General features: G+C 61.0%; 47 protein-coding genes (2 of these 47 running past the window's edge). 34 read left to right on the forward strand and 13 right to left on the reverse strand.

Translation table 11 applies throughout. The features are described from left to right. A protein-coding gene (locus HMPREF2919_RS02725) for a bifunctional ADP-dependent NAD(P)H-hydrate dehydratase/NAD(P)H-hydrate epimerase (RefSeq protein WP_070666066.1) crosses the window boundary here: on the forward strand, nt 1-571 show its 3' portion. It extends 1,016 nt beyond the left edge of the window; only the last 571 of its 1,587 coding nucleotides appear in the window; the start codon falls outside the window, past its left edge; it ends in the stop codon at nt 569-571. Between the two features lie 214 nt (nt 572-785). On the opposite strand, the gene HMPREF2919_RS02730 is transcribed toward HMPREF2919_RS02725, so the two are convergent. The 3 genes from HMPREF2919_RS02730 to HMPREF2919_RS02740 form a co-directional block, all read right to left on the reverse strand. Beyond that, the gene (locus tag HMPREF2919_RS02730) at nt 786-2,267 is read right to left on the reverse strand and encodes a sugar transferase (RefSeq protein ID WP_070666069.1); all 1,482 of its coding nucleotides are present in this window, start codon (nt 2,265-2,267) and stop codon (nt 786-788) included. A 498-nt stretch (nt 2,268-2,765) separates the two neighbouring features. Beyond that, on the reverse strand, nt 2,766-3,548 hold the full coding sequence (locus HMPREF2919_RS02735) for a phosphatase (protein ID WP_070666071.1): 783 nt from the start codon (nt 3,546-3,548) through the stop codon (nt 2,766-2,768). Between the two features lie 28 nt (nt 3,549-3,576). Continuing rightward, nucleotides 3,577-4,839 carry a glycosyltransferase gene (locus HMPREF2919_RS02740; protein ID WP_070666074.1) on the reverse strand — a complete coding sequence of 421 codons (1,263 nt, stop codon included), beginning with the start codon at nt 4,837-4,839 and terminating at the stop codon, nt 3,577-3,579. A gap of 138 nt (nt 4,840-4,977) precedes the next feature. Between HMPREF2919_RS02740 and alr the strand changes: the two genes are divergently transcribed. The 5 genes from alr (at nt 4,978) to tsaD (ending at nt 9,569) form a co-directional block, all read left to right on the forward strand. Then, nucleotides 4,978-6,291 carry an alanine racemase gene (gene alr / locus HMPREF2919_RS02745; protein WP_070604084.1) on the forward strand — a complete coding sequence of 438 codons (1,314 nt, stop codon included), beginning with the start codon at nt 4,978-4,980 and terminating at the stop codon, nt 6,289-6,291. Continuing rightward, on the forward strand, nt 6,291-6,896 hold the full coding sequence (gene tsaE / locus HMPREF2919_RS02750; protein ID WP_070615083.1) for a tRNA (adenosine(37)-N6)-threonylcarbamoyltransferase complex ATPase subunit type 1 TsaE: 606 nt from the start codon (nt 6,291-6,293) through the stop codon (nt 6,894-6,896). The genes alr and tsaE overlap by 1 nt, the downstream gene beginning before the upstream one ends. Nucleotides 6,897-6,919: 23 nt before the next feature. Next, complete coding sequence (gene tsaB, locus HMPREF2919_RS02755; RefSeq protein ID WP_070666077.1) at nt 6,920-7,756, forward strand: tRNA (adenosine(37)-N6)-threonylcarbamoyltransferase complex dimerization subunit type 1 TsaB; 837 nt, start codon at nt 6,920-6,922, stop codon at nt 7,754-7,756. Beyond that, entirely contained in the window at nt 7,757-8,311 is a 555-nt protein-coding gene (gene rimI / locus HMPREF2919_RS02760; RefSeq protein ID WP_070666080.1) for a ribosomal protein S18-alanine N-acetyltransferase, read from the forward strand. 157 nt (nt 8,312-8,468) lie between these two features. Continuing rightward, complete coding sequence (gene tsaD, locus HMPREF2919_RS02765; protein ID WP_005508428.1) at nt 8,469-9,569, forward strand: tRNA (adenosine(37)-N6)-threonylcarbamoyltransferase complex transferase subunit TsaD; 1,101 nt, start codon at nt 8,469-8,471, stop codon at nt 9,567-9,569. Between the two features lie 161 nt (nt 9,570-9,730). On the opposite strand, the gene HMPREF2919_RS02770 is transcribed toward tsaD, so the two are convergent. Together HMPREF2919_RS02770 and HMPREF2919_RS02775 are read right to left on the reverse strand one after the other, a co-directional pair. Then, the gene (locus tag HMPREF2919_RS02770) at nt 9,731-10,879 is read right to left on the reverse strand and encodes a glutamate--cysteine ligase (protein WP_049356378.1); all 1,149 of its coding nucleotides are present in this window, start codon (nt 10,877-10,879) and stop codon (nt 9,731-9,733) included. Between the two features lie 298 nt (nt 10,880-11,177). Then, complete coding sequence (locus HMPREF2919_RS02775) at nt 11,178-12,635, reverse strand: class I SAM-dependent methyltransferase (RefSeq protein ID WP_371326254.1); 1,458 nt, start codon at nt 12,633-12,635, stop codon at nt 11,178-11,180. A gap of 226 nt (nt 12,636-12,861) precedes the next feature. Here HMPREF2919_RS02775 and groES point away from each other — a divergent pair, with 226 nt between their 5' ends. The 6 genes from groES (at nt 12,862) to HMPREF2919_RS09170 (ending at nt 20,121) form a co-directional block, all read left to right on the forward strand. Beyond that, nucleotides 12,862-13,149 (forward strand): co-chaperone GroES, encoded by a 288-nt coding sequence (gene groES / locus HMPREF2919_RS02780; protein WP_005505066.1) that lies wholly within the window; start codon nt 12,862-12,864, stop codon nt 13,147-13,149. A 108-nt stretch (nt 13,150-13,257) separates the two neighbouring features. After that, entirely contained in the window at nt 13,258-14,844 is a 1,587-nt protein-coding gene (gene groL / locus HMPREF2919_RS02785) for a chaperonin GroEL (RefSeq protein WP_049341811.1), read from the forward strand. Nucleotides 14,845-15,152: 308 nt separating this feature from the next. After that, nucleotides 15,153-16,670: an IMP dehydrogenase gene (gene guaB, locus HMPREF2919_RS02790; protein ID WP_049341812.1), complete on the forward strand. Its 1,518-nt coding sequence runs from the start codon at nt 15,153-15,155 to the stop codon at nt 16,668-16,670. A 145-nt stretch (nt 16,671-16,815) separates the two neighbouring features. Beyond that, a complete protein-coding gene (locus tag HMPREF2919_RS02795) occupies nt 16,816-17,946 on the forward strand; it encodes a GuaB3 family IMP dehydrogenase-related protein (protein ID WP_005505070.1) in 1,131 nt (376 codons plus the stop codon). A 219-nt stretch (nt 17,947-18,165) separates the two neighbouring features. Then, complete coding sequence (guaA, locus tag HMPREF2919_RS02800) at nt 18,166-19,758, forward strand: glutamine-hydrolyzing GMP synthase (protein ID WP_070666086.1); 1,593 nt, start codon at nt 18,166-18,168, stop codon at nt 19,756-19,758. 201 nt (nt 19,759-19,959) lie between these two features. Further along, nucleotides 19,960-20,121: a hypothetical protein gene (locus HMPREF2919_RS09170; protein WP_161800082.1), complete on the forward strand. Its 162-nt coding sequence runs from the start codon at nt 19,960-19,962 to the stop codon at nt 20,119-20,121. A 194-nt stretch (nt 20,122-20,315) separates the two neighbouring features. On the opposite strand, the gene HMPREF2919_RS09105 is transcribed toward HMPREF2919_RS09170, so the two are convergent. Further along, complete coding sequence (locus HMPREF2919_RS09105; RefSeq protein ID WP_141754834.1) at nt 20,316-20,789, reverse strand: hypothetical protein; 474 nt, start codon at nt 20,787-20,789, stop codon at nt 20,316-20,318. A 300-nt stretch (nt 20,790-21,089) separates the two neighbouring features. Here HMPREF2919_RS09105 and HMPREF2919_RS02805 point away from each other — a divergent pair, with 300 nt between their 5' ends. After that, entirely contained in the window at nt 21,090-22,058 is a 969-nt protein-coding gene (locus HMPREF2919_RS02805; protein ID WP_246824040.1) for an AEC family transporter, read from the forward strand. A 146-nt stretch (nt 22,059-22,204) separates the two neighbouring features. Here HMPREF2919_RS02805 and HMPREF2919_RS02810 read toward each other — a convergent pair whose 3' ends face one another. From HMPREF2919_RS02810 to HMPREF2919_RS02820, 3 genes are all read right to left on the reverse strand, one after another. Beyond that, nucleotides 22,205-24,010 (reverse strand): glycoside hydrolase family 13 protein, encoded by a 1,806-nt coding sequence (locus HMPREF2919_RS02810; protein ID WP_070666093.1) that lies wholly within the window; start codon nt 24,008-24,010, stop codon nt 22,205-22,207. A gap of 126 nt (nt 24,011-24,136) precedes the next feature. Beyond that, nucleotides 24,137-25,951 (reverse strand): glycoside hydrolase family 13 protein, encoded by a 1,815-nt coding sequence (locus HMPREF2919_RS02815; RefSeq protein ID WP_070666096.1) that lies wholly within the window; start codon nt 25,949-25,951, stop codon nt 24,137-24,139. 73 nt (nt 25,952-26,024) lie between these two features. Beyond that, complete coding sequence (locus tag HMPREF2919_RS02820) at nt 26,025-26,903, reverse strand: endonuclease/exonuclease/phosphatase family protein (protein WP_049346414.1); 879 nt, start codon at nt 26,901-26,903, stop codon at nt 26,025-26,027. Nucleotides 26,904-27,322: 419 nt separating this feature from the next. Between HMPREF2919_RS02820 and HMPREF2919_RS02825 the strand changes: the two genes are divergently transcribed. The 5 genes from HMPREF2919_RS02825 (at nt 27,323) to HMPREF2919_RS02845 (ending at nt 34,969) form a co-directional block, all read left to right on the forward strand. Next, complete coding sequence (locus tag HMPREF2919_RS02825) at nt 27,323-28,960, forward strand: alpha-glucoside-specific PTS transporter subunit IIBC (RefSeq protein ID WP_049346412.1); 1,638 nt, start codon at nt 27,323-27,325, stop codon at nt 28,958-28,960. A gap of 253 nt (nt 28,961-29,213) precedes the next feature. Continuing rightward, complete coding sequence (locus HMPREF2919_RS02830; RefSeq protein WP_256370627.1) at nt 29,214-30,014, forward strand: MurR/RpiR family transcriptional regulator; 801 nt, start codon at nt 29,214-29,216, stop codon at nt 30,012-30,014. A gap of 87 nt (nt 30,015-30,101) precedes the next feature. Beyond that, a complete protein-coding gene (locus HMPREF2919_RS02835) occupies nt 30,102-30,560 on the forward strand; it encodes a hypothetical protein (protein ID WP_049346409.1) in 459 nt (152 codons plus the stop codon). A gap of 94 nt (nt 30,561-30,654) precedes the next feature. Continuing rightward, nucleotides 30,655-34,656, forward strand: a complete 4,002-nt coding sequence (locus HMPREF2919_RS02840; RefSeq protein ID WP_070666099.1) for a DEAD/DEAH box helicase — start codon at nt 30,655-30,657, stop codon at nt 34,654-34,656. Then, nucleotides 34,649-34,969 (forward strand): hypothetical protein, encoded by a 321-nt coding sequence (locus HMPREF2919_RS02845; protein WP_141754835.1) that lies wholly within the window; start codon nt 34,649-34,651, stop codon nt 34,967-34,969. Before HMPREF2919_RS02840 ends, HMPREF2919_RS02845 begins: the two co-directional genes overlap by 8 nt. Nucleotides 34,970-35,060: 91 nt before the next feature. Here HMPREF2919_RS02845 and HMPREF2919_RS02850 read toward each other — a convergent pair whose 3' ends face one another. Together HMPREF2919_RS02850 and HMPREF2919_RS02855 are read right to left on the reverse strand one after the other, a co-directional pair. Then, complete coding sequence (locus HMPREF2919_RS02850; RefSeq protein WP_005505091.1) at nt 35,061-35,246, reverse strand: FmdB family zinc ribbon protein; 186 nt, start codon at nt 35,244-35,246, stop codon at nt 35,061-35,063. 229 nt (nt 35,247-35,475) lie between these two features. Continuing rightward, complete coding sequence (locus HMPREF2919_RS02855; protein ID WP_246824041.1) at nt 35,476-36,144, reverse strand: 5-formyltetrahydrofolate cyclo-ligase; 669 nt, start codon at nt 36,142-36,144, stop codon at nt 35,476-35,478. Between the two features lie 333 nt (nt 36,145-36,477). Here HMPREF2919_RS02855 and galU point away from each other — a divergent pair, with 333 nt between their 5' ends. From galU to HMPREF2919_RS02890, 7 genes are all read left to right on the forward strand, one after another. Continuing rightward, nucleotides 36,478-37,386, forward strand: coding sequence for a UTP--glucose-1-phosphate uridylyltransferase GalU (gene galU, locus HMPREF2919_RS02860; RefSeq protein WP_070642885.1), 909 nt, complete (start codon nt 36,478-36,480; stop codon nt 37,384-37,386). Nucleotides 37,387-37,707: 321 nt separating this feature from the next. Then, nucleotides 37,708-39,342 carry a hypothetical protein gene (locus HMPREF2919_RS02865; RefSeq protein WP_070666108.1) on the forward strand — a complete coding sequence of 545 codons (1,635 nt, stop codon included), beginning with the start codon at nt 37,708-37,710 and terminating at the stop codon, nt 39,340-39,342. Between the two features lie 420 nt (nt 39,343-39,762). Further along, nucleotides 39,763-40,263 carry a DedA family protein gene (locus HMPREF2919_RS02870; RefSeq protein WP_070666111.1) on the forward strand — a complete coding sequence of 167 codons (501 nt, stop codon included), beginning with the start codon at nt 39,763-39,765 and terminating at the stop codon, nt 40,261-40,263. Nucleotides 40,264-40,359: 96 nt separating this feature from the next. Beyond that, complete coding sequence (locus tag HMPREF2919_RS02875; protein ID WP_070666115.1) at nt 40,360-41,544, forward strand: LysR substrate-binding domain-containing protein; 1,185 nt, start codon at nt 40,360-40,362, stop codon at nt 41,542-41,544. A gap of 26 nt (nt 41,545-41,570) precedes the next feature. Further along, nucleotides 41,571-42,080, forward strand: coding sequence for an NUDIX domain-containing protein (locus tag HMPREF2919_RS02880; RefSeq protein WP_005508451.1), 510 nt, complete (start codon nt 41,571-41,573; stop codon nt 42,078-42,080). Then, nucleotides 42,080-43,264 (forward strand): glycine betaine ABC transporter substrate-binding protein, encoded by a 1,185-nt coding sequence (locus HMPREF2919_RS02885; RefSeq protein ID WP_070666118.1) that lies wholly within the window; start codon nt 42,080-42,082, stop codon nt 43,262-43,264. The genes HMPREF2919_RS02880 and HMPREF2919_RS02885 overlap by 1 nt, the downstream gene beginning before the upstream one ends. Nucleotides 43,265-43,270: 6 nt before the next feature. After that, entirely contained in the window at nt 43,271-44,494 is a 1,224-nt protein-coding gene (locus tag HMPREF2919_RS02890; RefSeq protein ID WP_005508453.1) for a pyridoxal phosphate-dependent aminotransferase, read from the forward strand. A 121-nt stretch (nt 44,495-44,615) separates the two neighbouring features. Here the strand turns inward: HMPREF2919_RS02890 and HMPREF2919_RS02895 are convergent, their stop codons facing one another. Both HMPREF2919_RS02895 and xseA read right to left on the reverse strand, forming a co-directional pair. Next, complete coding sequence (locus tag HMPREF2919_RS02895) at nt 44,616-44,873, reverse strand: exodeoxyribonuclease VII small subunit (protein WP_049327598.1); 258 nt, start codon at nt 44,871-44,873, stop codon at nt 44,616-44,618. Nucleotides 44,874-44,926: 53 nt separating this feature from the next. Continuing rightward, nucleotides 44,927-46,228 carry an exodeoxyribonuclease VII large subunit gene (gene xseA, locus HMPREF2919_RS02900; RefSeq protein WP_049360474.1) on the reverse strand — a complete coding sequence of 434 codons (1,302 nt, stop codon included), beginning with the start codon at nt 46,226-46,228 and terminating at the stop codon, nt 44,927-44,929. 155 nt (nt 46,229-46,383) lie between these two features. On the opposite strand from xseA, the gene HMPREF2919_RS02905 reads away from it, so the two are divergent. From HMPREF2919_RS02905 to HMPREF2919_RS02945, 9 genes are all read left to right on the forward strand, one after another. Next, nucleotides 46,384-47,601: a dehydrogenase gene (locus tag HMPREF2919_RS02905; RefSeq protein WP_070666121.1), complete on the forward strand. Its 1,218-nt coding sequence runs from the start codon at nt 46,384-46,386 to the stop codon at nt 47,599-47,601. Nucleotides 47,602-47,628: 27 nt separating this feature from the next. Next, entirely contained in the window at nt 47,629-48,714 is a 1,086-nt protein-coding gene (locus HMPREF2919_RS02910; RefSeq protein ID WP_049341830.1) for a 4-hydroxy-3-methylbut-2-enyl diphosphate reductase, read from the forward strand. A 382-nt stretch (nt 48,715-49,096) separates the two neighbouring features. Next, nucleotides 49,097-50,050: an ABC transporter ATP-binding protein gene (locus HMPREF2919_RS02915; protein ID WP_070593688.1), complete on the forward strand. Its 954-nt coding sequence runs from the start codon at nt 49,097-49,099 to the stop codon at nt 50,048-50,050. A 69-nt stretch (nt 50,051-50,119) separates the two neighbouring features. Continuing rightward, entirely contained in the window at nt 50,120-50,878 is a 759-nt protein-coding gene (locus HMPREF2919_RS02920) for an ABC transporter permease (RefSeq protein WP_049356415.1), read from the forward strand. Nucleotides 50,879-51,023: 145 nt separating this feature from the next. After that, the gene (locus tag HMPREF2919_RS02925) at nt 51,024-52,307 is read left to right on the forward strand and encodes a sensor histidine kinase (RefSeq protein WP_070593686.1); all 1,284 of its coding nucleotides are present in this window, start codon (nt 51,024-51,026) and stop codon (nt 52,305-52,307) included. Nucleotides 52,308-52,444: 137 nt separating this feature from the next. Next, complete coding sequence (locus HMPREF2919_RS02930; protein WP_005508461.1) at nt 52,445-53,077, forward strand: response regulator transcription factor; 633 nt, start codon at nt 52,445-52,447, stop codon at nt 53,075-53,077. A gap of 216 nt (nt 53,078-53,293) precedes the next feature. Further along, nucleotides 53,294-54,379, forward strand: a complete 1,086-nt coding sequence (gene ychF / locus HMPREF2919_RS02935) for a redox-regulated ATPase YchF (RefSeq protein ID WP_005505132.1) — start codon at nt 53,294-53,296, stop codon at nt 54,377-54,379. A gap of 81 nt (nt 54,380-54,460) precedes the next feature. Then, entirely contained in the window at nt 54,461-56,395 is a 1,935-nt protein-coding gene (locus HMPREF2919_RS02940; protein WP_210398959.1) for a type I restriction-modification system subunit M, read from the forward strand. Next, nucleotides 56,392-57,671, forward strand: partial view of a restriction endonuclease subunit S domain-containing protein gene (locus tag HMPREF2919_RS02945; protein WP_070634836.1) — the 5' portion only. The gene runs 94 nt beyond the window's last position; 1,280 of the gene's 1,374 nt are visible here — the first part of the coding sequence; its start codon is at nt 56,392-56,394; its stop codon lies beyond the right edge, outside the window. Before HMPREF2919_RS02940 ends, HMPREF2919_RS02945 begins: the two co-directional genes overlap by 4 nt.

Below are 57,671 nucleotides of genomic sequence, written 5' to 3' on the forward strand. Positions count from 1 at the left end.
CGCCTGCGACCTGGCGGCAGAATACATGGCAACCGGTAAGCAGCTCGGCTCCCACAAGATTCTCACCCCGCACGCGGCAGAGCTCGAACGTTTCCTGCGCATCGTGCACGAGCTCGCCCCCGAAGTCTGGACAAAGCACCTGGGCGACGCCATCGTACCCAGCCGCAAGGACATCGACGCAGAGCCCTTCCGTTGGGTGCGTGCCGCCTCCGAACTCTCCGGCGCCACCGTCATGCTCAAGGGCGGCTACACGCTCATTGCAGCACCCAACGGCGCCACCTACAGCGTTGCTGGCGGAAGCCCCTGGCTCGCCACCGCAGGCAGCGGAGACACCCTCACCGGCATCTACGGAGCACTGCTCGCCCAGACCGTAGCAGCCTTCGATGCTCGCGGAGAAGCGCTGGAAGGCTGCACCTTCGCCTCCATCGGTGCGCTCGCCGTCTACCTGCACGGCGAAGCCGCACGCGCCAGCGCCACCGGAAGCGTCAAGGACGCTCTGCCCGGCCCGGCACCCGCAACCCGCGTCGCGCAGATGCTCCCCGAAGTCATTGCGCGCCTCATCGCCGAATAGGGGAGCGGAAAGCGCCCTGATGTTCTGACACTTGTCTAGAAGCGAAGAGCTGACCAGATACCCTGGGCACACAGAAGGGGCGTGAATCCACCGGAAACGGATTCACGCCCCTTCAACGCGCTTATATCAATGTACGATACCGAGCTGCCTGTGCCGGGACAGCATCACTAAAAGCCGGAATACACACCAGCGGGAGAAACTCCCACCACCCTTCTTAGTACGCGCCTTCCTTAGCGAAAACCGCACGGACAGTACGCAGAAGAATAATGAAGTCACCGGTAAGCGACCAGTTCTCAACATAGTAGAGATCCAGACGAACCGACTCTTCCCAGGAGAGATCACTACGACCCGAAACCTGCCACAGACCGGTAATACCCGGCTTCACCAGCAGGCGGCGGTACGCAATGTCCTCGTACTGCTCAACTTCCTCAACCAGCGGAGGACGCGGACCCACCAGCGACATATCGCCAATGAACACGTTCCACAGCTGAGGCAGCTCATCAATCGAGTACTTACGGATGAACTTACCAATGGGGGTAATACGCGGGTCGTCCTTCATCTTGAAGAGCACGCCGTTACCCTCGTTCTGCTCCATGAGGCGCTTCTTGACCTCTTCAGCATCAGTACGCATCGAACGGAACTTCACCATCTTGAAAAGCTCACCGTTCAGACCCACACGATTCTGCAGGAAGAAGACCGGGCCGCCATCACGCTTCACCAGTAGCGCCACCACCAGGAACAGCGGAGACAACAGAATCAAACCCAGACCCGAAGACACAACATCCATAGCGCGCTTGAAGAACGCCGACAGACCGGTAATACGCGGAGTCGACACGTGCACCAGCGGCAGACCGTTCAACGGCTGCATGTGCATACGCGGACCAGCAATATCGGTCGTCGCAGGAGCCATAATCAGCGAAATATGCGCATCAGCAAGCTTCCAACCCAGCAGGCGAACCTGATCCGGGCTCAAGTGGTGACCATTCGTGACAGCAACCATGTGAATATCGTTCTCGCGGATGGCTTCCATAATGTCAGCCGGAGAAGTGCTGTAACCAAGCACCGGAATCGGTGCACCAGCAACAGTGGTACCCGGGGTAAAACCGGGCAGATAGAACGCAGCGGGGGACAGACCGGAAGCAACCACACCCTCCAGGTTCTTGTACAGGTGCTGACCGGTCGTCACATCAGAAATAATCATCACGCGAGTGAGTGCACGACCGCGGGTACGCGAACGCACCAGACCCTGACGAATCAGCCAACGCTCAACGAGCAGAAGGAACAGACCCAACGGGTAAGCAATCAACAAGTACATGCGGGTGACGTCAACCTTGAGGAAGAACGCCAGAATAATCAGCAGGCAGAAGAAGTAAGTAGTACCGCGAGTAATCAGGCGATACTCCTCGTTGCCGAAACCCATGATGCGCAGGCTACGGGAGCCGTTCACCTGGAGGATAAACCACCAGCCGACGACCATACCGACGCCCAGGAAAATGTAATCAATAGCGGGAATACGGCCATCCAGGGCGTTAATAGGCCAAACGTTTACATAGGGCAGGTCAGCATTCTCCCACCCGAAACGAATCAGATGCGCAGCGATAACCGCAATAGCAATGGCGAGAAAATCGCCAAAGTAAAGGGCACGCTGAACCTTGGGATGCCAGCTTCGCTTGACGACGAAGTCTGAACCCCACATTTTTTTAAGACGATCTTGTACTTTCAACGGTGTAATCTTCCCCGGAAATTTGTCCTGTGTCGTGGACTGAGAGCGGCGAATAGGCACATTTACCCCTAATTATCGGTGAATAGGGAATCGTGTCCTAGTCAGTGTTCTGAATGAATGAGTGAACCAGTAATCTTGCTGAGTGAATAGTGGCAGAGACTACGGTAAAGGCGCTGGTAAGGCGCCTAGTGGAACGCTATATGAAGCTAAAGAGCGCATAAACGTGTTCCGTAAACTATTCTACGGGGTCGGGGGTCTTGTGGCGCGAAGAATGAAGGCACAAAGCCTCTTGGGTGTGATGAAATCAATCACAGACAAAGAAGGAAAAAAGGGCCTTCGGGAAGAATGCCTAGTGGAGCTAAGAAACCCCAAAACCATCGGCATGTTTCACGCACCTGCAGGAAAATAACCGACAAATAAAAGACAAACCCCGAAGACCCCACACCCTAAACGCAGGGTGCACAAGAGACATTAAGGACGCTCAAGCCCCGCACGATCCAAAATAAAATCAATCATCGGCTCATAACGACGCGGCGGAACGTTATCGTCCATCGGCACGCACACCGGCAGGTCCCCCTGCTCAGCCGCCACAAACAGACCCGGATCATTACAATCCGCAATACCAATCGTCAGCAACTTACAGGTCGAGGAAGCATAACCAGCCATACCGTGATCCGAAACCACCAGATCCGGAGTCACACCGCGCGCCTTCAACTGATCCAGTGCGATGCGCATCGGGCCGGGGAAATGCGTATGCTGCAGATTACCGTACTGCTCAAACATCACGACATCCATAATCTGACGGACATCGCCGTCCAGGAAGCGCTCGCCCTCCTCAATCTGGAGAACCTCAGCACCGGCAGCCTTCGCAGCCGCAGCCATCACCGCATAGATGGGGAACAGACCCGCCGGGTGACCGGTCGCAAACAAAATACGAGAACTCGCACGCACCGCCTCACCGAAGATGCGGGCGTATTCCTCCAGAGCGCTGATGCACTGCTTGGCACCAATAGTGTCCTGACCGTGAGTATGCGAACGATCCGGGTTCAGACCCGCGCGGCGAACCATCACCTCAAACACCGAATCGTAATCCCACTCGCGGGTCCACTGCACACCAAACTCAAGGTGCTCATTACCATCCAGGAAACCCTGAATATGGTCCAGGTTATTCTCTCGGGCGGTTGCCACCTCGCCGGTAATACGCACAGAATCCAGGTACGCAGCGAACTCATCGCGGCTCATCGAGAAAGACATTAAAACTCCTCACAACGTGAAAAATACATTACTGCGAGATACCCTCACGTACCTCGGCATAAGCTTCCAGGGTCTTGCGCGCCGTCTGCTCCCAACCCATCGTGCGAGCACGCGCTGCGGCGTTCGCACCCAACGAATGACGCAGATACGGGGCACGCACCAGACGCTCAATAGCTGCAGCCCAACGCTGCGGAGTACGAGGCGCCACCAGCAGGCCCGTACGGTGGTTCTCCACCGCAAAGCGCAGACCGTCAGCATCCGTAGCGAGCACCGCTGCGCCGCACGCCTGCGCCTCCAGAGCCACCAACCCGAACGTCTCAGACGACGACGGGGACGCCACAATGTCGGCGGCACGGAAAATATCAGCCAGCTCAGATGCAGGAACCGGGTCCTTCAAATGCACCCGATCTGCCACACCCAGCTCAGCTGCACGCTGCAACAGGCGGCGCTCATAATCCGAATCGGAACGACCAATAATATCCACGTCCACCTGCAGGTCGGAGGGGAGCAGCGCGAGCGCCTCCACCAGCAGATGCGGGCCCTTCAACGGCTGAGGCCTACCGGCAAAAACAATGCGGCAACGAGTCTCAGAGGTGTCATTGAGCGGATGCACGCCAGGAATCGTATGGAAAATCGAGGTGTCAACACCCGGCGGGATAGTGGCAAGCTTCTGCGCGTCCGTACCGTAATACTCGCCCATCTGCTGCGCCTCCAGGGGAGTATTCACAATCACCCGGCTCGCGGAGCTACTCATCAGGCGCTCGGCGGCATAGCGCTCCTCGGGTTCGGGCGCCTCACCTTCGCCGCGGCGCGCATCCTTGGCAGCAGCCGTCGTATGCGGAGTAAAAAGAACAGGAACCGGGAAGCCAACGCCCTGAGCCGACCACAGGTCGGATGCACGAGCCGCAGCCTGACCCGACAGCCAATAGTGGGCGTGAATAATATCCGGGGTGTACAGTGCCTGCTCGACGCACGCCTGCGCAAAATCATCGGTGACCGCAGCCAGCTCGTTCTTCGAAAGACCACGGGCGGAGGGCAGATCAAGACTGTGGCGCACAAGGCGCTCGCCGGGCTGAGGAGGCTGACGGAACGGCGAATCGGTCGGAAGCGCCTCACCGCGATCCAGGGTGAAAACCTCAACCCGCAGCTCCGGATCCAGTTCCAGCATGGCATGCACCGACCGGGCAATATAGACGTTCATGCCGCCTGCATCTCCGCTACCGGGCTGCGCAAAAGGGTCGGTGTGCATGGAATACACGTGAACCGTCCGAACCGGCGGCAGAGTGCTCATCGATGCTTTCCTCTCTAAAGGGGTACCTGACCTAGTGTAGCGCGACAGGACTTTCGCACAGCGGGAGGTCTAGAATTTAGTAGAAGAGAGGCTGCTCAAGTACAGCCTGTAGTACCCGCCCGTCAGAAACGAAGGACCATGACTCACCCTCAGCAGCCTGCCGAACCGCTTTACTGCCCGCCCTGCGCTCCCGGCCAGGTGGAACGTAGCGCCACGATTGATCTTGACGCGCTGGAACATAATGTGCGCCGACTCAAGGAACTCATTGGCGACCGCGTGCTCATTGCAGTGATTAAGGCGGATGCGTACGGTCACGGCGCGTACCCGGTGGCACGTTCGGCTATTGCAGCCGGCGCTGACCTGCTGGGTGTGGTGCACGTGAACGAGGCGCTGGAACTGCGTGCTGACGGTATTGATGCGCCGCTCATGGCGTGGCTGCACACTCCCTCCACCGATTTTGAGGCGGCTCTGCAGGAGAAGATCCGTCTGGGTGTTTCCGGTTGGGACCTGGAGGCGGTAGCCGCCGCCGCTGAACGCACCGGCGAGCGCGCTATCGTGCATCTGAAGGCTGATACCGGTCTGGGTCGTAACGGTGCTACCGCGGCGGATTGGCCTGCACTGGTGGCTCGCGCCGCCTCCCTGGAGGAAGCCGGTCTGATTACGGTTGAAGGTATTTTTAGCCACCTGGCGGTTGCGGATGAGCCGACCCGCGCCGAGACTGCACAGCAGCTCGATACCCTGGATACGTTTGTGGCCCAGGCACGCGAGGCTGGCCTGGACCCGAAGATTGTGCACCTGGCGAACTCGCCGGCGACCCTGACCGCCTCCCTGGAGGGCTGGGATACGGAGGAGCGTCTGCTCGGTGACGGTGTGCGTTGCGGCCTTGCTCTGTACGGTCTTTCCCCGCTGCCGGGTGTTACGTCTGAAGACTTGGGTTTGAAGCCCGTCATGACGGTGAGTAGCTACATTGCCGCCGTGAAGGAAGTTCCTGCAGGTCAGGGCGTTTCCTACGGTCTGCGCTACCACACTCCCAAGGCAACCACCCTGGCGCTGGTGCCGCTCGGCTACGCTGACGGCGTGCCGCGCATTGCGGAGAACGCGCCGGTGCGCATCTACCCGGGCGCGCAGAACGCGGAGAACGGCTCCGTGCCTAACAATACGGAAGGTAAGACCTACCGCGTGGTCGGCCGCATCGCCATGGACCAGATGGTCGTTGACCTGGGCGAACCCGGCCTGAGCGACCCCGCCCTGGGCTACCTGGGTGCGCCCGCCATCCTTTTTGGTGCCGGTGAGAACCCGCCCGTGGAAGAGTGGGCGGATGCCGCGCAGACCATTAACTACGAAATCGTGACCCGCATTTCGTCCCGCGTGGAGCGCCTCTACGTTGGCGGCTCCTGGGTTGAAGCTGAGCTGAACGAGCTGTGGGGTACCGGGCAGGAGCAGGAGGGCTAATGAGCGCTGAGTACATTTCTGCCGCACTCGATCTGGATGTGACCGGCCCCGACCATACCCGCCGCCTGGCGCTCACCCTGGCGCAGCACCTGAACGCCGGGGACGTACTGTTGCTCTCGGGCGAGCTTGGTGCGGGTAAGACCACGTTCACCCGCTCCCTGGGTGAAGGCCTGGGCGTGCGCGAAGGCGTTATCTCACCGACCTTCGTGCTCTCGCGCGTGCACCCGAACCTGCCGGACGGCCCCCGACCCGGCGGCCCCGACCTGGTGCACGTAGACGCCTATCGCCTCTCCAGCGCCGAAGAGCTCGACGACCTGGATTTGGAGTTCTCCCTGCCGCGCTCTGTGACCGTCATTGAGTGGGGCCGCGATAAGGCTGAGCACCTGAGCGATTCCCGCCTGGAGCTGGACTTCACCCGCCTGACCGGCGCGGATGCACGCTTCGCCTACTCGGGGGCCGAAGAGTTCAGCTGGGACGACGAAGACGAGGACGAAAGCGACGAGGAAGCGGACACCCCTGAGCCTCGCCTGCTGCGGGTGCGCGCCTTCGGCCCCCGCTGGGAGCACGCTTTTGACGCACTGAAAGAGGCCCTGCAGAGCGCCTAGAGCCCGCGCGTTAGAATGATAGGGTGCTAGTACTTGCCCTTGATTCATCCGCCACCGCATCTGTGGCGCTCGCCCGTGTGCACGGCTCCGAAGCCGGTGCGTCCTTCGAAATCCTCGCCCGCTACGAGAGTGAAGATACCCGCTCCCACGCCGAGGTGATGGGTCCCTACGCGCAGGCGGCCCTGCAGGACGCTGGCGTGCGCGGCGAAGATTTGGATGCAATTCTGACCGGTACCGGTCCGGGACCTTTTACGGGCCTTCGCGCCGGTATCGTTACTGCGCGCGCTCTGGGTTTTGCCTGGTCGGTGCCGGTGTACGGCATGATGAGCCTGACCGCGCTGGCTGAGCGTGCTGTGTCTGGCGTGGTTGCCGGGGACGCAGCTGGAGACACAGCCGGGGAAGAGAATGTAGAACGAGCGTTCGCCTCTGCTGAAGGTGCTGAGCCTGTAGAAGGTACTGAGCTGCTCGTACTCTCCGACGCGCGTCGCCGCGAAGTCTACTCCGCCCGCTACCGCGTGAACGCCGAAGGCTACACCCTGGTGGACGGCCCGAACGTATGCCCCGCCTCCGAAATTCTGCCCGGTGAGGGTCCTTCCTACGCCTACGGCTACGGTGCCGGCCTGTACACCGAGGCCCTCGAAGAGCACGGCTGGACCATCGTCGATTCTGCCCGCGAGGTTCACCCCCACGCCGAGTACCTGGTTGCTGCCGCGGCGCGCCTGGGTCTGGAGAATCTGAGCGAGGACACCTCTGCCCAATACCTGCGCGACTCAGACGCAAAGGTCCCCGCCGCAATGCTCGCCCGCCAGCAGAAGCAGGCCGCCCAGGCCGCACAGGCTGCCGCACAGAAGGAGAGCTAAATGAGCGCTACCGACAATATCGTGCAAGACGACCTGGCGCTGAATAACCTTGCGCTGAATAATCTGGCACTGAGTAACCTGGCTCTGGGCGCCCGCCTGCGCGTTGCCGAACTTGCCGACGTGCAGGCCATGCACCGCATGGAAACCGCCCTGTTCCCCGCCGACGCCTGGCACATCGACATGTTCCTCGAAGAGCTGATCCACCCGACCCGCACCTACTACATGCTCGAGCTGCCGGTGGAGAACCCGGAAGGCGACGAGGGCAGCTGGCGCACTATCGGCTACTGCGGAACCATGGTCGTAGCCGACACCGCCGACGTTCAAACCATCGGCGTGCTCCCCGAATATGAGGGCAACGGCTTCGGCCGCGCCATGCTTGAGCAGATGCACGAGCGTGCCCGCGAGCAGGGTGCCGAGCGCATCCTGCTGGAGGTGCGTGCCGACAACCCGCGCGCTCAGCGCCTCTACGAACGCAACGGCTACCGTGCGATTCACGTACGCCGCGGCTACTACGATGACGGAACCGACGCCATCATTATGGAATGTACGTTCTAAATAGTCCGTTGGGCTAAACGGCAATCCCCTCAATAGGGGCGAGCATTCGCCGCTCTCTACACTTGCCCTCTACGCCACAGCATCCCTACGCCACGGCATCCTTACCTCACTGCAACTAGAAGCACTACGCGCAGACAGCGCAACAGAAAGATAGACTATGAGCACTCGCGAACCCCTCGTTCTGGGCATCGAATCCTCCTGCGATGAGACCGGTATCGGCATCGTGCGCGGTGCACAGCTGCTCAGCAACACCATCTCCTCCTCCATGGAAGAGCACGTACGCTTTGGCGGCGTGATCCCCGAAATCGCCTCCCGCGCTCACCTGGACGCCATGATCCCCGCCCTCAAGGCGGCACTCGCCGAAGCGGACATCACCCTCGATCAGGTGGACGCTATCGCCGTCACTGCTGGCCCCGGTCTGGCGGGCGCACTCATGGTGGGTGTCTCCGCGGCGAAGGCGCTCGCTATTGCCACCGGCAAGCCCCTCTACGGCATTAACCACCTGGTCGCACACGTTGGCGTTGGCCTGCTGGAGGACAACGGCACCGAAGACGGCTCCGACCTGCTGGCGAATGCCGGATCCGGTGGCCTGGGTGCGCTACTAGTCTCTGGCGGTCACACCGAAATCCTGCAGGTGCGAGACATTACCTCCGATGTGCGCCTGCTCGGCGCGACCCTCGACGATGCCGCAGGCGAGGCCTACGACAAGGTCGCCCGACTGCTGGGTCTGGATTACCCGGGCGGCCCCGCGATTGACCGCGCCGCCGCCGAGGGTAACCGCAACGCCTTCGTGTTCCCGCGCGGCCTGTCGAACCGCAAGTTCATGGGCACCGCCGAGGAGCCTGGCGCGCACCGCTACGATTTCTCCTTCTCCGGCCTGAAGACCGCCGTGGCGCGCGTGATTGAAAGCTTTGAAGCGGCCGGTGAAGAGGTCCCGGTTGCCGATATCGCCGCGTCTTTCCAGGAGGCGGTCGTGGACGTCATCACCAAGAAGGCGATGCTTGCCTGCCGCGAGCAGGGCATGAAGACCCTGCTGCTCGGCGGTGGCGTGGCGGCTAACTCGCGCCTGCGTGAGCTGCTTGCCGCCCGATGCGCCTCCGAAGGGGTGCGCCTGATTATCCCGAAGTTCACCCTGTGCACCGATAACGGCGCGATGGTTGCGGCGCTGGGTGCCCGCCTGGTCGCTGCCGGTCGTGAGCCCTCGGGCGTGGACTTCACGACGGACTCCTCGCTGCCGGTGACCACGGTCTGTTTCTAAACGGGCTACCTCTGAAATAGCTACTTCCGCAGGGATTATTAGCGCGAGCCCGTTTACGCGGCTCGCCTCGAAAATGCTCATAGAAATGCCTCGGCACAGTCTCACAAAGGACTGTGCCGAGGCATCTCTGTATTCAAGCTTTAGTCGCGGGGGAAGCGGCACTAACGGAGCGCTCGCGCACGAGACTGCGCGGCAACATCCAGCGCCACCTCACGCAGAGAGCCGGTCTTCTCAAAGACCGCACGCTGACGATCCGCACCCGTACCCTCGGCGAGGATGCGGCGTACCTGCGCCAGCTCTACCTCGCAGTCAAGGTCGCGTGCCACCGGCTCCAGCTTGGGCAGAAGCAGCTCAAAATCTTCGCGCAGGGTACGCTGCACCGGCTCGTTAGAGACCACGATCTTAGCCTCCAGGCCGTAGCGGGCGACGCGCCACTTATTCTCTTGAGCGTGCCATGGGGCGAGCACCTCAATGCTTTCACCCGCCTCAATCTGGCGGGAGAAGTACTCCACCAGGCACTGCGTGAACGCCACGATTGCCGCAACATCCGGCAGGGACGCGAGGCCATCGCAATAGCGCATCTCAATAGTGCCGTAACGCGGAACCGGGCGAACATCCCAACGGTCCTCGCTCGGGTCGTTGATCACGTCGGTCGCCACGAGTGACTCCAGGTACTCGCTGTACTGCTCCCAGGTGTCAAAGTGGAAGGGCAGGCCGTTCGTGGGCAGCTGCTGGTAAAGCTGGGTGCGGTGCGAAGCGTAACCGGTATCGACTCCATCCCAGTACGGGGAAGAGCACGAAAGCGCCAGCAGATGCGGTCCGTAGTTGGTCAGCGCGTCAATAAGCGGCAGAACCTTATCGCGGGAGTCAACGCCCACGTGTACGTGCACACCGTAAATGACCATGTGGCGGCCCCAATACTGGGCGCGCTCGACCACGCGCTGGTAGCGTTCCTTCGCCACAACCGGCTGGTCAGCCCAGTGGGAGAAGGGGTGAGTGCCGGCGGGGTAGAACTCAATGCCCAGGTCATCGGTGATGTCGCGCAGAGTATCCGTTAAATCCTGCAGCTGACGGCACGCCTCAGCGACGGTGCGGCAGATGCCGGTCACCACCTCGACGGTGTTCTCCAGGAACTCGCCGGTCACGTGCGCCCGGTCGGAGGCGGGCTCGAGCAGTTCGGGGTGGCGTTCGCGCAGGATGGATAGCACCTCGCTGGCGCGCTGGGTCAGTGCGCCGCTTTCACGGTCGATGAGCGCAATCTCCCATTCCACGCCGAGAGTGGACTGCGGGGAGGTAGCAAAGTCGATCATATTGCCTTTCCTGCGTCTGGAAATAGGGTCGTGCATGGTGCCGACTGTGGAAGTTATTATCGGTGGGCTCTGCCCGGCTGTGCGCTAGCCGGTGAGAGCTAGCTCCTTGGGGGAGTACCTCTACTAAGCACCGTATCTAGTGTACGGTCTTGCGGTGCCCGGTGCTCTGTCGAGTGCAGAATCCGGAACGGGAAACGTCATGAATCGTCACGAACGGTAACCCGTCCTCGGGTCTGGGCAGTCGGGTCTGGGCCGTCAGTGCTGGGTAGTTAGGGATGGGTGGCCGGGGCTGGCGAGGTTAGAGTGGGCGCACGTGCCAGCCGACGCGTCGTGAATCCCTACCCGAACCGATGCGGGTAAAGACCAGCGTTGCCGGACGGTACGAGGACTCCTGAGTACCCGAAGAAGAATTAGCGTTCTTTTTCTGTTTCTTCTTGGAAGGCTTAGAACCCGCAGAACCCAGTAGTCGCGCCCGCAACTGCTCCGGAACAATATCCACGCCACGCTTCTTAATAGTCAGCGCCGTAAAGCCCTGCTCACGCACCCAATGCTTCAGCTGCTTCTCCTGCAGGGGAATCTCCTCCAGCACCTCGTAGCAGGCAACCAGCGGATGCGCCACCGGCTCGGCAGAACACAGGTACGCCAGGTGCTCATCCAGCAGGTGCGCGCCAATACTCTGCGCAAACTCAGCGACCAGGTGCGAGCGCACAATCGCCGGGGCAGGCTCCAGCAGGTAATCACCGGGCTGAGGTAGGGACACCGGAACGTCAACGCTCTGCTGCGCCTCTTCCGCCGTTAAGGGGCTGCGGAAGCTCACCGCCTCGTAAGGCGGCAGCAGAGCACTGGTTTTGGCGGTGCCTCCGCTGGAGGCATCATTAGGGGTAGTCTCTTCCGCAGGCAGCTCGCGCGCAGAGGTTTCATGCACAGAGGTCGCCGTGCGAGCCACCCCCTCCTGAGCTAGCGCGTTAAACCAGAGCACCAACTCGGCGAGGGAACCCTCCGACTGGATCCACTCCGCCTCAACGCGTGGGTTGGGGTTTGCCTCCGACGCAATATCTTCGGGGGAGGGGATGCCCTCATGCGGAAAACCGGGACCCAACTTCACGCCCATCGGCACGCCAGTGCGCGCCAGACTCAGCACGAACGAGAACGGGGGAGAGAACGCCTCCGGATCAAAAAGACGCTCCGTCTGAGCCTTCTTCGCACCGCGCAACTCGCGGCGTGCCGGGTCCATCCACACAATGCCCACCGGCTCGCCGGAAGCGTCCAGAGGCTCACCGTGCACATAATCGGTCACATCCCCCGAATACACGCGCGCCTGCGGGCAAAACTCAAGGTTCTTCGCCGCAAAAGAAGCGGTCAGCGGGTCCAACTCCACCGCAACCACGGCACCGCGATCCGCCGCATATACGGCAGAATCCGAGGCGATACCGCACCCCAAATCAGCCACCGTGCCGGCAACAGGGCGCAGACGCTGAGCGCGATAATGCGCAATCACCGGGCGGGTCGCCTGCTCCGCAGCCTCCTGAGTCAGCATGAGCGTGCGGGCGCGCTCGCCGAACTTGGCGCGCGCACGGGTACGAGCCTGCGCCAGCGAAATAATCTGTGCAGACTCCTCGGGGCTGAAACCGCGCGAACGCAAAGAGGTAACGGCGCTGAGCGTATCCGAGCCCAGCGGGTAGAGCTCGTCGGCTGCCGCGAGCGCTTCGGCGCTGAACGGAAGCTCAGCGGCGGGAGTAAAAGGGGATGTAGGCATGCTCCTCATTTTACGGGGTGCCGGTTTTGAGAGGTGAGGAGCCCGATTTGCCCAGCTTTTTGCTCAGCGTTCGCCTTGCGGTGAAACACCCCGGCAGAGGGGCGCTTTTCTTGACCGAAAGCACAGGTGAAACTAGAGTTGAGGTAGCACTCGAGACAGTCATCGGGCGCGCCACTGCGCCGCTGTCTCGCATCAAACGTAAATCCACAACCCGGAGGAACCGATTATGGCTATCAAGCCGCTGGAAGACCGCGTCGTTATCAAGATCGAACAGGCTGAGCAGACCACCGCATCCGGTCTGGTTATCCCCGAAACTGCGAAGGAAAAGCCGCAGGAAGCACGCGTTGTCGCCGTTGGTCCGGGCCGCGTGGATGAGAAGGGCAACCGCATCCCCGTAGACATCAAGGAAGGCGACGTTGTCGTGTTCTCCCGCTACGGTGGCACCGAGGTCAAGTACCAGGGCGAAGAGTACCTGATTCTCTCCGCACGCGACGTTCTGGCAATCGTCGACTAATACTTTCAGATGCTCATGCGCCGTACCGCTCATCCGGTACGGCGCATGAGCTATCATCTGCCCCCTCAGAATTTTTCCTTTCTGTGACGCACTAGGAGTAGCGAACACATGGCTAAGCAGCTTGAATTCAACGATGCCGCCCGCAAGTCCCTGCAGGCTGGCGTCGATAAGCTGGCAAACGCGGTCAAGGTAACCCTCGGCCCGCGCGGGCGCAATGTTGTGCTCGACAAGCAGTGGGGTGCACCCGTCATCACCAACGACGGCGTGTCCATCGCCCGCGAAATTGAACTGGACGACCCGTACGAGAACCTGGGCGCCCAGCTGGCGAAGGAAGTCGCCACCAAGACCAACGACGTAGCCGGTGACGGTACCACCACCGCAACCGTGCTCGCACAGGCACTGGTCAACGAGGGCCTGCGCAACGTCACCAGCGGTGCAGCACCCGCCGACGTCAAGCGCGGCATTGAGGCTGCCGTGGAGGCTGTCTCCGCACGCCTGCTCGAGAACGCACGCCCCGTGCAGGGCCCCGAGGTGGCGCACGTTGCCGCTATCTCCGCGCAGTCCGAGCAGATTGGTGAGCTGCTGGCTCGCGCCTTCGAGAAGGTCGGCCAGGACGGCGTCATCACCATCGAAGACGGCTCCTCCACCGAAATTGAGCTGGACATCACCGAAGGTATGCAGTTCGACAAGGGCTACCTCTCGCCCTCCTTCGTCACCGACGCTGAGCGCGGCGAAGCAGTGCTGGAGAACAGCCTCGTGCTGCTCTACCAGGGCAAGATTTCTACCATTGCAGAAATCATGCCCGTGCTCGAGAAGATTGTTCAGGCGAAGAAGCCGTTGACCATCATCGCAGAAGACGTTGACGGTGAGGCGCTCTCTGCACTGGTCGTGAACAAGTTGCGCGGCACCATCAACGTGGTCGCTCTGAAGGCTCCCGGTTTCGGTGACCGCCGCAAGGCAATCATGCAGGATTTGGCAATTCTGACCGGCGGCACCGTCGTGACCGGTGAGCTCGGCATTGACCTGCCGCAGGTCACCCTGGAGCACCTGGGCTCGGCACGCCGCGTGACCGTCACCAAGTCCCACACCACCATCGTGGACGGTGGCGGCGACCCCGAGGCAATCGAGGACCGCGTGCAGCAGCTGCGCCGTGAAATTGAGCGTGTGGATTCCGAATGGGACCGCGAGAAGCTCAAGGAGCGCCTGGCTAAGCTCGCCGGTGGCGTGGGCGTCATCAAGGTCGGTGCCGCAACCGAGGTTGAGGCGAAGGAACGCAAGCACCGCATCGAGGATGCTGTGTCCTCCACCCGTGCAGCCCTGGAAGAGGGCATCGTCTCCGGTGGCGGTTCCGCACTGGTTCACGCGCTGAAGGCACTGGACGGCATGGACCTGGGCAACCACGACGCAAACGTGGGTGTACAGATTGTTCGCCGTGCCCTGGTTCAGCCGCTGCGCTGGATCGCTGAGAACGCGGGCGAAGACGGCTACGTCATCGTCTCCAAGGTCTCCGAGCTGCCCGTGGGCCACGGCTTCAACGCCAAGACCGGCGAGTACGTGGACCTCATCGAAGCCGGCGTGATTGACCCGGTGAAGGTGACCCGTTCGGCTCTGCAGAACGCATCCTCCATCGCGGCTCTGGTGCTGACCACCGAGACCCTGGTGGTTGAGAAGCCCGAAGAAACTGAAGAAGCCTAAATAGTGTGTGTGCCCGGTGCCGCCCCTCCACCATGGAGGCGGTACCGGGCACTCGCTGTCGGTAGGCTCGGATGCGCTCGCGTTCGCGGGGGCGTTAGAACCTGCCGACAGCCTCCCGCTGAGGAATGCTTACTCTGAGTGCTTCTCAGCAAAGAAACCTCTAGCGGTTTACTATAGAAGGTAAGCTGCTCCCGTTTGCGCTCAAACCACCTTGTGGGGTGCGAGCAGACGGGTCGTACCGCATCTTGACATACGCAACGTATAGGCTGAGCTTCTCACCGATGAAGCCAGCATCCGAAAGGTAGACAATGACCATTCCCACCGCTCTGTCCGAGGATCCCTTCGGCTTCACCGGCCTGACCTACGATGACGTGCTGCTGCTGCCCGGCAACACCGACGTCATCCCCTCCGATGCGGACACCTCCACCCGCCTGTCCAAGCGCATCACCCTGAACACCCCCATTATTTCCGCGGCAATGGACACCGTGACCGACTCCGCTATGGCAATCGCTATGGCACGTCTGGGCGGTATGGGCGTTATCCACCGCAACCTCTCCATCGAGGATCAGGCTGCACACGTTGACCGCGTGAAGCGCTCCGAGTCCGGCATGATCATTAACCCCGTCACCATCGGCGCTGACGCAACCATCGCCGAGTACGATGAGGTCTGCGGCTACTACAAGGTCTCCGGTCTGCCCGTCGTCAGCGAAGAGGGCGTGTTGGAAGGCATCATCACCAACCGCGATATCCGCTACATCTCCCGCTCCGACTACGACGGCATTCGCGTTCGCGACATCATGACCCCCATGCCGCTGGTCACCGCACACCCCAGCGTCACCAAGGACGAAGCATTCGCGCTGCTGTCCCACAACAAGATTGAGCGTCTGCCCCTGGTCGACGACGCAGGCAAGCTCGCCGGTCTGATTACCCTCAAGGACTTCGTCAAGACTGAGCAGTACCCCAACGCCACCAAGGACGAGGACGGCCGCCTGCGTGCCGGCGCCGCTATCGGCTTCTTCGGTGACGGCTACGAGCGCGCAATGACCCTGGTCGAGGCAGGCGTCGACGCACTGTTCGTGGACACCGCAAACGGCCACTCCCAGGGCGTGCTCGACATGATTGCCCGCCTGAAGAAGGACCCCGCCGCAGCACACGTGGACGTCATCGGTGGCCAAGCTGCAACCCGCCTGGGCGCACAGGCAATCATTGACGCTGGCGCTGACGGCGTGAAGGTCGGCGTTGGTCCCGGCTCCATCTGCACTACCCGCATTATCGCCGGTGTTGGTGTTCCCCAGGTGACCGCTATCAACGAGTCCGCTAAGGCAGCAATCCCGGCAGGCGTGCCGCTGATTGCTGACGGCGGTATGCAGCACTCCGGCGAGATTGGTAAGGCACTGGTTGCTGGCGCTGACTCCGTGATGCTCGGCTCCCTGCTGGCCGGTACCACCGAGTCTCCCGGTGAGCTGATCTTCATGAACGGTAAGCAGTACAAGGCATACCGCGGCATGGGTTCGCTCGGCGCAATGCAGACCCGCGGCCGTCACAAGTCCTTCTCCAAGGACCGCTACTTCCAGGCTGACGTCTCCAGCGAAGAGAAGCTGATCCCCGAGGGTATTGAGGGTCAGGTTCCCTTCCGCGGCCCGCTCTCCGCAGTGATTCACCAGCTCGAAGGCGGCCTGCGCCAGACCATGTTCTACGTCGGTTCCCGCACCATCGAGGAGCTCAAGTACAAGGGTCAGTTCGTGCGCATCACCCCCGCAGGTCTGAAGGAATCGCACCCGCACGACATCATGATGACCGTTGAGGCACCGAACTACCGCCGCTAAAACGCCTCACCAACGATGATTCGCCGCATGGTGTGCACACCATGCGCCGTTGAGCCCGCCCTATACCCGTTCAGGTATCGGGCGGGCATCGGCGCGAATAACGCCCAGCGGCACCCCTCAAACCGAATTCGAAAGGATTCACCCCATGTCTGAAATTCAGATTGGCCTCTCCAAGAACGCCCGCCCCACCTACTCCCTGGACGATGTGGCGCTGGTGCCTACCCGCCGTACCCGCGACCGCCGCGACGTCGACACCTCCTGGCAGATTGACGCCTTCAAGTTCGACACCCCCATCATTGGTGCGCCCATGGACTCGGTCATGTCCCCGGCGACTGCCATTGCACTGGGTAAGCTGGGTGGCCTGGGCGTGCTGAACCTCGAGGGCCTGTGGACCCGCTACGAGGACCCGCAGCCGCTGCTTGACGAGATTGTCGAGCTGCCCGAGGCGGACCCTGCCTCCGCAACCACCCGCATGCAGCAGATTTACTCCGAGCCGATTAAGCCGGAACTGATCACTGCACGCCTGGAAGAGATTCGTGACTCCGGCGTGGTCGTTGCAGGCTCCCTGAGCCCGCAGAACACCCAGGAGCACTACGAGACCGTGGTGAAGGCGGGCGTTGAGCTGTTCGTCATCCGTGGCGCGTCCGTCTCTGCTGAGCATATTTCCACCTCGCACGAGCCGCTGAACCTGAAGAAGTTCATCTACGAGCTGGACGTTCCGGTCATCGTTGGTGGCGTTGCTGGCTACTCGCAGGCTAAGCACCTGATGCGTACCGGCGCAGCCGGCGTGCTGGTGGGCTTCGGCGGCGGTTCCGCACAGACCACCCGCCAGGGCCTGGGCATCTCCGCACCCATGGCAACCGCTATCGCCGACGTGGCTGCGGCACGTTCGGACTACCTGGATGAGTCCGGCGGCCGCTACGTGCACGTGATTGCTGACGGCTCCCTGGGCCGCTCCGGCGACATGGTGAAGGCGCTCGCACTGGGCGCTGACGCCGTCATGCTGGGCGCTCCGCTGGCTCGCGCATCCGAGGCTCCCGGCCAGGGCTGGTACTGGGGCAACGAGGCGCACTCGCTGGACTTCCCTCGCGGCGTACGCACCCCGCTGGGTGTTGTCGGCTCCCTGGAGGAGGTCCTGTACGGTCCTTCGCACCACGTGAACGGCACCAGCAACATTGTCGGTGCGCTCAAGCGCGCAATGGCTAACTGCGGTTACCTGGACCTGAAGAAGTTCCAGAAGGCTGACCTGACCGTGGTTCCTGCGTACCGCGGCTAATGTAGCTTCATGAATCACCGCTTGGCGGTTGGCAGGTTGTGATCTGCCGGTCGCCGGGCGGTGCTTTCTATACGCACGCTCTACCCCCGTTAGAGCATGTAGCGGTACCTCCAGATGGGGGAGCGGCTACGTACCGTCGGCGGCATACAGCAATAGCGTAAAATAGATATATCCCCGCGCAAGTGCGCGGATTAGTACCAACACGTTGAGGTAATTTTCGTGACCAACTCTGTGAACCTGGACCAGCTCGAAGAGCGTCCCGTCCTGGTGGTAGATTACGGTGCACAGTACGCGCAGCTCATCGCTCGTCGCGTGCGTGAAGCCGGCATCTACTCCGAAATCGTCCCCCACTCCATGAGCACCGAGAAGATGCTCGCCAAGAACCCGGCAGCCATCGTGCTCTCCGGTGGCCCCTCCTCGGTCTACGCCGATGGCGCACCCAAGGGCGACAAGGCCCTCTTCGAAGCTGGCGTGCCGACCTTCGGTATCTGCTACGGCTTCCAGGTGATGGCCCAGACCCTCGGCGGCACCGTCGCCCAGACCGGTCTGCGCGAATACGGCGCAACCGACGCTGTGGTCTGCGCTGAGAACTCCTCCTTCCTCACCGGCACCCCCACCACCCAGAACGTGTGGATGTCTCACGGTGACTCCGTGACCGAAGCCCCCGAAGGCTTCGAGGTGCTGGCAAAGACCCCCGGCGCATCCGTGGCAGCATTTGTGGACGAGTCCCGTAAGCTCGGCGGCGTGCAGTGGCACCCCGAGGTGAAGCACTCCGACTACGGCCAGGTCGCCCTGGAGAACTTCCTCTACAATGTGGCAGGCCTGAAGCCCACCTGGTCCACCAACAACATCATCGAAGAGCAGGTCGCAAAGATCCGCGAGCAGGTCGGTAGCGACCGCGTCATCTGCGCGCTCTCCGGCGGCGTTGACTCCTCCGTGGCAGCAGCGCTTGTGCACAAGGCTGTCGGCGACCAGCTCACCTGCTTCTTCATCGACCACGGTCTGCTCCGTGAAGGCGAGCGCGAACAGGTCGAGCAGGACTATGCAGCATCCATGGGCATCAAGGTCATCACCATCGACGAGTCGGAGCGTTTCCTCTCCGCTCTCGATGGCATCACCGAGCCCGAGGCGAAGCGTAAGGCTATCGGCCGCGAGTTCATCCGCTCCTTCGAAGAGGCACAGCGCAAGCTGATTGCCGAAGCGGGCGAAGAGGGCGCAGACATCAAGTTCCTGGTCCAGGGCACCCTGTACCCGGACGTTGTCGAGTCCGGCGGTGGCGACGGCACCGCAAACATTAAGAGCCACCACAACGTGGGCGGCCTCCCCGACGACCTGACCTTCGAACTGGTTGAGCCGCTGCGCACCCTGTTCAAGGACGAGGTTCGCGCTATCGGTCGTGAGCTCGGCGTTCCCGAGAAGATCGTGGCACGTCAGCCGTTCCCCGGCCCCGGCCTGGGCATCCGCATTGTCGGCGAGGTTAACCGCGAGAACCTGGAGACCCTGCGTGCCGCTGACGCTATCGTGCGTGAAGAGCTGACCGCAGCAGGTCAGGACGAGCACATCTGGCAGTGCCCCGTGGTTCTGCTGGCTGGCGTTCGTTCCGTGGGTGTTCAGGGTGACGGCCGTACTTACGGCCACCCGATTGTTCTGCGCCCGGTCTCTTCGGAAGACGCAATGACCGCTGACTGGTCGCGCCTGCCGTACGACCTGCTGGCTAAGATCTCGAACCGTATTACGAACGAGGTCAAGGACGTTAACCGAGTGGTGCTGGACGTTACCTCCAAGCCCCCGGGAACCATTGAGTGGGAGTAATCCCGCTGTGGGCTACCTAGCTTTGTAGCTGGGAGCCTGTGAAGGAGCCGCCCGGTGCATCCGTTTGTGGATGCGCCGGGCGGCTTCTATGTGCGTATGTACGTTACAGGTGCCAGGGAAGAACGAAATATAATGTGCTTATATATGCTTCGTCTGACAAGTGCAAGAGTACTAAACTGACGTCATAAGGAGGAGCTAAAGATGTCAAAAGCTGATAATGAGCACGCTCAAAAACAAGAGCTTGAACCTTCCCTCTATGAGTTTTTCGTCAGTTTTCCCACCCCTGCAGATGACGCAAACTGTTCTAAAGAATTCCCAGTGGCGGAACGCTCTGCCGCGCAGCGTCCAACCCCAGACTTTTAGCTTATAAGTAAGCCGCCCGGTGCATCCTGTTGTGGATGCGCCGGGCGGCTTCTTGCGTAAGAACATGTAGAAAATTTCTGGGCGGATATTTTTTTGAATTTATAAAAAATCGTCTATTTATTTAAACCGCGAGTCTAAATAAAAACGCACTCCAAATAAATGCCCTAAAAAACTACACCAAGAAATAAAACGGTTTAGTGCGGGTGATGCGGGTGACGAATCGAATCACGCCAATGAGCGCTCGACCCCAACCCAAAATGCAACGCAAAAAACGTGCCAAAACAGCAGAACCCAAACGCGCACGCCATGTACACGCCATAGGTCAGCATCACAAACTCAGAATCATGGTTCACGCCCGATGCCACAATCAGGGTCAAAGAGACACCCAAGATCACAAGCCACATGGCGCTCGCAGCCGCAATCACCCACGAGATAACGCTCAACACCGGGTGAGGCACCCTAAAGGTTCGCTCAGGGCTCTCAGGGGCAGGTGCAGCCGCCACGGAAGCTGTAGCAGGGGCAGTAAGCAGAGCAGAAGAACGCCACGGAATATGCGCATCAGCATGCTGGCTGGAAGCCTGCGCAGGACGCTTTGCAGATTGCTGGGGGACGCCACCGGATTCGGGAGGGGGAGATTGATACGGTTGTTGCATTGCGGGCTCCTGCATATTTAGCCTCACGGGAGAAGAAAAAGCCTAGTTCCTAATCTCGTAAGATATGAGTGTCGGTGATAGAACGAAAGAATGTGGCGGAAAATATATTCTCTCTATAATTCAAGATTAGAAGCGAACCGTATAAAAAACGAGAGCATCAGCGAATAAGATGCAATATGACGCGAAAATTTCGAAAAATACAACGAAAAAGCAATAAACCTCAACCTGAAGGTTCAGGGTAGGGTTATTAGACAGGGCCCTTAGCCACAAAACAACGGCACAGACACAGCAACAGCGGAAGGAACAAGCATGGGAATGATCCTCCCACTCCTCTACTTAGGGGTAGGCTTTGGACTCGCAACGTTGCTACCCGAGCACTGGGGCAACCGCCTGAAAGAAAGCGCCTCCGCCCTGCTGACCCGCTGGATTATCCCCACCGTCATCGTTTACATCGTCGCCACCAGCCGCCCCGAACTCTTCTTCATGGCGGCCTCCACCATGGTGCTCATGGCGCTTCTAGTACGCTGCTCCGCCTTCTTCACTAACGACCCGGTGCAACAGCTCGCCTTCGTCTACCTGAACGCGGGACTCTTCGGCATCCCTGTGGTTGCCGGATTCTGGGGCGAGGAAGCCGTGCGCGTGTACATTGGCGCGTATATCGGCAACTCCATCATGGGCAATATCCTGGGCACCTCGCTGCTACGCGGTGGTTCCAAGACAGAGGCCGGGGTAGGGGAGGGCAACGCACCGGATGCACGAGCCGCTAGGAGCCGTGGCGGAACCCTCCGCACGGTACTGCGGGGTCTGCGTACCAGCCCGCCCGTTATCGCCGTGGTGGTGGGACTGCTCTGCCTGCCCGCCGGGCCCATCCTGAGCCAGTACGGGGCGGGTTTCTACCGGGTGCTCACCTGGGTTTTCAGCTTTATCGGAATGATCGTGCTGGGCATGTGGCTCGGTGCCGCCAAACTGCACCGCGCCGACCTGACCCGCGCCGCCGGATGGGCTCTCCTACGCGCCGGGCTCGTGAGCGTCTACAGCGTCGGCGTGCTGGCGCTTGCCCGCTGGGCACACGATACGGCGGGCGTGCACTTCGACCAGCTGCTCGCGCATCCGCAGGTGCTCTTCATCCTTGCGGTCCTGCCGCCAGCCGCTAACATCGTCATTCTGGAAACCCACTACCGGCACGAAGGAACAGCCGCACCCATTATCGCCTCCGGAGCAGTCGTCAGCCTGGGAATGATAGCGCTCGCCGTGCCAATCCTGCAGCTCGTCTTCTCCAGTTGAGCAGAGCCTCCAGCTAAGCAGAGCCAAGAAAGCACGCCTGGACCATAAAGGAGACAACACAAAAGGAGGGCGGGGCATAAGCCTCACCCTCCTTCTGCTGTCTATCACCTTATCGGCACGCGGTAGCACTCAACGAGCTACAGCGCTTAGCGAACGATGTGGTACACCTTCGCCTCGTAGGGGCGCAGAGTCGAACCCGCGTCGTCCTTGTAGTTTGAGCTCACCAGCTCAACACGAGCACCAGCCTCACGAGCCTCAGAAAGCACAGCGAAGTCGCGCTCCTGCTCCTCGGTGGTGAAGTTCGAAACAACCAGCAAAGACTCATTCGCGGGGCTGCCATCCGCACCACCGGTACGGGTGTACGCGTACACAGCCTCATCCTCGTTGTGCGGAACCTGAACCGAATCCACCGGAGCGAAGGCTGCGTAAACCATCAGGTCCTTCAGCTTGCCGCGGCGCAGAGCCACCAGCTGCTGGTAGTGGTAGAAAATCGAATCCTCATCAGCCAGAACAGCCTCAGCATTAATCGCCGGGTAGTTCGGGTTCACAGCAATCCACGGGGTTACACCCTCGGGGCTGAAACCACCGTTAGCGGAGGCATCCCACTGAACCGGGGTACGAGCGTTATCGCGGCCCTTAATGTAAATCGCCTGCATCGCCTCTTCGTGGCTCAGACGCTTGTGGTCAACGTGCATGTCCTCGTAGAAGCGGATCGAGTCACCATCGCGGTAATCCTCAATCGAATCAAACTTCACGTTGGTCATGCCCAGCTCTTCACCCTGGTAAATGTACGGGGTGCCCTGCATGAAGTGCAGAGTGGTCGCCAGCTGCTTAGCGGACAGGGTGCGGAACTCATCCGAATCGTTACCGAAACGGGAGACCACGCGCGGCTGGTCGTGGTTGTTCCAGTACAGCGAACCCCAAGCATTACCCTCAAGGGTGGTCTGCCAGTCGTTCAGGATGCTCTTGAGCTCGGTCAGCTTGTACGGCGCGTAGGACCACTTACCGCCCAGAGAGCCGTTCGGGTCGTTATCCACGCCCATGTGATCGAAGTGGAAGATCATGTTCAGCTCACCGGTGTGGTAGCCAGCCCACAGCTTAGCGTCCTCGGGGCTGGTTGCGCTGGTCTCGCCCACGGTCATCACATCGTAGCGGCTGAAGGTCTCGCGGGTGAGTTCCTTCATCCACGGGTGCACCATGGTGCCGTTCGTGATGACGAACGGAATCGAGGAGGTGTGCTTCTCAAAGTCGGTGGAGGGGTCATCCGGGAAGCCCTCGGGCTTGGAGATGATGTTGATAGCGTCCAGACGGAAGCCGTCAACGCCCTTGTCCAGCCACCAGCGGACCATGGAGTACAGATCCTCGCGAACCTTCTCGTTCTCCCAGTTCAGGTCGGGCTGTTCCTTGAAGAAGATGTGCAGGTAGAACTGGCCGGTTGCCTCGTCCCACTCCCACGCCGGGCCACCGAACTCGGATGCCCAGTTGTTCGGAGGAATCGGGTTGCCGTCCTCGTCGAAGCCCTTCGGGTCCTTCCAAATGTAGTAGTCGCGGTAGGGATTGTCCTTAGACGAGCGGGACTCCTTAAACCAGGGGTGCTCATCGGAGGTGTGGTTCGCGACCAGGTCCATCAGGATCTTGATGCCGTGCTTGTGAGCGGTTTCAAGCATCTCGTCAAAGTCTTCCATGGTGCCGAAGTCACTCATGATGGCGAAGTAGTCAGAGATATCATAGCCGTTGTCCACGTTCGGCGAGTCGAACACGGGGGAGAGCCAAATGACGTTGATGCCCAGCTTAGCCAGGTAGGGCAGCTTCTCGGTGATGCCCTTCAGGTCGCCAATACCGTCGCCGTTTGCGTCGTTGAAGGAACGGGGGTACACCTGGTACACCACGGCTTCCTTCCACCACTGGCGGCCTTCGTAGGAGGGAACCTGGTATGCCTCGGAATTGCTCATAATTGCCTTTCTGTACCGGCGGGTTACGCCGAAGAGAAAAAAGGAGTCTGTGATTGAAGTATAGCGCGAGGGGGACCGGAACGTCCGCGTCTGGTCCCCCTCGCGCACCATTATTTTGGGGCGTGCCTACTCGGCGTTACCGAAGAGGTAGACCTTAGCCTCGTAGGGGCGCAGCAGGGTGCCCTCGTCGGTGAACTCGCGGTTCTCATCGCGGTAGTTCGAGCTAATCAGCTGCGGAACGTTCGAGATAGCCTTCAGCTCGGTCGGGGAGAGGGCCTGCGAGTTGGTCAGCACGACCGAGTCCAGGTTGCCGCCCGCGTAGTTCAGCTGAACGGTGTCGTCGGTGAAGTTGGCGACGACCAGCAGGGCGCGCTCGCCGGTTGCGGCTGCGTCCTCGTCGGAGTTCACGCGCAGGTAGGCGTAGACCTGATCGTCATCTTCATCCAGCAGGCGGTACTCGCCGGTCAGGATGATCGGGTGCTCGCGGCGCAGGCTAATCAGATCGCGGTAGTGGTAGAACACCGAATCCTGGTCGGCGAGCTCTGCCTCCGCGTTGATTTCGGTGTAGCGCGGGTTCAGCTTCAGCCACGGGGTGCCGGTGGTGAAGCCTGCGTTCTCACCGGCGGTCCACTGCATGGGGGTGCGGGCGTTATCGCGGCCGGAGGCGCTAATGTAGCGCAGCATGTCCTCCGCGGAGACGCGGCCCGACTCTTCAACGTACTTGCGCCAAGAGTCGTGAATCTCCAGGTCGTTGTAGTCCTTCACATCGTCGAAGAAGACATTGGTCATGCCCAGCTCTTCACCCTGGTAGATGTAGGGGGTGCCCTGCATCAGGTGCAGTACGGTGCCCAGCATCTTGGCGCTGACGGTGCGGTACTCGGGGGAGTCGTTACCGAAGCGGGAGACGGTGCGCGGCTGGTCGTGGTTGTTCCAGTACAGGGAGTTCCAGCCGCGACCGTGCAGGCCTTCCTGCCAGTGGGTGAGGACCTTCTTCAGGTCCACCAGGTTGAAGCGGCGGTCGGACCACTTGCCGGTCACGCCACCCTCGGAGGCGTCCACATCCATGTGCTCGAACTGGAAGACCATCTGCAGCTCGTTGCGGTCGAAACCGGTGTAGAGTGCGGCGTCGTCCACGGTCACGCAGGGGGTTTCGCCCACGGTCATGACCGGGTACTTGCTCAAGACCTCGCGGTTCATCTCCTGCAGGAATTCGTGCACGCGCGGGCCGTTGGCTGCGACAGCCAGGGAGTTGTCGAGGCCGCCAGCGAGGACTGCCGGGTCCTCGGGGAAGGAGAGGTCCTTAGAAATCAGGTTGATGACGTCCATGCGGAAGCCGTCCACGCCCTTGTCCAGCCAGAAGCGCATGATGTCGTAGACCTCTTCGCGGACCTTCGGGTTCTCCCAGTTCAGGTCGGGCTGCTTGACGGAGAAGTAGTGCAGGTAGAACTGGCCGGTCGCCTCGTCCCATTCCCACACGGAGGGGCTGAAGCAGGAAATCCAGTTGTTCGGCGGGATCGGCTTGCCGTCCTCGTCGAAGCCCTTGGGGTCGCGCCAGATGTAGTAGTCGCGGTAGGGGTTGTCCTTGGAGGAGCGTGCCTGCTTGAACCATTCGTGCTCGTCGGAGGTGTGGTTGACGACCAGGTCCATCATGAGCTTGATGCCGTGCTCGTGCGCGGTTTCGAGCAGCTTGTCGAAGTCTTCCATGGTGCCGAACTCGGTCATGATGGCACGGTAGTCGGAGATGTCGTAGCCGTTATCGTCGTTCGGGGACGCGTAGATGGGGGAGAGCCACAGCACCTGAATGCCCAGGTCGGCGAGGTACGGAATCTTCTCGGTGATACCGGGCAGGTCGCCGATGCCGTCGCCGTTGGAGTCGTTGAAGGAGCGGGGGTAAATCTGGTAGACAACGGGTTCCTGCCACCACTGGGTCTGGGTCGTCATTGTTCTTCCTTCCCTTGGTATGGATGAGTGTTGTGTGGTGCCGCTCTGCGGGCGGCTAACGTCTGATGCCCCTTTAGGACTGGCTGGTGAGGGGCGTAAGGAGGCTCTCCGGCGCCCAGCTGGAGGGGTCAATCTCTAGCAGCAGGCCGCTGTGGTCGGAGATCGCCTCGGGGGAGTTGTCACGGAAGACAACCGCGTGGGATACCACGTCGACCAGGCGGTCAGCGAAGACAAAGTCGATGCGCTTGGCATCCGTGCTACCTTCCCAGCCGGCGATTTCGCGGTGGACGGTGTTCTCGCCGTCGGTGTGCTCCGCTAGGGATCGGGTATCCACCATGCCGCTGGAGGTGACCAGCGCGTAGCCTTCATTGCTCAGATGTGCTGCGGAGTTGAAGTCGCCGCCGAGCAGTACCGGTGCGGTGCGGGCGCACTCGGCAAGCTCCTGCGAGAGGTGTGCGTATTCCTGCGCGAAGAGGGGCTCGCCGTCGAAGTCCCACCAGGACATGTGGGTGGTGGCGCACCAGAAGGTGCCCGTCTCAGTTTCGATGAGCGTTGCCTGTGCTGCGCGGCGCTGCACCTGGTGGTAGCCGTAGCCGGGGGACATATTGATGGGCTTGATACCGCGAATCGGCAGGCGCGAGAGGATAGCTACGCATTCGTCGTAACGGTCCCAACCGATGTGGGTTTCGGTGAGGGTCCACTCGTAGGTTGCGCCCATTTCGTTGAGTGCCTGCACGAGCAGCAGGGCGTAGTTGTCTTCGCGGACCGGAACGCCGGCGCCGCCGCGGTAGTTGAGGGGCTCCTTCACCACGGGGGTGGAGGTGAGCTGGTTGACTTCCTGCAACGCAATGACGTCCACCTGCTGTTCAATAATGAACTTGGCGAGGGTACGGATCTTGGCAATCTGGTGGATTTCGCACCAGCTGTGCGTATTGAGGGTGAGGAAGCGCATGTATTAAGTCCGGGGTATGTGTGAGGTTGAAGAATGATATGCGCACCGCGTATTGAGGTGGTGAGTGTTTATGCACTCTGACCTCTATGGGCGCACTGTTTATGCTATCGATTCTGTGCGCTAGGTAATAGGGAAAAAGTCTCATCTGCAGCAAGTATTTTTAACCAGTGCCGGGATATGTTTCAGGTTCTGAAAAACTCTTTCAAAACTCACAGTTTTGGTACCTGTGGGCAGGTATGACCTGGCATTATTGTTTCTGTCTAAAACACATTCGGCATTTAGCGCACGCAGGATATGTGGCACCCGTCTCATATACTTTCGTTTGAGGGTATAAAGATACGGCGTTGCCACCGCAGACCGGCAACGATCGCCGGCACCTGCGTCCGCTCACTCGACAACCCGAAAGGGCGTATAGCCTCATGATGGAAAAAGTACAGAGGTTCGGCTCTGCCATGCTGGCACCCGTTCTTCTCTTCGCATTCGCTGGCCTCGCGGTCGGTATTGCGATCATTGCACAGAACGGCGACCTGATTCCCCTCGCTGCTGACAAGGAAAGCGCGTGGAACCACTTCTGGTCCGTTTGGGAGTCCGGCGCATGGACCGTCTTCAACCAGATGGAACTGCTCTTCGTGATCGGTCTGCCCATTGCACTGGCAAAGACCGCTAACGCACGTGCAGTGATGGAAGCTGCAATGGTCTACCTGACCTTCAACTACTTCGTCGGCGCCATGCTCAAGGTATGGGGCAAGGGCGGCACCGGTTTCTTCGACCTGGACTACACCACCGACATCTCTAAGAGCGCGGCAGGTACCGGTCTGAAGATGATCGCCGGTATCAAGACCATGGACACCGGTATCTTCGGTGCAATCATCATCTCTGCAATCGTGGTGTGGGTACACAACCGCTGGTTCGACAAGAAGCTGCCCGACTTCCTCGGTATCTTCCAGGGTTCCCAGTACGTCTACGGCGTCTGCTTCTTCCTGATGATGCCCGTGGCATTCCTGTTCTCCTGGCTGTGGCCCTACGCTCAGCACGGCATCTCCTCCCTGCAGGGCTTCTTCATCGCATCCGGCGCACTCGGCGTGTGGGTTTACACCTTCCTCGAGCGCTTCCTGATTCCGACCGGTCTGCACCACTTTATCTACTCCCCGTTCGTCTTCGGTAATGTTGTTACCCCGAACGGTATTGCTAAGGACTGGCCGACCCACCTGACCGAGTTCGCAAAGAGCGACAAGCCCCTGAAGGAACTGTTCCCCGGCGGCGGCTTCGCACTGCACGGTAACTCCAAGGTCTTTGCACCCATCGGTATCGCAGCGGCGTTCTACACCACTGCTCGTCCCGAGAAGCGCAAGGAAGTTCTCGCTCTGATGATCCCCGTCTGCCTCACCGCGATCCTGATTGGTATCACCGAGCCCCTCGAGTTCACCTTCCTGTTCCTTGCACCCCCGCTGTTCCTGGTCCACGCAATCCTGGCAGCATCCATGGCAGCAATCATGTACCAGCTGGGTCTGGTTGGTTACATGGGTGGCGGTCTGCTCGACTTCCTGTTCCAGAACTGGATCCCGCTGTGGGCAAACCACTCCGGCACCTACCTCATGCAGATCGGTGTGGGCCTGTGCTTCACCGTCCTGTACTTCGTGATCTTCCGCTTCATGATTCTGAAGTTCGACTTCAAGACCCCCGGTCGTGAAGAAGACGGTGGCGAGACCAAGCTCTACAGCAAGGCAGAGTACAAGGCTGCTAAGGCTGCTGAGAAGGACGGCGGCGCGGCAGCTCCCGCAGCTGACGGCGACCTCTACGCACCCCGCGCAGCAGGCTTCCTCGAACTGCTCGGTGGCGCAGAGAACATCACCACCGTGAACAACTGCGCAACCCGCCTGCGTGTCTCCGTTGCTGATGAGTCCCTCGTCAGCACCTCGGATGCAGACTTCAAGAACGCAGGTGCTCTGGGCCTCGTCCGCAAGGGCAAGGCATTCCAGGTCATCGTCGGCATGGATGTTCCCCAGGTTCGCGAGCGTTTCGAGACCATGGTGAACGAAGCTAAGACCCTCTCCTAAGAGGATTCAGCTTTCAACCGCCTGACGACATGACGCCTCATAAGGTATAGACTTCGCCGGCGGTATCGGATAACACCGATGCCGCCGGCGAAGCTGTATCCAGGCTCGCACCCAGACTCAAATCTGCTGGCATACACACTCAAAGTGATAGATGACCGTCCTCACCCACCCTGGCCGATGACTCTAGAGCGTGTACTATTTATATATTGCTCACCATCGGATTCAGGAGCTTTGAGTGGATTTACAAGACGTCGTGAATGCGAACCAGCACCGATTCAGTGAAACTGAACGGGAAATTTTGGCATTCATGCTAGAAAACGAAGAGTTCGTTGCAGAGTCAACGATTAACTCTTTGGCACACAAAACGTATACTTCGACCAGCTCGATTATCCGCTTGACGAAGAAGCTGAACTTCTCCGGATTTGCCGAGTTGAAGTACTTCATTAAGTCCTCTCTGAACCGCAGCGAACCCTTCAACCCGCGGTTCATTGAGAGCGGTCGCGAAGATATTCAGCGTACCTACGACTACCTCGAGCACATGGAACTGAGCGGACTGCTCAAGCGCATCCATGAGGCTCGCACCGTGTACTGCTTCGGTACCGGCTACGCGCAGCGCAACGCCGTGCAGGAATTTACCAAGTCCATGCAGGTGTGCGGTAAGTTCTGCCACGTCATCCCGGCGCGCAATGAGTTCGAAAGCGCCATGAACAATATGACCCAGGACGATGTGGTCATCATTGTGTCCTTTTCAGGTCAGACCGAGAACATGCGCGAACACATTAAGATGCTGGCGCTGCGCCGCATCCCCATGATTGCGGTGACCGCCATTGGTGTGAACTACATGTCTTCACACGCCGAGTACTCCCTGCACTACCAGACGACCCCCACCCAGATCAGCACCCAGCGCAAGCCCTACTACTCCTTCGTTGCGCTGTCGGTACTGCTGGACTACATCGTGCGCCGCTATATTGAACACGTTGAACATGAGCGCCGCGAGTCCCTGCAGGACCAGGTGGATGACGCTCTCAACAATGGGGGCGAAATCGACGCCTGACAAGGCAATACTGTGCCCACCTGCCCCTTCACTCACTCCTCCTGAATCCGACCGAATCCGCCTGAGATCATCTGAAAGAGACACCCTGTGACCGCAATTTTCGCGCTCATCGAAAACACCGAGAAGATGCGTAAGTACCTGTTCTGGTACCTCATGATTATCCCCGCGCTGCTACTGCTGTGGATCGCTCTGGGCGCAGCGAACTCCCAGATGGACTTCCAAGCAGCCCTGAAGATTCCCTTCTTCACCGTGGCATTCCTGAACGCATGCCTCAGCCTGCTACTGGGCGGCACCCTCAAATTCGCAGGCGCAGAGAACGAACGCACCGAACGAGCCTACGCCCTGTACCTGACCATTCTGCTGGTCATCATCGGTAACCTGCCCGGCGCAATCCTGAGCTTCTTCCTCTTCCGCTCCCTGCGCTTCGGCAACCTGGAAGGCGAACTGGCACCCAAGTACCGTTGGGCGCTTCTGCCCGCCATGGTCTTCTACGTATTGGTGACCGTAGTGCTACTCGCTGCGAACATCGCAATGTGGTCGAAGTAAACACACCGGCATACTAAGCACGCAGGCGCGCACTGACACCGCCCCGTATGGGGCACACCGGGCAGAGGACCCCGGAAGAACCACCATCTTCGGTGTGTACGCGCAAACGTACACCGCACTGACCCACAAGGACACTCACAACGTGAACCAGATTCCCGAGCCTACCGACGCGCAACACGCACCCGGCACCCCGGCTGATACCGCTCAGCCCGCCGCAGCCGCCGCGACCTCAGCAGAGGAAACCCGCGAAGCAGCCGACGAAATCAACATCGCCGAGCTGCCCGCACACCTGAACCCCGCCCACGAGGACTTCGACCCCTCGGCGGGGCTTGAGCGCTGGGCAGAACAGATGGACGTCTACACCGGACCGGACGCGATGCTCGACTTCAACCAGGTCGACTACGTGCACATCGACCTGTCCGAAGCAAACCCCTCCGGTCTGGCTCAGCTACTCGCCGGACGCAAGACCCGCCTCTCCACAATCCTGCGCGACAAGTCGCAGCTTGAGGCGGGTATGCGCTCCGCCCGCACCCTGCGCACCAAGATCTACGAACTCGCCACCGACCACGGCCTGGACTCCGGCTACTTCGTGGCGGGTACCGCCTCCTGGCTGTCGCACGACACCCGTGAGGATGCTGCCGCCTACGAGAAGCGCTTCATCGCACCGATTCTCATGGCGCCGCTGAGCATCACCCCGCACCCGAAGGATGACGACTTCGAGCTACGCCTCGCCGGTTCCGCACGTCTGAACCCGGCGATGGTCCGCCAGATTAAGCAGGAGTACGGCATCGACCTGGGCACTATGGACGTGGCGCAGCTGGCGAACTCCATGTCCCGTCTGGATCCTGAGCCGGTCATTGAACGTATGCGCGCCTCAGCAGGCCGTATTCCGGGCATGACCATCGAGTCCAAGTACTTTATCTCCACTTTCGCTGATCTGAAGGAAAGCCTGGGCGAACTGCCGCACACCGCCATCACCCCGCTGGTGCGTGACCTGGCGGCACTGAAGGTTCCCGGGGTGAAGCCGCGCGAGCTCAACGCCCACAACCTGCAGCAGCCCCTGGACCAGCGCGACCCGGCAGAAGAAATGCTCCTGCTGGACGCTGACGCGAACGCCCAGGAGATTATCGACACCGCTGTCAGCGGTTTCTCCTTCACTATCACTGCGGCGCCCGGCACCGAGCCGCTGCGTACCGCCGTGAACATTGCATCCGCCCTGATGGGTCGCGGTAAATCCGTGCTCGTGGTGGGCGAGAAGCGCTCCACCCTCGCTGAATTCTCGGCGTTGCTCAAGCGCACCGGTATTGAGAGCCTGCGCTACGACCTGCTTGCCGAGCACGATGCTGAGGCTCAGCGCGCCGAGTTCATTCGCGCAATCGTGCGTAATGAGGGCGCCGAAGAGCCTAACTCTGAGGACCTGAACGAAGAGCTTGTGGCGACCCGTGCCGCGCTGCTCGACCACACTCGTGCCCTGCTGAACAAGGACGCCAACTGGCAGATTTCTGTCTACTCGGCGCTGCAGCGTCTGGCTGAGCTGACCGCCTCCGAGGACGGCCCGGCAACCCGCGTGCGTTTTGACCGCCCTATGCTCGATTCGCTCTTGGAGCGTGAGCAGGTGCGTGCCGAGCTGGTGCGTCTGGGTGAGATTGATGGTTTTGCGGCGGCTTCGCGCACCTCCCCGTGGTACCGTGCCCGCCTGGTCAATGACGAGGAAGCCGCCGAGGCGTACGCCCTGGTCATTACCCTCAAGTCCTCCCTGCTGAACCTGCGTGAGGCGATGAACCAGACCAGCGCCATGCTGGGTCTGCGCCGCGGCCGCACCATCGCTGAGTGGGAGTCGCAGCTGGCGATTCTGATGCGTATCCGTGAGACGCTCAAGCGTTTCCGTGCGGATGTCTACGACCGCCCGGTGACCGACCTGATTGCGGCGACTGCCTCCGGTTCGTGGCGCCGTGAGAACGGCATCGAGATGAGCAGTATGCAGCGTTCCCGCCTGCGCCGCGCGGCGAAGGAATACATCCTGCCCGGCGTGAATATCGGTGACCTGCACGAGCAGCTGAAGGTGGTTCAGGCTGAGCGTGCCGAGTGGATTCGCCACATTGAGGCGCCCCGCACCCCGCAGATTCCGGAGAACCTGGACCAGCTGGCTGCAGCCCTGAACTCTCTGGTGTCTGAGCTGGCGGGTCTGGGTATTGTTCTTGCGGATACCATTGAGGGCACCGACTTCGTGCGCACCGACCTGGATGCTCTGGATGCGCGCCTGGATGCTCTCATGGCGGACCGCGTGCTGCTGATGACCCTGCCGGAGCGTGACGCCCTGACCCAGAAACTGCGTGAGCGCGGCCTGTCGGAGCTGCTCGATGACCTGTACGCGCGTCAGGTTCCGACCGAGGTTATTTCCGCTGAACTGGAGCTTGCCTGGTGGCAGTCTGCCCTGGAATTCTTGCTACAGCATCACGAAGGTAAGCTGCTGGACGGTGACCGTCTGCGCGATACGGAGTCCCGTTTCCGCCGTGCCGACTACGCCCACATGACTAGCGCCCCGGCGCGTCTGCTGGCGAAGGTTGCTCGCGTGTGGACTGAGCGTATTGAGTCTAAGCATGATCAGGCGGCGTACCTGAAGAGCCAGCTGCGCGGCTACGAGTTTGTGCTCGAGGAGCTGCTGACTCACGCCCCGGTGATGGCACGTACCCTGCTGCCGCTGTGGACTGCGAGCCCCTTCGCCCTGGCGCGTAAGGTTCCCGCCTCCATGCGTTTTGATACGGTGCTGCTGCTGGACTCCGAGTCGACCCCGCTGGCAGCGAACCTGCCCGCGATTACTCGCGCCGACCAGGTGATTGCCCTGGGCGACCCGCATTCGGGTTACCCCTCGCCGTTCATCGTGTCCGCCCCGACCTTTGGGGCGCCGGAACCGGCAGGTGAGCAGCTGGACAGCACCTTCGACGTGCTCGCTACCGTACTGCCCAACCGCACCCTGGCGATGCTGCACCGTAGCATGGACCCGGTGATTCTGGACTACCTGAACCGTGAGTTCTACGGTTCGCAGCTGCATGCGGCTCCGGTGAGCCGCGCCTCCGCCCAGCCCGCCGGTTTGCTGACCGTTGAGTACATTGATACTCGCGGTAAAGTGAGCGATAACGCGAACCTGGATTCGCCCGGTGTTGAGGTGGAGCGCGTGACGAACCTGGTACTGGAGCACGCCTACCGTACCCCAGACCGTTCGCTGGCGGTGGTGACGGCTAGCCCGAAGCACGCTCAGCGTGTGGCTGAGTCGGTGCGTCACGCCCTGAGCCTGTACCCGCAGCTGGCGCCGTTCTTCGCCGCCGGTGAGGAGTCTTTCCGCGTGGTCGACCTGACCCGCGCCGAGACCCTTGAACGCGATACCGTGATTTTCTCCCTGGGTGTGGGTCGTGCCCGCCTGGGTCAGGCGTCCTACGATTTGGGTCAGCTGTCTGCTGAGCATGGCCGCCAGGGCTTTGTGGTGGCGTTGACTCGTGCACGCCGTGCCCTGCGCATTGTCTCGTGCATTGACCCCTCCGAGCTGGACCCGCAGAAGCTGCATCATGGCGCGGTGGATTTCTACCACCTGCTGCGTGAACACGCGGAACGTCAGGCGCGTGAAGAGGTGGAAGCGAAGGCACAGCGCGTGCCGGAGACCCTGCCGCGTAACGCGTTCTTGGCCGCCGACGACGCGGACACCCCGGATTTGGGCGACTGGCTTTTGAACGATTTGGTGGCGCGTCTGCAGGCTCGCGGTGTGCGTGTGACCCGCGGTGAGGGCGATATCGCTCTGATTGCGCACGCCCCGGAGAAGCTGGCGGCTGAGCCGGTTCCCGCGCTGGGTGTGGCTCCCGTGGTCTCTTCGAACCCGAGTGTTCCGGCGGCTATGCCGCTGGTGGCGTGCTCTGATGGCGAGCAGAATTACGCGCGTGCTTCGGTGCGTGAGCGTACCCGCCTGGTGCCGGAGCGTCTGAGCCGCACGGGCTGGAACTACATTACGCTGGGCACCCTGGAAGTATTTGCTGATCCGGACGCCGTGGTGGCGCGCGTGCTGCACTACCTGGATATGGATGAGGACGCTGAGGCTCGTGGCTAGCTATTCGTCAACGCCGAAGCCACGCCGTGGGCACCGTCGTGTGAGCGGCGGCGGCTCGGTGAGCGGGGCTGAGCCTCTGCTGGTGGGCGTGACTACGCCTCCGGTTGTGGCTTCGGGTACTTCCTCTGCCGCGGGGGCTTCCGCGAAGAAAGCTGATGCTCAGCGCCAGAACTCCCAGAAAAACCAGAACTCCCAGAAGGCGGGTTCTCAGAGAACGGCTACTTCTGCGCAGCCGCTGACCCCGGAGGAGCGTGAGCGTCTGGAATGGATGCGTCAGCAGCGTCCTCCGCATTGGGGTAACAATATCGTGTAGCGCATCCGAGTCGGGAGTGCTTCTTAAACGCCGAGGGGCGGGGCAACCTGTGTTGCCCCGCCCCTCGTTTTGGCTAGTGTGAATCTCCCGTTTAGGAGTTTCCCTTGTCGGTGCTGTAGAAGCCGGAGCCCTTGAAGGTCACGCCGACGGTGTTGTAGCGCTTGCGTAGGGTTTCTTCGCCGCACTGCGGGCAGACGCGCAGTGCATCGTCGCTAAAGGACTGGCGCTGTTCAAAGACGTGGTTGCAATTCTTGCACTGGTAAACGTAGACCGGCATTTTGTCCTTCTGTATCCGTTTTCGCTGGGATGGTTTATTAACGTGGTTTGAGTGTACCGCTTTTGAAAGGTGGGGAGCTATTTGCGTGTTCTTCTCAAATAGCCATTTCTGTTTCTTTTCGCCTTTTTCGTGAGTGATTTTGTTGGTGTGTTCCTGCATATCTTTGCGTTTTGCATAAAGATTCGGGGTGTCAATCAAAAGCGAACCGGGCATGGGGAGTCGGGTGCTTTTAGCCCTGCTGGTGAGCGTGGAAAATACCCCGCTCGGTGAGAATCACCGGCAGAATAGCGTCCCACTGGTCGTAGGGGACAGCCTCGTAGATTTCGTCGCTGAAGACGATACCGATGCTCTGCTCCTCCAGCTGTTGTGCGCTGAGCAGGGGAATAATGCGGTCGTAGTAGCCGCCTCCCTGACCGAGGCGGTGCCCGCCGGCATCAAAGGCGAGTGCGGGGATGAGGCGCAGGTCGGCGTCGACGAAGGCGCGTTCGTCCTGTTCTTCGCCTTCGGGTTCCGGGATGCCCATGGGGCTGAGCGGATGCTCGACGGCAGGATCCCAGTGCACCCAGGCGAGTTTGCGACCGGGGCGTACGACGGGCACGAGGATGCGGTGTCCGTCCTTGTGCAGGCGGGTTAGTGCTTCGATGATGGGCGGCTCGGACTTGGTGGGCAGGTACGCCGCAATGGTGCCGGGGGAGTGGAGCCGCTGCGCGACCGCCTCGAGGATGTGGGCGGTGAAGAGCTCCTGCATCTGCTGCTGACCGCGTTCGCCGCGGTGGCTGCGCGCGGTGAGGCGGCGCGGGCGGATCTGGGAGCGGAGAATGTCTTTATCCAGGGAGATATCGTCTGCGCTGGCGCCGGCGTCGGAGTTGCTGGCGGCGGGTGCGGTGTTGAGGTGCATGGTGTGTCCCATCGTCGTTGCGGGTTGCGGGTGAAGGGGGAGCGTCCCGTAGAGGGAAGGGAGATGTGTTATTCCCGGGCTGAGAGGTATCCGCGAGTAAGGACGAAAACATCCTTGTAGGCTACGAAAATACCCGATTCTGCCGGGGCTGTAGATTCCACTTTTTAGTATAGGGTTTGAGAAAAATAGCGCTGAGTTCTGCGGGGCGCATTTTCTTTGCACGTCGAAGAATGTACTTGCGCGGATATGCAGTTAGTCACGTTGAAGATTTTTTCATGTCATAGTCGCGATAAATCGCCTTAAGTACTTTACAACTTAGGGTATTCTTGTGGCATGGCTACTGAAATTAAGTCTGTTACTAAGGCAGTTATTCCTGCTGCTGGTCTGGGCACCCGATTCCTGCCCGCAACGAAGGCAACCCCCAAGGAAATGCTCCCCGTCGTTGATCGCCCCGCGATTCAGTACGTGGTGGAGGAAGCAATCCGTGCCGGTCTGAACGACGTTCTGATGATTACCGGCCGTAACAAGCGTGCTCTCGAGGATCACTTCGACCGCGTTCCCGTTCTGGAGCAGCAGCTCGCTGAGCAGGGTAAGGACGCCCTGCTAGCATCTGTTGTTGAGACCAATGAGCTCGGTGGCGACCTGCACTACGTGCGTCAGGGTGACCCCAAGGGCCTGGGGCACGCTGTTCTGCGCGCAAAGCGCCACGTTGGTGACGAGGCATTCGCTGTTCTGCTCGGCGATGACCTGATTGACGAGAAGGAAGACCTGCTCTCCCGCATGGTGGAGGTTCAGGAGCGCACCGGCGGCTCCGTCGTTGCCCTGATGGAGGTTCCTCGCGAGGCTATTTCCGCTTACGGCGCAGCTGCTATTGAGGCTGTTGAGGGCGAAGACGGTTTCGTGAAGATCACCGGCCTGGTTGAGAAGCCTGCTGCTGATGAGGCTCCCTCGAACTACGCTGTGATTGGCCGTTACGTTCTGAGCTCGAAGGTCTTCGAGGTTCTGGAGAACACCGCTCCGGGCCGCGGCGGCGAGATTCAGCTGACCGACGCTCTGCAGACCCTGGCTCAGGGCGAGGGTGAAGGCGAAGGCGTCTACGGTGTGGTCTTCTCCGGCCGCCGTTTCGACACCGGTGACAAGCTGTCTTACCTGAAGGCAAACGTTATTCTTGCTGCTGAGCGTCCCGAGTTCGGTGACGACCTGCGCGCATGGCTGAAGGACTTTGTTGCAGAGAACTGCTAATTACTCTGCACCCGCTCTCTAAAGAGGGCAACCGATAAATACCAACCACGCTGAGGAAGGCGTTCTTTCCGGTGGGGCGTTTTAGCCCCAAGGGAGGGCGCCTTCCTTTGCGTCGTATGTGTCTATTATGTGCTTGGGGTGCTACTGGGCGAGGGCCCAGGGTGTGCCTTGTGCAGGGACGCGACGACGTTGTAGTGTGCATATTCCTTCAGGGGTATATGTGCATATCCAGCCCGATTCTTGCCGCTTATGGAAAGCATTGGGAATATAAGGGTATGATTAAAGTCTAGGGATAAAGGGACGATAGAGGGCGACCTGAATATGACGCTTTTGAACACCTCCGGCGTGTTGGTAATTCTGACCGTGATTTTGCTGCTGTGGTTTGTGCCCAGGAGCCTGCGTCGCGCGCCCGCTGGCCCTGTCATGGAGCCTGAACGTCCCCTGATTAGTGCTGAGCGTACCGCGGAGGATATTCTCGCCTCCGCCGGTGTGTTGCTGAACGAGTCGGAGGCATACCAGTCCTCCGATCACGCGGTGGCACCGGGTACTTCTCTGCCGTCTTCTGCTCTTCCGCAGGCTTCTTCCCGTTCCTCCCACACGGTGGAGGAATCCGCCCAGCCTGCGCCCGATACGGCTTCTATTTCGCAGATTCGCGAATCTTCCCCGACTGCCCCTTACACGGATGAGATTCCGGTGGTGGAGGAGTCGAAGCCCTCGCCTCTGTCCTACTTTGATACTTCGAGCCCGAGCGGTATTGCCCTGCTGGTTGCTGCCGGTCTGGGTGTTCTTGCCCTGGTTACCGGTCTTCTGGCGCTCTTTGGTGTGCTGGCGTGGGGCTGGGCTGTTCTCTTGCTGATTCTTGCCGGCGGTGCATGGGCTGTGAGCCGTTTTGGTCTGCTGGAGTCTGTTGCTAACCAGGTCAAGGCGAGCCGCGATGCACGCCAAGCTAAGGCAGAAGATGATGAGGATGACGAAGCTGAGGACGAAGCCTACGAAGAGTCCGATGAACATGAAGAAGCCGGCGATGATGCTTCTGAGCCTGTAGAGGACTCGGCGGCTGAGGGTGTGGAGCCTGAAGTTGCTGAAGAGCCTGCACATCATGCTCGCCCTGCCACCCGTGAGGCTACTACCCGCAAGTCTATACACGGTGTGAACCGCGAGGCGGCACGCTCGAGCCGCGCGCACATCGCGGTGGAGTCCTCCGATGAGGCTCCCGAGGCGGCTCCTCGTGCGGAAGCGCCTGCTGCGGCACCTGCTCATTCTTCTCGTGCCGTACCTGCCCGTTCTGCCCGCGCGGCGGAGGCGCCCGTCGCACACCGTCAGGAGCGTCGTCAGCAGCGACCGAGCCGTTTCCAGCCGATTCGCCGCGGTAGCGTACTCTTCGACCAGGAGAGCGGCTCCGCTGCTTCCTTCGCCTCGCCTCGCACCGCGGGGCAGCCCCAGCCGGCACAGCAGCAGCCCGCTCAGGCACCTGTGGTTCCCGCTCGGCCGGCACCTGCTGCCCAGTCGGTAGCGCCTCAGTCTGCTCAGCCTGTTCAGCCTACTCAGGTTCAGCAGGCTCCCGCTCAGGCACCTGTACAGCCGGTAGCAGCTCCCGCACAGCAGTCGGCTATTCACCCGGATCAGCCGGTGGCTCGCCAGGCTCTGCGCGACGGTTCGCCCGTCCGCCAGGCACCTGCGGCACCTGCTACTCAGGCTCCCGCTCAGCCGATTCCCGAAGAGATTCCTTTGCCGGATGTCCTGGATGATTCCGAGTTCGACGCGCTGGATATCGCCTCGCTGAACGACCCGACTCTTTCGACCGGCGCTACTGCGACCGGCGGTGTTCGTTCGACGAACCGTCACCCCGGTGCCGGCTCCTCCTTTGAGGCGGTGAGCAACACCTGGAACCCGGTTCAGTTGCCCAAGCCGCTGAGTGCTCTGCACCGCCAGGACAAGAACCAGGGTAAGAAGTAGACTTTGCTCCAGTCACGCATAAAACCCCGACAGTTCACACTGTCGGGGTTTTGTATGCCTGGGGATGATTGGGAAGAAGTTAAAAAGAAAAGGAACCCCGTCCATGGGGTTCCTTTTCTAGCATCACACACAGGAAGAAAGTCTTCTAGACCGATTAGGAAGGCCTTCCCACAAGGCCTGCCCTATTCGGTAATAAAAATATATCCTAATTCCCGTGCGGGTGACAAGCCGAAAATAGCGACACCCTGTCAATAAACTAAGGTTTACCTAAGTGAAATCCGCGCCATTACAGGCAACAAGGGGCAAAAACCCCGGCTGAAAAAATTTAAAAAAATTTTCTGACCCCTCCAAAAGTCGAATAAGAAGCCTCAAAAAACCTTCAAACATGTCAATATCGCCCACTCATGAGAGAATAGCCGGGTGAAAGATTGGTTTGACGCACTCCCGATTGAGGTTGCCCTAGCTTTCATGTGGGTGGTCGGAATCGTCCGCACCAGCATCGTGTACGCTCTTGGCGCGCTCGCTGCTGAAGGGGGCGCCCGCCTCGACCGCATCCGCAAAGCCATGGACAGCCCGCTCTACCGTAAAGCGCGCCGCTTGATTAACCGGTGGGGCGTTATTGCCGTGCCCCTCTGCTTTCTCACCGTGGGCCTGCAAACCGCGGTCATCATCACGACCGGTTTCACGAAAATGCCGCTGCGCCGCTGGGTTCCCGCGATGTTGCTCGGAACCTTCATATGGGCGTGCATCTACACCACCATTGGCTTCGCGATTCTTGCCGCGCTCGGCCTGGAGCCGTGGATGTTCCCCCTCGCCCTTGCCATTGTTATTACGGTGATGGTCATTGTGGCTCAGCTGCGCGAACGCCGCATTAACCGCGAAACCGTTGAGAACACTGCGGATAACATCGCCGAGAACTAGTCCTACCTTCAGCGGGGGATAGGTGCACTATCTCGCCGGGTTGAGGCCGCTCACCTGACCCCAATGCCCCGGCCCAAGATGTGCTAGCGTGGAGGGATGAGTTCATCCGCATCCTCCACCGCAGGCACCCCCGAAGAGCAGCCCGTCAACGACCCTGCCCTCACCGCAATCGACCCCGAGCAGAGCGCGCCCGAAAACGCTACCGACCAGGTAGAAAGCGAAGCGGCCACCGAGGCTCCCACCCGCGTGTACCTGCATCCCGAGCAGCTGGCAATGATCCAGACCCCGGAGGCTCTGCCCGTCCCCGTGCTGCAGCGCTCCGTGCTACGTGTTAGCTACGTGCCGGCTATTATGCCCGGTAAGTGGTTCAACCGCTGGCATGAGCGTTTCGGTGACCGCGTGCAGCTGGCGGAGGTGCCCGTGCGTGAGGCGCGCGGCCTGGACTCCCTGCATCAGGACCTGTGCCTGATTGACCCTGCCCTCAACTCCGCGGAAGAAACTGCCTCCGAGGCGCCCGCCGAGGTTAGCGCTGAGGCTACCGAGCACGCCCCCATTGAGCGTAAGGACGTACCCGAGAACCCCTTCGCGCACATGAGCATTGTGCGCCCCGACCGCGAACCGGCAAGCACTGACGGCGAAAAGTACCACAGCATCCGCCTCTACGAGGAGCTGCCCGTGGTCATTCTGCCGGTGGACCATGTGCTCACCGTACTTGATGAGGTGCCCGTGGAGGAGCTTGCCGAAGAGTTCCTGCTGCAGCCCGCCTCCGATATTCCCGCCTATGAGGAAGTCTCCCGCGCATGGCGTGAGAGTGCCGGGCGCATCGTGCCCGAAGGCCTGACCGATAAGGAAACCATCGAGCTGGTTGCCGCCGGTGTGGGCCTGTACATTGTGCCCATGTCCATTGCGCGTTTCTACCACCGCAAGGACCTCACCTACCGCCCCGTTGCGGGCCTGGACCTCTACCCGGTGCACCTGGTTTGGCCGCGTGCCCCCAAGGGCGAGCCGCGCAGCGAAGAGCTCGAGGCGCTCCTGCAGGACTTCATCGGTATTGTGCGTGGCCGCACCGCAACCAGCGAGCGCGGTAGCGAAACCCGACAGGCACGCGCCGAACGTATCGCCGCTGAAAAAGCAAAGGAAAAAGCGAAGGCACGAGCCGCCAACGCCCGCCGCGAAGCACGCGATAAAAAGCGCGCCAACGCCAAGAAAAACGGCAACGCGCGCCAGCACTCCCGGCAGACCGCCAAAGCCGCCAACGCACGCCGCGGCAAGAAACGCTAACGAACGATAGACGGTAAAATCAAACCATGGCATTAGCAATGGAAACCCGACCCGCAGCCTACGCAGTGATCATTGAGCAGGGCAAGCTGCTCATGACCCGCTGGGTGCCCGAAGACCGCGCACTCAGCCCCCTCTGGTCCCTGCCCGGCGGCGGCATGGAACCCGGCGAACAGGCCGACGAAACCGCGCTGCGAGAGACCCTCGAAGAGACCGGCTACAGCGTCGCCATTGAAGACATTCTGGGCGTGCACGCCGGACACTTCCCCGTGCGTTCCACCCAGAAAGACCCGCAAGCGCTACCCTTCTGCGCCCTGCGGGTGGTTTTCCGTGCCCACATTGTCACCGGCGAACTGCGCCACGAAATCAACGGCTCCTCCGACACGGCACGCTGGGTACCCATCGCTGAGCTGGACACCATCCGCTACGGCACCCTCATCGACGAGGTCGCCTCCATGATGGGCTACTCCAACGCCGCCAGCTGGGCACGCGAATACCGCGAATTTCTTGCCGACGAAAACGCACGGAAGCTTCCCTAATGAACCGACTGATCCTCACCCGCCGTGCGGCGCTCACCTCCCTGGCGCTCATGCCGCTACTTGTCGCTTGCGGGAATAATGACGCAACCCCGCAGGTGGACCCTTCCGCGTCCAGCTACGGCACTCTGCGCATCGGCTACGGTGCTCTGCGTGAAATGCGCGCCGTAGCGCACGTGTACGCGCGCGCCCTGCGACAGATTGGCTACTCCGTTGAACTTGTTGACACCGACAACAGCCGCGCTACCGCCCTGCGCGGGCTCATGGTTCCTTCGGCTAACTCCGCCACCCCTACCGCTACTCTGCCCGACGATGAGGAAACCGGTAGCACCACTGCCGCCGCCCCTGAAGCGTTGGACCTGGTCATCGACTACAGCGGCGACCTACTGCTCTACCTGACCGACGACGGCAAAATCAGCCCCGCCGCCGCCCATAACGAACGCATCGCCGCCTCCGTGAGCGCCTCCGCTCAAGCGGCAGGCGTGACCCTGCCCCCGGCAGCTACCCCCACCGCGGAGGAGAGCACCGCCTCCGCGCATGCTACGGACGGTACCGCAAGCCCCACCGCAAGCTCCACCCGCTCCGCAGACCCCATCAACCTGCGCGCCATGAGCACCACCGACATGACCAACGCCATCTCGCGCATCCTGCCCGAAGAGCTCATGCTTCTCAACGGTGCTAGCGCCACCAACAAGGATGTGCTGGTCACTACCCGCGCCGTGAGTGCCCGCCACAAGCTCAACTCCCTCGCGAACCTGCGTGAGGTGCAGTCTTCCCTGGCGTTCTCCATCCCGACCGGGTACTCCAGCGGCACCTACGGCGTGGATTCTTTGCGTAGCCTCTACCGTTACCGTGTGCACGACCCGAAGATTCAGGACGACCCCGCCGAGCGCGTCAACGCCCTCACCGCAGACACCGTGCAGGTGACCCTGCTACACAGCAGCGACTCCGCGATTGAAGAGAATCGCCTGGTCACCCTGGAAGACCCCTCGACGGCGCTTTTGCAGCAGCAACTGGTGCCCATTATTCGCCGTACCCTGCCAGATAGCGCCCGTACGGCAATTAACCGCGTATCATCTACATTAGACACGGGTAACCTCTCGTTCCTGTTGCGTCTGACTAGCGGTTCCAACCCCATCGCAGATGATGACGCAGCACAATTCATTTTGGATCACCCTAGAAAGTAAATCATCATGACGAAGTACCGTCAGTCCTCAAAGTTGAGCAACGTCCTGTACGACATCCGCGGCCCCATTCTGGATGAAGCCAATCGCATGGAAGCGATGGGCCACCGCATCCTCAAGCTGAACATTGGTAACCCCGCACCCTTCGGCTTTGAGGCGCCGGATGCCATCATGATGGATATCATTCGTCACCTGCCCGAAACTCAGGGCTACTCTGACTCCCGCGGCCTCTACTCGGCACGTACCGCCATTGTGCACCACTACCAGAACCGCGGCATCATGAACCTCGACACCGAATCTATCTACTTGGGTAACGGTGTGTCTGAGCTGATCCCGATGACCCTGCAGGCACTGTGCGAGACCGGCGACGAAATCCTGGTCCCCATGCCCGACTACCCGCTGTGGACCGCAGCCACCGCGCTGGTCGGCGGCAAGCCCGTGCACTACCTCTGCGATGAGGAAAACAACTGGTACCCGGACATCGAAGACATTAAGTCGAAGATTACCGAGCGCACCAAGGGAATCGTGGTTATTAACCCGAACAACCCCACCGGTGCCGTCTACCCGCGTTCCGTGCTTAAGCAGATTGTGGATGTGGCACGCGAACACGGTCTGGTCGTGTTCTCTGATGAGATTTACGAAAAGATTACCTACGATGGCGCAGAGGCCATCAACATGGCGACCCTCACCGGCGACGACGTGCTCTGCCTGACCTTCTCCGGCCTGTCCAAGGCATACCGCGTCTGCGGTTACCGTGCGGGTTGGGTCGCTATCACCGGCCCGAAGAAGGACGCTTCCAGCTACCTGGAAGGCATTCACCTGCTCGCCTCCATGCGCCTGTGCGCCAACGTTCCGGCACAGCACGCCATCCAGACCGCGCTCGGCGGCTACCAGTCCATTAACGAGCTGATTGTTCCCGGCGGCCGCCTGTACGAGCAGCGCACCCTGGCGCACAAGATGCTCAACGAGATTGACGGCATCAGCTGCACCAGCGCGGACGGCGCTCTGTACCTGTTCCCGAAGATTGATGTTGAGCGCTTCGACATTACCGACGACGAGCAGTTCGCTCTGGACCTGCTCAAGAGCCAGAAGATTCTCTTCAGCCACGGCCGCGCGTTCAACTGGAAGGACCCGGACCACTTCCGCCTGGTGTTCCTGCCCGATACGCAGACCCTCACCAGTGCCCTGGAGCGCCTGGGTAACTTCATGGCTGACTACAAGCAGAAGCACTAGCCTTCCCGCCTCTGCTACATATAGACAGAAATAGCCTGCCCCGCAGTTCTGATGAGCTGCGGGGCAGGCTATTTTTGTTTGACGGCTGGCGGATGTGCCAGAGCGGGTGCTGGAAGCGGCTTTAGTTTGCCAGGTTCTCCTGACCAGCCTGTGCGCCGCGTGCCGCGTTCAGGCGCTCCTGCGCGCCCTGCAGCCACGCCTCGCAGCGGGCGGCAAGCGCCTCGCCACGCTCCCACAGGGCGATGGAGGTCTCCAAATCACTGGCGCCGGACTCCAGCTGGCGCACGACCTGCTCCAGCTCGGCACGCGCCTGCTCGTAGCCGAGGGTTTCGACGGGTGCGCCCAGCTCGGCGCTGTTGAAGCTAATGTTCTCGCTCATTGAGGAACCTTTCAGGGGTAAAAACTAGGGGTAAAACGTAGGGGTATCGAGGTTTAGGAGATGTTTGAGGGATCCGTAGAAGTCACGGCCGCCTGCGCCGAACCGGTCGCCGCACGCACCGTAATCTGCTCGCCCTCGCTCAGCCCCGAAGCGTCACGCACAATAGCGCCCGCGGCATCCTGAACGATGGAGTAGCCGCGGTTGAGCGTCTGCGCAGGCGAGAGCGAACGCACCCGCGCCAACGTATGCGACAGAGTCGCCGACTCACGCTCCAAGCGGTGCTGCACCGAACGGTGAGCGCGCTCGCGTAGCTGGCTCAGCTCCTCCACACGCATGAGCAGGGAGGACTCCGGGTGGGTGAGCACCGGGCGGCTTCGCAGCTGGGCAATGTAGTTCATCTGCATGCCCACGTAGCCGAGTACCGCGCGGTCCAGGCGGGCGCGGGCCTCGGTGATGCGGGCGGTTTCCTCCGAAATATCGGGCACGATGCGCTTACCCGCATCGGTGGGGGTGGAGGCGCGCAGATCGGCAACCGCATCGAGGATGGGGGAGTCTGCCTCGTGACCGATTGCCGAGACTACCGGGGTGGCCGCCGCCGCGACGGCGCGGATGAGCGCCTCCTCAGAGAAGGGCAGCAGGTCTTCGAAGGAGCCGCCGCCTCGGGCGATGACGATGACGTCCACCTCCGGGTGGGCGTCCAGTTCGGCGAGCGCGGCAATGACCTCAGCCGCCGCGCCTTCACCCTGCACGCGGGTATTGCGCACCTCGAAGACCACGCCGGGCCAGCGCAGGGAGGCGTTGCGGATAACGTCCTTCTCCGCGTCAGAATCGCGACCGGTAATCAGACCCACACGATTCGGCAGCATGGGCAGCGGCTTCTTCCGCGCGTCAGAGAACAGCCCCTCAGCGGCGAGAGCTTCACGTAGACGCTGCAGCTGCTCGTGCAGGTTGCCGGTGCCGACCGCGTACACTTCCTTGCCGATGAGGGAGAGCTTGCCGTTCTTCCACAGGCTCGGCTTGGCGCGGGTGACGATGCGAGCGCCTACGGTCACATCAGCCGCCAGGCCGCTACCGGCACGCCCGAAGAGCGCGAGGGTGAAGGAGAAGTCTTCGTTGAGGTCTTTGAGCTCCATGAAGACGTTGCCACCGCGGCCGTTGAGGGAGGCGACTTGCGCCTCCACCCAGAGCTCGGGAACCTTGTCTACGTAGTTTTTGAGGTTCTGCGCGAGCAGGGCGAGGGGCCAGGGGTTGGTGGCGGTGGTTTCCTGAGACTTCCCGGGAAGCTGCCGCTCGTGCACGGGCGGCACCACCAGCGCGGGTGCCGGCTGCGCTGCGGAGGGGTTGTAGAAGTTCATAATCTCTATTGTCCCTGATTGGTCGGTTATGCGCCTGCGCACAGGTCAGCCTGGCGACTCGGGTAGCTTGCACGCAGTGCAGGCAGAACTTAGCTTCTGGCGCATTCTGCGGGTCTGAATCGGCTTTGAACACTGTGAGCGGGTACCCTAGGCTCATGCGCTCACCCGATCAGTCAGCACATCAGAACAACGCCCTCAACACCGCCGCGGCTTCGTCAGCGGCGGGTACTGGCGCGCAAAACTACCCGGCGGACGCGACCCGAGTCGTCGATACTCGGATTACCCGCACGGACGGCTACTATACGGCGGATGAAGACACCACTCTGCTACAGCCCACGCGCACGCTCGGCCACGCCGCAGCCTCCACCAAGGCTGAACTGCATGCCGCCCCCGAGCCTCCTTTTGCGGCAGGTTTGCGGAGGTTCCTGACCGTTGTGCTGTGCGCCCTGGCCCTGGTGACCGGTCTGGGTGCAACCGCGGGTGCCTGGGTGAACTCCAAGCTCATGTCAGAGCGCGGTTTCTCGCAGATTTCCTCCAACCTGGCGGAGGATTCGCAGCTCGCCTCGCGCATCGCGGACGGCGCAGTCGAAGACCTCATGAAGTCGGAGGCTATGACAACCTTCCTCGACGGCACCAAACAAAGCGGCTTATACTCCATTCTTGTAAAGCCGACACAAGACGGCATACGTTCCATGCTCAACCGTTCCGCGGCTGAGCTGTCAAAAACTGAAGAATATCGAAGCCTCTGGAAGGAAATAGCCGAGGAAACTCGCCGCTACAACCTTGAACACCAGGACGGCCCCGCCGTCATTGTGCTCACCCCCTTCTACCGTGCGCTGGACGCGAAGGTCGGCTCTATCGGCTCCTTCGACCCTGACCTGACCAAGCTCGGCCCTGAAACCCTCAACATTGACCGGGTGAAGGACGGCAACAGTCAGCAGGGACAACAGGAGCAGCAGGAGTGGTTCCTGCACGCAGGCATTAACCGTGCCGCCGCGCTGGGCAAGTCCACCATGCCGCTGACCATCATTTCGGTGCTGAGCCTGCTGCTGGCTACGCTGCTGGCACCCAGGCACCGCATCCTGGTGCCGGTGTTCACGGCTCTGCTCTACGCCCTGCTGGGCTGGGGCGCGGCAGCCTGGTTCGGCGGCCAAACCCCTGAATCCCTGGGAATTACCAGCCACAGCACCGCCGGAACGGCGCTGATTACCGGGGTATGGAACCAGCTTGCACCGTCACTGACCGGGCACTTGCAGGCGGCGGCAAGCTACGGGCTGGTCATGGCGATTCTCGCCCTGCTGATCGGTATTCTGATTCGCCTCATCGCCCTGGGACGTAGCTCTGCGAGCGGTGCCACAGTCATCACACACTAAAAGTCCGAACAACGTAGGATAGTAACCATGTCCACTGAAACTATTGCCCTGGGCCTGCCGCCCGTACCCCGCGAGCGCCGCAGCCGCGCCGACGTTGAAGCCGCCGCACCCGTCAACGGCGAGAAGAAGGTCCTGCTCGCCACCCCGCGCGGTTACTGCGCCGGCGTTGACCGTGCCGTGATTGCTGTCGAGAAGGCGCTGGAACACTACGGCGCGCCCGTCTACGTGCGCAAGCAGATTGTTCACAACCGCCACGTGGTGGAGACCCTGGAAAAGCAGGGCGCAATCTTCGTTGATGAAGTGGACGAAGTACCCGAAGGTTCCGTGACCGTGTTCTCCGCGCACGGAGTGTCCCCCGCAGTGGTTTCGGCTGCCGGTGAGCGCTCGCTGAACACCATTGACGCGACCTGCCCCCTGGTGAACAAGGTGCACCGCGAAGCTGTGCGCTTCGCCAAGCAGGACTACGACATCCTGCTCATTGGTCACACCGGCCACGAAGAGGTCGAAGGTACCGCAGGTGAGGCGCCCGAGCACATCCAGATCGTGAACTCGCCCGACGAGGTGGACCAGGTGACCGTCCGCAACCCGGAAAAGGTCGTCTGGATTTCTCAGACCACCCTGTCCGTGGACGAGACCCTCGAAACCGTGGCGCGTCTGCGTGAGCGTTTCCCGTCCCTGCAGGATCCGCCCTCGGACGACATCTGCTACGCAACCTCCAACCGCCAGGGCGCTATCAAGGAGATCGCTCCGCGCGCAGACCTGGTGATTGTGGTCGGTTCGGCGAACTCCTCGAACTCCGTGCGCCTGAAGGAAGTAGCACTCGAATACGGCGCTAAGCGTGCCGAGCGTGTGGACTTCGCACACCAGGTCGACGAATCCTGGTTCGAGGGTGTAGCAACCGTGGGCCTGACCTCCGGCGCGTCCGTGCCCGAGGTTCTGGTTCAGGAGGTGCTGGCTCTGCTCGCCGAGTACGGCTACAGCACCATCGAAGAGGTCGAGACCGCGAAGGAAGATATTCTCTTCTCCCTGCCGAAGGAACTGCGTTCCGCTCTGAAGAATGACGAGAACGTGGGCCGCCAGCTCGGTGGCCGCGGCGCTAAGCCCACTCGTTAAAGGCTTGCTCAAGAGCTTATAGATCCCCGTATCTTCTCCCGTTTGGGATTGGATACGGGGATTTTTGTATCTGCTGTGCAGGATGCACGGGTAGGGGTATTTGCACAGCTTTTGCTGTCACGCCACGCGGGGGAGTGCCCCCTCTGCGGCGCTGGGGCGCCTTGAGGACGGAGCCCCCGCTTCGCGTGACCGCCTCCGCTGCTGGGGGAGTTCCCCTTCTGCGGCGCCCCAACAACGATTGATACAGGCGCCTTGAGGACGGAGCCCCCGCTTTGCGTAACCGACCGCGATGCTCGCATGTCCTCAACTCATGACATTTGTCATGTGCAGGTCATGACACTCTGTACCGCAGCGGCGCGAAAACCGGCGGTGTAATAGAAACATGAACACCGCAGCACTTCAGAACAGCAAGCACAACACCGCAGAAACCGTTATTTCTGCCCGCTCCCTCCGCCAGGTTTTCACCACCCGTGCGGCAGGCACCGTGGTCGCCGTCGACTCGATTGACCTGACCGTCAAACGTGGCGAAATCATCGCCCTGCTCGGCCCCAATGGCGCAGGTAAGACCACCCTCATCGACATGATTCTTGGTCTGACCCAGCCCAGCGGCGGTGAGTTGAGCGTCTTCGGTCGCAACGCCTCCGAGGCTGCACGCGCCGGTCTGCTCGGTGCGGTTCAGCAGACCGGTGGCCTGCTCAAGGATCTGACGATCCGCGCCACGGTCGAGATGATTGCGGCGCTGTACCCCAAGCCCATTGACGTGGATGAGGTACTCGCCGGTGCCGACCTGACCGATATTGCTAAGCGTAAGGTCGGCAAGTGCTCGGGCGGTCAGCAGCAGCGTCTGCGTTACGCCCTGGCGACCATGCACTCGCCGGAACTGCTGATTCTGGACGAGCCGACCGCCGGCATGGACGTGAATGCGCGCCGCACCTTCTGGGAGCGTATGGAAGCCATCGCAGAACGTGGAACGACCATTCTTTTTGCGACGCACTACCTGGAAGAAGCACAGAACTTCGCCCAGCGCATCGTGCTCATGGAATCCGGCTCCATCATTGCTGACGGCTCCTCCGATGAGATTCGCGCCCTGACCGGCCACCGCCACCTTTCCTTCCTCGCACCCGCGCCCATCACCGACCTGGATGTGCCGGTCGAGGTGACCGAAGAGTCCGGAGGGTACCGCCACCGCATCTCCGTGCTGGAGATTGAGCAGGTACTGCGCACTCTGCTGAATAACTACAGCATCAGCGACCTGGAGGTCACCAAGCCCTCCCTGGACGAGTCCTTCACCCTGCTGACCGAGCAGGCCGCCGCCTCCAAGGCATCCGACGCCTAAACATCAGACTGCCTAAACACCACATCATCTAAACGCTACACCGCCGCTACACACCTCAAGGAAAACATCATGCTCCGCTACGCACTCTACGACATCCGCGCTTCTATTCTCTCGACCGACCGTTTCTTCTTCGGCGTGGCACTGCCGATTGTCTTCTTCCTGCTCTTTGGCGCGATGCAGGACTACTCCTCCCAACAGATGGGCGACGGCAACGTAGCGGCCTACGTCATGATTGGCATGGCGCTGTACGGTGCTGTGCAGAACACCGTGGCGATTAGCGGCAGCACCGTCACCGAGCTCTCCAGCGGCTGGAACCGCCAGCTGGCGCTGACCCCGCTGACCACCGGCAAGTACCTGGGTGCGAAGGCTCTGACCGCCCTGGTGATTTCTGCGCTGCCGGTGATTGCGGTGAACATTGTGGGCATGTTTACCGGTGTTGAGATTCCTGTGAACCAGCAGCTTGCAGCCGGCGCGCTGACGGTGCTGTGCGGTCTGGTGTTCGCCTTCTACGGCATCATGATGGGTCTGCTGATTCGTAACGAGAACGCCGTGTCCATTGCGAACGGTCTGCTGGTGATTATGAGCTTCTTCGGTACCGTGTTCTCCCCGCTGAGCACCGACCTGCTGAAGTACGCCCGCTTCACCCCGCTGTACGGTGCTGCCGAGATTGCCCGCTACCCCTTCGCCGCAGGTCAGACCATTATTCTGGGTGGTGAGGACTGGTTCGTGACCGAGCCGCTCTGGTACGCCGTAGTGAGCCTGGTCGTGTGGGCGGCTATCTTCCTGGGTGTTTCTGCCCTGCTGATGCGCCGCGCAACTCGCCGCTAAACGCTTCTTCCCGCCGCAGCCTCGAACCTCCGAGGCTGCGGCGGAAGCCGTATCCACTCATACTGCATCTACTAACACAGCCCCTACTGACACCGCCGCACCGGTGGCATCTGCACCCGCGGCACCCGCACGTTAGGCTAGAACCATGACCGAAATCCACACCCACCCGCACAACACTGACCAGGCTCGCGCCGTGAACGAATACCCCCACGCAGAGAACGAGGCGGCACCCTCCGCCGCGAAGCGCACCCTGGGCAAGCACCGCTTCCGCTTCCTCTACCGTGAACGCCGTGGCAACGTGAACTGGCTGGCGCTGGGCTTTAGTGCCCCGTGGCTGGTGTTTCTGCTCATGCCGCTGGACAGCTTCCTCACCACCCCGGAGTTGGGGCCGGTGCGCTGGGCCGGTGTGGCGCTGGTGGCACTGTTTGCGGTGGTGAACTGCTCGGCGTACGCGGTGCCGTGGCTGGTGCCGGTCGCCTCCACGGTGCGTCGAAGCGTCATCTGGACGCTACTGATGGCGCTGCCTGTGGTTGGCCTGACGGCGCTGCGGTTGGAATCGGCGTATATGGTGTTCTTGTCGTTCAGCATGTACTTTGTGGCGTTCTGGATTTTTGGCACAATCGCCCCGTACCGCCTGCGCTTGGGTGTAGCGGCGACGATTGCCCTGGCCTGCTGGCTAATTTTTATGGCGAGCATCGGCTTTGATGTCACCGCGCGCGGTGGTATGGCCCTCTTTATTGGTGCACCGATGGTGGGCATGCTGGGCTTCTCCTACCTGATTGAGCTGGGCGAACGCGCGGACGTGGCGCGTGCCTCCCTGGCGCTCTCTGAGGAACGTGAAGAGATTGCCCGCGACGTGCACGACGTGCTCGGACACTCCCTGACCGTCATCACCCTCAAAGCTGAGCTGGCGCAGCGTCTGCTGGAGATTGACCCCGCCCGCGCCGGCGCGGAGATGGAGGCGATCGCGCAGCTGTCCCGCGCATCCCTGGCGGAGGTTCGCTCAACCGTGACGCGCCTGCGTGTGCCCGACTTCTCGGGTGAGATTGAGGGTGCGGGTCGTGCCCTGCAGACTGCCGGTATTCGCGCCGAACTGCCGGATGCTCAGAGCGCGCTCGCGGTGGCTGGCGTGAACGCGAAGCTGTTCTCTTGGGTGCTGCGTGAGGCGGTCACGAACATGGTGCGCCACTCGGGCGCGAACGCGGCGCGGGTGCGTCTGAGCGCAACCGGCCTGGATATCCTCGATAACGGCGTGGGTGCGGGCGATGCGCGCGGTAACGGCCTGACGGGCATGGCTCAGCGCGTGGCGGCGTCCGGCGGTAGCGTGGTGATTGAGCCGGCACCCGAGCAGTGGCTGGCTGAGAACCCTGGCGGTGGGGTGGGTACGCGCATCCGTGTGAGCATGGACGGTGACACCTCACTGCTGTAGGTAGGTTCTGCAGATTGTGGAACTTGTCGCCGCGCCCTGGACGGGGGAGCTACCCGCCCCTGTATGGTGGTGGTAGACAACCTCACGCGGTTGTTCCGCCCGCCTTATCACCCCGTCTTCAGCCCTGGGAGGCTCCCATGATTCGTGTTCTGCTCGCTGACGATCAGCAGCTCATCCGTGAGGCTCTTGCCGCTCTGCTGGGTCTGGAGGTTGACCTGCAGATTGTGGGTCAGGTCGGTAGTGGTGATGAGGTGTTGGGTGCTGTCGCCCTGCTGAAGCCGGACGTGGTGCTGTTGGATGTGCAGATGCCCGGTACTTTGCTGGCTGATGGTATTGAGGCGGCTGCGGCGCTGCGTGATGCGGGTGCGGTGAGTGAGTCGGGTGAGCCGGTGCGTACGCTGATTGTGACGACTTTTGGGCGCCCGGGCTATGTGCGCCGCGCCCTGGAGGCTGGTGCGAGTGGTTTCGTGGTGAAGGATACGGGGGCTCGCCAGTTGGCGGAGGCGATTCGTCGTGTGCATGCGGGGTTGCGTGTGGTGGATCCGTCGTTGGCGGCGGATTCTTTGGTGACGGGTGCTTCTCCGTTGACGGAGCGTGAGGCGCAGGTGCTGCGTGAGGCGGCGTCGGGTGGTACGGCTCAGCAGATTGCGTCGGCGTTGTTTTTGTCGGCGGGTACGGTGCGTAATTATTTGTCGGCGGCGATGGCGAAGACGGGTGCGTCGACTCGTCAGGATGCGGTGCGTATCGCCACGGAGAACGGCTGGCTCTAACCCGCTGCTCTCATCAACACGGGCGGCTCCTGCGCGAACACGGTAGAATGGTAGTGTCTATGCCCGCAGGCGCCCCGCACCCGTTTCTTCTTGAGGCTGGCGGTGTCGCGCTTGGAAGCGGGCACCATTTTCGCCCTGTGCCCGCCCGCACCCGCCGCATCACGTACGCGGCGCATCCTGAGTGTTTGGCGGGGTACATGATTCGAAGGAAAACTTGTGGCTCTAACTATCGGCATTGTTGGCCTGCCTAACGTGGGCAAGTCCACCCTGTTCAACGCTCTGACCGGCAACACTGTGCTGGCGGCTAACTACCCGTTCGCGACCATTGACCCGAACGTGGGCGTGGTGAACCTGCCGGATGCGCGTCTGAACCGTCTGGCTGAGATTTTTGGTTCGGAGCGTATTCTGCCTGCGACTGTTTCGTTCGTTGATATTGCGGGTATTGTGAAGGGCGCTTCTGAGGGTGAGGGTCTGGGTAACAAGTTCCTCGCGAACATTCGTGAGGCGCACGCTATCGCGCAGGTGGTGCGTGCGTTTGATGACCCGGACGTCATTCACGTGGACGGCAAGGTCGATCCCGCCTCCGATATGGAGACCATTAACACTGAGCTGATTCTGGCTGACCTGCAGACTCTGGAGAACGCTATTCCGCGTCTGGAGAAGGCTGTGAAGATTAAGAAGGGTGACGCCGCTCAGCTGGAGACCTATAAGGCTGCGCAGAAGATCCTGGAGGATGGTGACACCATCATTTCTCGTGCGAAGGACGCGAAGCTGGAGCTGGCTCACTTGAAGGAGCTGAACCTGCTGACTGCTAAGCCGTTCATTTACGTGTTCAACGCGGATGAGGGCATTCTGGCGTCTGAGGAGAAGCAGCAGGAGCTGCGTGACATGGTGGCGCCGGCTGAGGCTGTGTTCTTGGATGCGAAGCTGGAGGCTGATCTGGTGGAGCTGTCTGAGGAGGAGGCTCGCGAGATGCTGGAGATGAACGGTCAGGATGAGTCCGGCCTGGACCAGCTGGCTCGCGTGGGCTTCTCGACTCTGGGGCTGCAGACTTACCTGACTGCTGGCCCGAAGGAGGCTCGCGCCTGGACTATTTACAAGGGTGATACTGCGCCGCAGGCTGCCGGTGTGATTCACTCTGATTTTGAGCGCGGCTTCATTAAGGCTGAGGTTGTGTCGTTCAAGGACCTGGATGAGGCTGGCTCCATGGCGGAGGCGAAGGCTCGCGGTAAGGTCCGTATGGAGGGCAAGGACTACATCATGCAGGACGGCGACGTAGTCGAGTTCCGCTTTAACGTCTAGGAGGAAGAAGTAATGATGAACGCTCTACACCCAGTTACCGCTCCTTCAGTTCAGCCCGTCGGGTCGGTCCCTGAAGGAAAGGTGGCCGACTTCCTGACCGGGAAATTCGTCAAGGACACCCCGGAGGAGTATATCCGGCAGAACATCGAGAAGGCGCTTGTGCGACAGTACAAGTATCCCCCAGGCGATTGCACCCCGGAGTTCACCATCAGGGTTGGATCTTCGCGTAAGCGCGTGGACATCGTGGTATTCAACAAGGACTCCGACCACACCCAGGCGAACGCCTACATTCTTGTCGAGACCAAGAAGGCCGACGTCAAGCCCACGCATCGCACTGAGGGGGTCGGCCAGCTACAGTCGTACATGGCTTCCAGTCTCAATGTCAGGTACGGGATGTGGACGAACGGTACTGATCGGTTCTGCTTTGCCAAGCGCGGTGACAGCAAGGGCGGCTGGACGTTCGAGGAGATTATCGACATACCCGGATTCGGTCAGACAGAGGCTGACGCCCAGAGACCGAGTCGCAAAGACCTCAAGGTCGCCACTGCCGACAACCTGTTGTTTGCCTTCCGGCGCTGCCATAACTACATCGCCGCCCATGAGGGAAAGCAGAAGACAGAGGCCTTTTGGGAGCTGCTCAAGCTGATCTTCACAAAAATCGAGGACGAACGCGCCCCCAAGCTGAACTTCTTCGCCACTCCTTCCGAGCGTGGTAGTTCGACGGTCGCCCCAGCGGCGAAGAAGCGTATCCAAGACCTTTTTGAGCAGCGCGTCGTCAAGAAGTACCCGACAATCTTCGAGGCCAGAGACGTTGACATCGACCTCAAGCCCGAGGTGGTGGCCTACGTCGTCACCGAGCTACAAGGTTACTCCCTCCTGCGCTCGCCCGTTGATGTCAAGGGCGTCGCTTACGAAGAGATCGTCGGTTCGAATCTCCGCGGAGACCGCGGTGAGTTTTTCACGCCGCGCAACGCCTGCCGCATGGCCGTCACGATGCTCGACCCGCAGCCGGGTGAGCGGATCCTCGATCCCTCGTGCGGCACCGGCGGCTTCCTCATCACAGGCATGAACCACGCGCTCGACTACATCGAGAAGTCTGAGCGGGACCAGTGGGTGGACCCAGCCCGGGGCTCGGAGTACGAGCAGGCGGAGCTCTACCGTCGCCGTGACGAGTACTTCCGCCAGTGCGTCTTCGGCATCGACCTGAATCCCGCGCTTGTGCGGGCAGCGAAGATGAACATGGTCATGAACAACGACGGCTCCGGCGGCCTGTTCCAGGCCAACACGCTCGAGAACCCGCACAAGTGGTCGTCGATGCTACGTGAGTCCATCCCGCTCGCCTCCATCGACGTGATCGTGTCCAACCCGCCATTCGGTGCGAAGATCCCGATCGACGACGAAGAGATTCTTTCCCAGTACGACTTGGCAGCCGTCTGGGACCAGGACGAGAATGGCGTGTGGGCAATCAGGCTCGATAAGCACGGTAGCCGCGTCCTGCAGAAGTCGCAGCCGCCGGAGATTCTTTTTATCGAGCGGGCGCTACAGCTGCTTAAGCCCGGGACTGGTCGGATGGCCATGGTCATCCCTAACGGAATCCTCAACAATCCCGGCAACGCCTACATCCGAAGCTGGATTCTGAAGCGCGCTCAGATCCTTGCTGTCGTTGACATGCAACGCGATCTTTTCCAGCCGAAGAACGACACGCAGACTTCGATGGTGCTGATGCGCCGACTTGACGATGTTGAGGTCGATGAGGCCGAGGCCAACGGTCTCGACTACCCGGTGTTTATGGCTGTTGCGGAGAAGATCGGACACGACAAGCGGGGCAACGTAATCTACCGCCGGACTTCTGACGGTGAGGACGCTCTGGTCAAGCGCATCGAGACGATTTCCGAGATCGACCAGGTAACGGGCTCCGAGGTTGTGCGCCAGATCGAGGTCACTGAGCGTCAGGTTGACGATGAGCTCGGTGAGGTTGCCGACGCCTACCGCCGTTGGCTGGAGGCTCAACCGTGATTATCGCGCCCGTCCGATCGCAGGTGGCGTTCTCCGAAGGTCGCCTCGATGCCAAGTATTACTGTTCGCCGGGCGTGCTCGCCAACGAGCGCGTGCAGATGCTCGGCGCTTCAGGTGTCGTGCTTCGCACGGTTGGTGGCGACGGTGGCCTCGGACAGGTCGGAGCGACCTCGCGGACTCGTCGCGTGTACGCGGCCCAAGGTGAGGAGTCACTGCCGTATCTGCGACCGTATGATGTGTTCGACTATCTCCCTCAGCCAGCAGACCAGCTGTCGAAGAGCGGGAGCGCCGGACTAGAAAGTCTGATGCCAGAGGTGGGCACGATCCTCCAGACGTGCTCCGGCAGGAATCTGGGCCCCCTTGCGTACGCGGACGAATACATCAGTCAGTTCGTCGTCAGCGACGACATGCTGAGGTTGCATATCGCGGACGAGACTGACCGCCTCTATGTGCTGGCATTCCTTAGTACGCCGACCGGGCAAGCTCTACTGACGCGTAGCAAGACTGGCAACGTAATCGACCACCTCTCGGCTGACGATCTTGCGTCCGTGCGGGTTCCGTTCCTCGACGCACAGGTGGTGAACGATATTGCCGAAACTATGGGTGGAGTCGTGAAGACGCGCGAGCGGTCACGACTCCGACTCCAACAGCTCGTCCGCGAATTCGTAGAAGATCTGCCGCCCATCCCGTCGTCAACCCCGCTCCGTGAGGGGTGGACCGTACGCGCCACCGACCTCAGATCACGGCTCGATGTCGCAGTCCACGACCCGATTGTTGGTCAGATTCGCTCGGACCTATTGGCGTTGGGTGGGAAGCGGGTACAGGAAATCGCCGAGACTTCGATGCCGAACCGCTACAAGCGCTACTACGTCGACGAGGGTCACGGGCGTCCGATCATGTCGGGGCGACACCTGTTGCAGATGAAGCCTGTCAACCTTCAATACATCTCCGCCCGTGCCCTCGACTTCGAGGCGTATGAGTTGGGTGCTGGAACTCTCGTGTTCGGTGCGCGTGGACGGGCCGAAGAACGTATCTCGCTCCCGGCGCTTATCACCGATGATCGGGCTGCATGGTTGGCAAGCCACAACGTTATGCGGGTTCGTCCCAAAGCGAATGTCAGTCCTGGCTGGCTGTACCTCTGTTTTTCGACTGACCATGTACAGCGGCAGGTAAAGGCGAGCGCCTTTGGGTCCGTAGTTGACGTTGTCGACCCTGTCAATCTCAATGAAGTCGTGTTGCCGCCGATGGACGAGGATCTTGGGCACGAGGCTTACGA

This window comes from Rothia sp. HMSC068E02, from assembly GCF_001813565.1.
Lineage (GTDB): Bacteria > Actinomycetota > Actinomycetes > Actinomycetales > Micrococcaceae > Rothia.

Excerpts from the sequence above, each read along its gene's own strand:
- HMPREF2919_RS02730 (WP_070666069.1), bottom strand. The coding sequence starts at position 2,267 with ATGTGGGGTTCAGACTTCGTCGTCAAGCGAAGCTGGCATCCCAAGGTT.
- HMPREF2919_RS02735 (WP_070666071.1), bottom strand. The coding sequence starts at position 3,548 with ATGTCTTTCTCGATGAGCCGCGATGAGTTCGCTGCGTACCTGGATTCT.
- HMPREF2919_RS02740 (WP_070666074.1), bottom strand. The coding sequence starts at position 4,839 with ATGAGCACTCTGCCGCCGGTTCGGACGGTTCACGTGTATTCCATGCAC.
- alr (WP_070604084.1), top strand. The coding sequence starts at position 4,978 with ATGACTCACCCTCAGCAGCCTGCCGAACCGCTTTACTGCCCGCCCTGC.
- tsaE (WP_070615083.1), top strand. The coding sequence starts at position 6,291 with ATGAGCGCTGAGTACATTTCTGCCGCACTCGATCTGGATGTGACCGGC.
- rimI (WP_070666080.1), top strand. The coding sequence starts at position 7,757 with ATGAGCGCTACCGACAATATCGTGCAAGACGACCTGGCGCTGAATAAC.
- tsaD (WP_005508428.1), top strand. The coding sequence starts at position 8,469 with ATGAGCACTCGCGAACCCCTCGTTCTGGGCATCGAATCCTCCTGCGAT.
- HMPREF2919_RS02770 (WP_049356378.1), bottom strand. The coding sequence starts at position 10,879 with ATGATCGACTTTGCTACCTCCCCGCAGTCCACTCTCGGCGTGGAATGG.
- HMPREF2919_RS02775 (WP_371326254.1), bottom strand. The coding sequence starts at position 12,635 with ATGCCTACATCCCCTTTTACTCCCGCCGCTGAGCTTCCGTTCAGCGCC.
- groES (WP_005505066.1), top strand. The coding sequence starts at position 12,862 with ATGGCTATCAAGCCGCTGGAAGACCGCGTCGTTATCAAGATCGAACAG.
- groL (WP_049341811.1), top strand. The coding sequence starts at position 13,258 with ATGGCTAAGCAGCTTGAATTCAACGATGCCGCCCGCAAGTCCCTGCAG.
- guaB (WP_049341812.1), top strand. The coding sequence starts at position 15,153 with ATGACCATTCCCACCGCTCTGTCCGAGGATCCCTTCGGCTTCACCGGC.
- HMPREF2919_RS02795 (WP_005505070.1), top strand. The coding sequence starts at position 16,816 with ATGTCTGAAATTCAGATTGGCCTCTCCAAGAACGCCCGCCCCACCTAC.
- HMPREF2919_RS09170 (WP_161800082.1), top strand. The coding sequence starts at position 19,960 with ATGTCAAAAGCTGATAATGAGCACGCTCAAAAACAAGAGCTTGAACCT.
- HMPREF2919_RS09105 (WP_141754834.1), bottom strand. The coding sequence starts at position 20,789 with ATGCAGGAGCCCGCAATGCAACAACCGTATCAATCTCCCCCTCCCGAA.
- HMPREF2919_RS02805 (WP_246824040.1), top strand. The coding sequence starts at position 21,090 with ATGATCCTCCCACTCCTCTACTTAGGGGTAGGCTTTGGACTCGCAACG.
- HMPREF2919_RS02810 (WP_070666093.1), bottom strand. The coding sequence starts at position 24,010 with ATGAGCAATTCCGAGGCATACCAGGTTCCCTCCTACGAAGGCCGCCAG.
- HMPREF2919_RS02815 (WP_070666096.1), bottom strand. The coding sequence starts at position 25,951 with ATGACGACCCAGACCCAGTGGTGGCAGGAACCCGTTGTCTACCAGATT.
- HMPREF2919_RS02820 (WP_049346414.1), bottom strand. The coding sequence starts at position 26,903 with ATGCGCTTCCTCACCCTCAATACGCACAGCTGGTGCGAAATCCACCAG.
- HMPREF2919_RS02825 (WP_049346412.1), top strand. The coding sequence starts at position 27,323 with ATGATGGAAAAAGTACAGAGGTTCGGCTCTGCCATGCTGGCACCCGTT.
- HMPREF2919_RS02850 (WP_005505091.1), bottom strand. The coding sequence starts at position 35,246 with ATGCCGGTCTACGTTTACCAGTGCAAGAATTGCAACCACGTCTTTGAA.
- HMPREF2919_RS02855 (WP_246824041.1), bottom strand. The coding sequence starts at position 36,144 with ATGCACCTCAACACCGCACCCGCCGCCAGCAACTCCGACGCCGGCGCC.
- galU (WP_070642885.1), top strand. The coding sequence starts at position 36,478 with ATGGCTACTGAAATTAAGTCTGTTACTAAGGCAGTTATTCCTGCTGCT.
- HMPREF2919_RS02865 (WP_070666108.1), top strand. The coding sequence starts at position 37,708 with ATGACGCTTTTGAACACCTCCGGCGTGTTGGTAATTCTGACCGTGATT.
- HMPREF2919_RS02875 (WP_070666115.1), top strand. The coding sequence starts at position 40,360 with ATGAGTTCATCCGCATCCTCCACCGCAGGCACCCCCGAAGAGCAGCCC.
- HMPREF2919_RS02880 (WP_005508451.1), top strand. The coding sequence starts at position 41,571 with ATGGCATTAGCAATGGAAACCCGACCCGCAGCCTACGCAGTGATCATT.
- HMPREF2919_RS02885 (WP_070666118.1), top strand. The coding sequence starts at position 42,080 with ATGAACCGACTGATCCTCACCCGCCGTGCGGCGCTCACCTCCCTGGCG.
- HMPREF2919_RS02890 (WP_005508453.1), top strand. The coding sequence starts at position 43,271 with ATGACGAAGTACCGTCAGTCCTCAAAGTTGAGCAACGTCCTGTACGAC.
- HMPREF2919_RS02895 (WP_049327598.1), bottom strand. The coding sequence starts at position 44,873 with ATGAGCGAGAACATTAGCTTCAACAGCGCCGAGCTGGGCGCACCCGTC.
- xseA (WP_049360474.1), bottom strand. The coding sequence starts at position 46,228 with ATGAACTTCTACAACCCCTCCGCAGCGCAGCCGGCACCCGCGCTGGTG.
- HMPREF2919_RS02905 (WP_070666121.1), top strand. The coding sequence starts at position 46,384 with ATGCGCTCACCCGATCAGTCAGCACATCAGAACAACGCCCTCAACACC.
- HMPREF2919_RS02910 (WP_049341830.1), top strand. The coding sequence starts at position 47,629 with ATGTCCACTGAAACTATTGCCCTGGGCCTGCCGCCCGTACCCCGCGAG.
- HMPREF2919_RS02915 (WP_070593688.1), top strand. The coding sequence starts at position 49,097 with ATGAACACCGCAGCACTTCAGAACAGCAAGCACAACACCGCAGAAACC.
- HMPREF2919_RS02920 (WP_049356415.1), top strand. The coding sequence starts at position 50,120 with ATGCTCCGCTACGCACTCTACGACATCCGCGCTTCTATTCTCTCGACC.
- HMPREF2919_RS02925 (WP_070593686.1), top strand. The coding sequence starts at position 51,024 with ATGACCGAAATCCACACCCACCCGCACAACACTGACCAGGCTCGCGCC.
- HMPREF2919_RS02930 (WP_005508461.1), top strand. The coding sequence starts at position 52,445 with ATGATTCGTGTTCTGCTCGCTGACGATCAGCAGCTCATCCGTGAGGCT.